Below are 53,518 nucleotides of genomic sequence, written 5' to 3'. Positions count from 1 at the left end.
TTCGTGGTAACCGCCGAAGCCGCCGCCGTGGGTCCAGGTGGTGTTCCCTGCCCCTCCGAGCTCCAGCGTGACGATGCGGTCAGCGGCCCGCGCCAGCAGCTCCCGGTCGTGCGAGACCAGCAGCACCGTCTTGGGCGTGGCGCGCAGCTGCTCCTCGAGCCAGCGCTTGGCCGGCACATCGAGGTAGTTGTCGGGCTCGTCGAGGAGGAGCACCTGCTCCGGCCCGCGCAGCAGGGCCTCCAGCACGAGCCGCTTCTGCTCGCCGCCGGAGAGCGAGCGCACGCTCCGGTACTGGGCGCGCTCGAAGGGGACGCCGAGGGCGGCCATCGTGCAGTGGTCCCAGACGACCTCCTGGTCGTAGCCGCCGGCATCGGCGTAGTCGGTGAGCGCCGTCGCGTAGCGCATCTGCGTCGCCGTCTCGTCGCGCTCGATGAGTGCGTCCTCCGCCGCCGCGAGCGCCTCAGCCGCCCGCCGGACCGCCGCGGGCGCCACGAGAACCAGGAGGTCGCGCACCGTGCGGTCGTCGCGCACGTGCCCGACGAACTGGTCCATGACCCCCAGGCCGCCGTCGATGACGACCCCGCCGCTGTCGGGTCGGAGCTCGCCCCGGATGATCCGCAGCAGCGTCGACTTGCCCGCGCCGTTCGCTCCGATCAGCGCGGAGACGCTCCCGTCCCCGACCCGGAACGACACGTCGTCCAGCAGAGGTCGCCCGTCGGCGAGCGCGTACGAGACGCCCGATACGTCGATGTGGCCCATGGTCGGCTTCCTGTCTTCCCTGCGAGCAAAGCCTTCCAGGATAGACGACGCACGGCCGGGAGGCCAGACGCCCCAGGCGGTCAGCTCGATTCGAGGATGCGCCGGAGTGTGCCGAGGTTCTCCCGCATGCCGTTCCTGAACAGCCGTTCCGCCAGCGGGCCGAGCAGACGGGCGGGACCGGGCAGACCGTCCGCGCTGATGCTCCCGTCGAGCTGAAGGCGACTGCCGCTGCCGGCGGGGGTGATGCGGTAGCGATAGCGGAACGGGGTGGGGCCGTCGACTGACTCGAACGTGATCTCCCGACCGACGTCGACACTGCTCACCTCGACCGTGTTGACCGCGGGGCCGGAAGGCAGGCGCCGGTGCACCGCGTAACGCGTACCGACGCCTCCACTGCCGCTGATCCGGTCGACGCGCTGCACGGCCGAGTACCACCGGGGCGTGTTCGCGAAGTCCGCGACGAAGGCGAAGATCGTCTCGGAGTCGGCCTGGAGGTCGAGCTCGAGCGTGAAGCTCATCGACCGGTCCCTGAGGCGTCGGCGTGCGGCGCGGCGAGCCGGTTGGCGAGCGCCGTCCCGGCGGGGCTGCCCTGCGTCAGAGCGCGCAGAGTGCGCAGGAGCACCTCGGCGTCTGCGGCGTCCACCGCCGTGTCGATCCCCGCGTACATCGCGTCCTCGATCTCCCGTACCGCCTTCGCCGCCTCCGCACCCTCCGGGGTGAGGCGGAGGGAGAGCTGGCGCTGGTCGTATTCGTCCGGGTCCTTCCGCACGAAGCGGGCGGCGACCAGCCGATCGACGATCCGGCTGGGACTGCTGCCGCTGTCGCACACGAGCATCTCGCCGAGCTGCTTGAGGGCGAGGGGGCCGTGGTCCTCGAGGATGCGCAGCGCCTCCGACTGGGCCGGCGTCAGGCCGAGGGGCGACAACGCCGCCGTGAGCTGACGGTTGCCCTCGCGCTGGGCGGCGAGCACCAGGTACCTGATCTGTTCAGCCGTTCTCAACGGTTCTGCCTTCCTGCCGCGCGAGCGCCGCCTCCAGGAGCCGCGCGGCGGCCGGGTCGTGTGCGGCGAGCACTGCTGCTCCCGGAGCGCGGGAGACCAGCTCATTCACCCGCCGTGTCGTCTCATGCAAGAGCTTACGTTCGCCGACGCCCGGTACCCGGTCGGCCGCCAGCAGTTCGGCGTCGTAGGTGAGGTCGCCCACGAACAGCAGGTTCGGGAGGCCCTCGCTCCTCAGCAGCAACGACAGCGACCCGGCGGTGTGACCGGGCGTCGGCAGCAGCAGGAGCGACCCGTCCCCCATCACGTCGTGGGCGTGGGTGAACGGAGCGAGGGAGGCATCCGCTGTCGGCGCCGGGTCGACGGGGGCCCAGTCGATGCCCGGGAGGCGGACGTGCTCCCGCATCACCCCGTCGAGGACCGCCAGGCGCTTGTCGGCCGACGCCAACTCCGTACGGCTCACCAGCACCCGAGCCGACGACGGGAGCTCGCGGAGTCCGCCGATGTGGTCCTGGTGCAGGTGCGAGAGGATCGCATACCGCACGTCGGCGATGTCGTACCCCTGCGCGCTGAGCCTGTCGCCGAGTGTGGCGTCCTCCGGGATGTCGAACTCGGCGAGGCGATGGTAGAGCCGCCCCACGACGCCGCCGGGGAAGTACGACGGGTCGGTCACCGACCGACGGTCCTGCCCCGTGTCGAAGAGGACCAGCCCGCGCTCGTGCTCGATCACGTAGACGTTGATCGGGCGAGGGGCGGTCCACTGTCGGGACGTGCTCAGCCACCACAGGCGCGGCGTCCCGTTCGTCTCGACGTGCTCTGGTCGGATGCGGACGGTCCCCGTGCTGATCACGGACACCCGCGTGATGTGTTTCATCGCTCCTCCAATAGATGTCGCGACATGCATGTCGCGACATCTATTGTCACGTCGGAGAGCGTCGCTGTCAAGCCGCCCGCTCGAACCCTCCCCCGAGAACGATGGAGGGGATCCGGCCCCTCAGGACCGGATCCCCTCCATGTGATTCGACGCGACGCGCTCAGCGACGGTAGTTGGGCGCCTCCACGACCATCTGGATGTCGTGCGGGTGCGACTCCTTGAGCCCCGCCGCGGTGATGCGGACGAACTTGCCGCGCTCCTTGAGCTCGGGGATGGTGCGCGCACCGACGTAGAACATCGACTGCCGGAGGCCGCCGACGAGCTGGTACGCCACAGCGGCGAGCGGGCCGCGATACGGGACCTGGCCCTCGATGCCCTCGGCGATCAGCTGCTCGTCGCTCGGCACATCCGCCTGGAAGTAGCGGTCGCGCGAGTACGAGGTCTTCTTGCCGCGCGTCTGGAGAGCGCCGAGGGAGCCCATGCCGCGGTAGTTCTTGAACTGCTTGCCGTTGACGAAGACGAGATCGCCGGGCGACTCGGCCGTGCCGGCAAGCAGCGAGCCCAGCATGACGCTGTCCGCTCCGGCGACGAGGGCCTTGGCGATGTCGCCCGAGTACTGGAGGCCGCCGTCCGCGATGAGCGGGACGTTCGCGGCGCGCGCGGCCAGGGAGGCCTCGTACACCGCGGTCACCTGCGGAACGCCGACGCCGGCGACGACCCGGGTGGTGCAGATGGAGCCGGGACCGACACCGACCTTGATGGCGTCGACGCCGGCGTCGATGAGCGCCTGGGCACCGGCACGGGTTGCGACGTTTCCGCCGATCACGTCGACGTGCGACGCCCGCGGCTCGTGCTTGAGACGGCTGACGATATCGAGCACGCCGGCGGAGTCGCCGTTGGCGGTGTCGACGACGATGACATCCACTCCCGCGTCGACCAGGGTCATCGCGCGGTCCCAGGCGTCGCCGAAGAAGCCGATCGCCGCGCCGACCCGCAGGCGGCCCTCGTCGTCCTTGGTGGCGTCGGGGTACTTCTCGCTCTTGTCGAAGTCCTTGACGGTGATGAGGCCGCGCAGGCGACCGTCCGCGTCGACCAGGGGGAGCTTCTCGATCTTGTGCTCCGCGAAGATCGCGACGGCGGCATCCGGGTCGATGCCGACCGGGGCGGTGATGAGCGGCATCCGCGTCATCACGTCGCGGACCAGGGTCGTCGAACGCTCGAACGGCGAGACGAACCGCATGTCGCGGTTGGTGATGATGCCGACGAGCTTGCCGTCGCCCTCCACCACGGGGAGGCCGGAGACGCGGAACTGCCCGCACAGGGCGTCGACCTCTTCGACGGTCGCCTCCGGGGTGGTGGTCACCGGGTTGGTGATCATGCCCGACTCGGAGCGCTTGACCTTGTCGACGTTGGTCGCCTGGTCTTCGATGGAGAGGTTGCGGTGGATGATGCCGATACCGCCGTGCCGGGCCATGGCGACGGCCATGCGCGACTCGGTCACGGTGTCCATGGCGCTGGACAGCAGCGGTGTCGCCATGGTGATCCGCTTGGTCAGGCGAGTCGAGGTGTCCGCCTCGCTCGGGATGACGTCGGTGTGCCCGGGAAGGAGCATGACGTCGTCGTAGGTCAAACCGATGAATCCGAACGGATCCGCCTGGTCCATTTCACCCCTATCAAGGTCGCGCGAGTGTGATGTCCAATGGTAACGGCAGAACCTGGTGGTCTATTCCGCACTGCGGTCGCCAGGCTCTGTCAGCCGCTCAGAGCACGCGCGAGAGGAAGTCGCGCGTCCTCGGGTTGGCCGCGCCATCGACCGTGAGGCGGTCGGATGCGCCCGTCTCGACGATCCGCCCGTTCTCCATGAACACGAAGCGGTCGCAGACTTCGCGCGCGAAGCCGATCTCGTGGGTCACGATCACCAGGGTCATTCCGGTCGTCGCCAGGCCTTTGATCACGTCGAGGACTTCACTCACCAGCTCGGGGTCGAGCGCACTCGTCGGCTCGTCGAAGAGCATGAGCTTCGGGTGCATGGCCAGGGCGCGCGCGATGGCGACGCGCTGCTGCTGACCGCCGCTGAGCTGCGCGGGGTAGGCGTCGGCCTTGTGGTCGAGACCGACCTGGCGCAGGAGCTCATGCGCTTCGGCGATCGCCTCGGCCTTCGGCCGCTTCAGCACCCCGACGGGAGCCTCGATCACGTTCTGCAGGACGGTGAGGTGGGCGAACAGGTTGAAGCTCTGGAAGACCATCCCGATCTCCTGCCGCTGCCGGGCCTCCGCACGCCCCGACAGTTCGCGCATGACGCCCTTGTGCGGCCGCCAGCCGAGCTCCTCCCCGTCGAGGACGATGCGGCCGCGGTCGATGCGCTCCAGCATGTTCATGCAGCGCAGCAGTGTGCTCTTGCCCGCTCCCGACGGTCCGAGCAGCACGACGGTCTCTCCGCGCTCGACGTCGAGGCTGACGTCGTCGATGACGGTGACGTCGTCGTAGCGCTTGGTGACCTCGGTCACCTGCAGGAACGGGCTCATGCTCGGTTCTCCTTCGAGGTCGTGTCGGCGGCGGTCGCGGCGAGATCCTCGTCGGGTGTCGCGGAGTCGGGGAGGTCGGGCTCCACATCGATCGTCCGGCGGCCCACCCGCGACGGCGAGGAGCGCAGCGCACGCTCGATGAAGAACTGGCCGACCGACAGGATCGAGACGACGATCATGTACCAGAGCGTCGCCACGATCAGCAGCGGGACGATGCGGAAGTTCGACGAGTAGATCTGCTGCACGGAGTACATCAGGTCGGGCACCGCGATGAAGGCGACGAGCGAGGTCGACTTCAGCAGGTTGATCGTGTCGTTCGCGATCGGCGGCAGCGCGACCCGGAACGCCTGAGGGAACACGATCTTCATCATCGTGCGGGTGCGGGTCATGCCGAGGGCGACCGCGGCCTCCCTCTGCCCCTCCGGCACGGACTGGATGGAGGCGCGCAGCACCTCCGACGTGTACGCCGCCTGCTGCAGCGAGAACGTCACGATGGCCGCGACCATCGGGTTGATGAGCTCTTGGGTGTTGATCGAGAGGAACACCGGCCCGTACGGGATGCCGATGTCGATCGTCGGCCACAGCAGCGACAGGTTGAAGGTCAGGACCAGCAGGACCAGGAGCGGCACCGACCGGAAGAACCAGACGTACAGCCAGGCGAGCCCGCGCAGCACCGGGTTGTCCGACAGTCGCATCGTCGCCAGCAGCGCGCCGAGGATGACGGCGACGACGATCGAGACCGCGGTGATGAGGAGCGTGCGTCCGAGACCGGCGAGCACGTCGTAGTTCAGGAAGTACTGCCCGATCGTCGGCCAGTCCAGGGCGTGGTTGAACGCCAGGCCCTGGAGCCAGCCGAGCAGGAGGAGCACGAGCAGGGCGGCGACCACCCAGCGCGCGATGTGGCGGTTGGGGATGTGCGGCGCGAGGGCCGCCGATCCCTGTTCGTGTTCGGGCATGAGGGTGCTGCTACTTTCCGACGTTGGGGTCCGGGTTGACTTCCGCCTTCGCGATGGCGTCGCCCTCGACCCCGTACTTCTTGAGGATCTTCGTGTACTCGCCGTTGGCGATGAGCTCGTTGATGGAGTCGGCGAGCGCCTGCGCCATCCCGTTGCCCTTCTTGGTGGCGATGCCGATGAGGACGAACTGGTACTTCGGGCCGCCGATGCTGAACTGGCCGGAGGTCTGCTTCGAAATGTACCCGAGGTTGGTCAGCGTCGCGGTCGTCGCATCGACCTGCTTGCTGGTCACGGCGAGGGTCGCGGCGCCCTGGTCGGCGAACGTCTGCACGCCGATCGCCTTCTTGCCCGCGGCCGTGCACTTCGTCGACTGGTCCTGCAGCACCGGGATGGCGCTGTCGGCGGCGACGACGGAGATCTTCAGTCCGCACAGGTCGTCCATGGTCGAGCCGAGCTTGGCGTCCTTCAGGCCCATGAACTGGTAGTGGTCCTCGAGGAACGAGACCTGGTCGAACGCCTTCTCGCGCTCGGCGGTCACGTCGGCGCCGAACGCACCGAAATAGGTGCCGCTGTTGACACCGAGGAGCGCGTTCTCGAAGGAGTCCTGCTTGAGCGTGACCTTCGTCGCCCAGGGGCCGCCGACCGCGGTGGCGAGGTCGGTGCTGATGCCGACGATCTTGCCGCCGTCGAGGTAGGCGTAGGGCGGGTAGCCGGTGACGGCGGGGGCGACGAGGCTCTTCCCGGCGAAGGAAGCTGGCAGCTTCACGGTCGCCGACGACGAGCTGGAGGTGGTGGAGGCGGCGGAGGAGCCGCCGGTGCTGCTGCAGCCGGTGAGCAGGGCCGCCGCGGCGGCCGCGATACCGATGCCGGCGGCGAGGGGGCCGCGGCGGAGGGTGCGTGTGATCGTCATTCGATTCTCCCGATGGTGAGTCGCTTCAGTCCGATGGTGCGGGTCTCCTGGCACGCCGCCGCGAACTCCTCGAGTCCGCTGGTGATCGACGCCCAGATGGTGCAGGGTGTCCAGCCGAGCGGCCCGAAGATCCGGCCGCCCTTGCCGTAGAAGATGCCGACCTCCCACAGCTCGAAGTCCAGCCCGGCCATGAGCTCCTTGGGCTGGAAGAACCAGACCAGGTCGCCCGCTGCGGGGATGACCTGCTGGTTCTCGGCCGGGAGGGCGGTCGGGTCGAACGTCTGCGCGCTCTGCGGCAGCCCGAACATGATCTCCGGGCCGGCGTACATCGCGTGCATCACGTCGTCGCTCACCGGAGACTCGAGAGCGCTCCAGATCGCCTCGGCGGTCTTCGGCGCTTCGTCGAGCAGGAGCGTCGCCTCGGCTCGCGGACCTCCCTCGAACTCGAGGAAGATGCGCTTGGGGGTCGTGCTCACACGAACTCCTTTCTGATGGGGGTGGGGGTGGTCGCGGTGAGACGGCGATAGCCGTCGGCGGCCGCGATGAAAGGCGCGAGGAGGCGCGTCGCGTGAGCGCGGCCCTCGACGCCCGGCATCTTCTCCGGGTGCCATTGCACGGCCCGGAGGAAGAGCGTCGGATCCGTTCCAGACACCGCCTCGACGGTGCCGTCGTCGGCGCGGGCGGCGATCGCCAGACCGGCACCGAGACGGTCGATCGCCTGGTGGTGGATGGAGTTCACGATCCCGTCGTCGGGGAGGGTGTCCGCGACCCAGCCGGCCGCGTCCACGATACGGTGCCGGCTGAGTCGCTCCTCCCCGCTCCCGACGGCGGGGTGGTCCTCGGTGCCGGGCAGGTCGTCGATGAGCGTGCCTCCCCGGTGGACGTTGAGGAGCTGGAGCCCGCGGCAGATGCCGAAGACCGGCATGCCCAGGCGCTGGGCCTCCGTGAGCAGCGCGTGCTCCGTTGCGTCCCGAGCGCCGTCGGCGACATCCTGTCCGCCCGAGAGCAGCAGTCCGTCGAACCGGCGGATGAGCGCGGGGACGTCGGGCTCGACGACGTCGGGCACCAGCAGAGGGACGCCTCCGGCGGCCTGCACCGCGTCGGCGTACTCGCCGCCGAGGGTGTAGAGGTCGGTGCGCTCGCCGAGGCCGGTCGGGAGCGGGCGGCGCCAGACCGTGACGCCGATGATCGGCCCGGTCATGCGCCCAGCTCGATCCAGGTGCTCTTCACGTCGGTGTACTTGTCCACTGCGTGCGCTCCCTTGTCCCGTCCGAAACCACTGTCGCCGACCCCGCCGAACGGCATCGACATGTCGCCCTCCTCGTAGCAGTTGACCCACACCGTGCCGGCACGCAGCCGTCGGGAGACGCGGTGTGCGGCCGAGAGATCGGTGGTCCACAGGCCGGCTCCGAGCCCGAAGGGGGTGCCGTTCGCCACGGCGACCGCCTCGTCGACGCTGTCGGCGGCGATCACCGAGAGCACGGGCCCGAAGACCTCCGTCTGAGCGATCTCCATGTGGGGCCGCACGTCGGTGAGGACGACCGGAGCGACGTAGCTGCCCTTCCCCGTGCCGATGTCGTGGCGCGTCAGCGAACCGGCGGCGAGGGTCGCTCCGTCTGCGACCGCGCGCTCGACGAAGCCGAGGATGCGCTCGAGCTGCCGCTCGCTCACGACCGCGCCGCTGGCCGCGTCGCCGCTCAGCGGGTCGGACGGGACCATGGCGGCAGCCTGGGCGACGGCGGCCTCGACCGCGCGGTCGTGCACGTCGCGCAGGACGATCATGCGTGACGAGGCGCTGCACATCTGGCCCTGGTTGTAGAACGCGCCCCACGCGCTGGTGCGGCCGGCCGCCTCCACGTCGGCATCGCTCAGGACGACCGACGCCGACTTGCCGCCGAGCTCCGGCCACACCCGCTTGCCGTTCGACTCCGCCGAGTAGGCGAGGAAGCGGCGGCCCACTCCGACCGAGCCGGTGAAGGTCAGCACGTCGACGTCGGGGTGGCGGCCCAGCGCTTCCCCGACGGTGTCGCCCCGCCCCGGCACGACGTTCAACACTCCGGCAGGGAGCCCGGCCTCCAGGGCGAGCTCCCCGAGCCGGAGGGCGGAGACGCTGGTCTGCTCGGCCGGCTTGAGGACGACGCTGTTGCCGGCGGCGAGCGCCGGTCCGAGCTTCCAGGCGGTCATCGTGAGCGGGAAGTTCCACGGCACGACCGCGCCGACGACGCCGGCGGGCTCGCGGGTGACGAGGGCGAGCGCGTCAGGCGTGGCCTGAGGCGACTCGTCGGGGAGCTTGTCGGCCAGCTGACCGTACCAGCGCAGGCACTGGGCGACGGCGCGGAGCTCGACGGCGAGGGCGTCCTGCACGGGCTTGCCCATCTCGAGCGAGATGCGCAGCGCCAGCTCACGGGCGTTGGCCTCGACGAGGTCGCCGAAGCGGATCAGGGTGCGGCCACGCTCGATCGCCGCTGCGCGCGACCACGTGCCGCTCTCGAAGACGGCGCGTGCCGAACGGACGGCGCCATCCACGTCGGCGGCGGTGCCGTCGGCGACGGTGGCGAGCACGGCGCCGTCGCGCGGGCTGACGAGGTCGAACCGGCCGGCGGCGCCGGAGGGGCGGCGAACGCCGTCCACGAGAGGCTCGGTCGTCCAGCTGAGACGCTGCGCCTCCTGCTGCCAGGTGAGTGCCATGACCGTCCTCTCTTCATTGGGTTGAAGTGAGGTTATGCGTTAACGGCCAGAATCGCAATCTTGAATTTAGGTTTCGGCCACTTTTGCAACACGATGTTTACAAATCAGCCACATTGAGGGACTCGGGGATGAGCATGGGGCCTCGCCGAACGGGCGCGAGCACGACCGACGTCTGGGCCGCGGTGACGCCGAGCGCAGCGACATCCTCGGTGAGGAAGCGGTAGAGCGCCTGCTCGTCGGCCACGACGCAGTCGACGAGCAACTGGGTCGCTCCGGTGCAGGCGGCGCAGAACCGCACGGACGGATGCCGGCCGAGCGCCTCCCCGACGTTCTCCACCCGGTCGGGCGACACCTGCAGCCAGGTCAGCGCCTCCACGCGCAACCCGTGCAGCGCCGGACTGATCTCGGTCCGGACGTGCAGCACACCCGCGGCGAGCAGAGCGTCCAGCCGGCGCTTCACGGTCGGCGGCGTCACGCCGATGCGCTCGGCGACGTCGCTGGCCGAGGCGCGACCGTCCTCGGCGAGGACATCCACCAGCCGCTCGTCGTCCGCCGACAGCGTCACCTTGCCGGTCGGCCGGGGACCCTCGTCCTCGCTGCTGCGCAGCTGAGCGAGCGTCGCCTCGGGCAGTGGGATGGCGGTCCAGTCGAAACCGGAGCGGAAGAACTTCAAGACCGTTCCCACGCGCACCGACACCAGGTGGTCGAGCTCCGGCAGCTCCTCGACGACCAGACGCGCACTCTCCTCCGGGGTGCGCGGCATGAGCTGGCAGATCACGTCCGCGCCGCTCTCGAGCACCGAGACGCTCGACGCGTCCGCGCGGGTGGCGAGTGCGCGGGCCACCGCCACGGCATGCCCGGGGCGGGTGGAGATCTGGATCACCAGCGGCCGGGCATCCCCGACCCGTGTCGTGTCGAGGTAGGTGGACACACGCACCGCTCCGACATCGAGCAGACGCTGTCCGCGGCGCGCGATCGTGCGCACGGGCGCGTCGATCGCCGCGGCGATGAGCCCCCAGCTGGCACGCCCGTTCGCCTGGAGCGCCGCGGCGATGCGGGAGTCGAGTTCGTCGAAGTCGGTCGAGATGGCCACGCCCCTACGCTAGCCGCGCCACCCGGCGACCGGTGCGAGCGGCGGCGACCATGTCGACGCTGAGCACGATCAGTGCGAGCCAGACGATGCCGAAACCGACCCAGCGCTCCGGCGGCATCGCCTCGTGGAGCACGAAGACGCCGACCAGGAACTGGATCAGCGGAGTGACGTATTGGACGAATCCCATGTAGACCAGCGGGAGGCGCCGGGAGGCCGCGGCGAAGAACAGCAGCGGCACCGCCGTGACCACGCCGGCGCCCGCGAGCGCGACGGTGTGCCACACCCCGTACTCGCCCAGCGTGATGCCGGTGGTCAGTCCGACGACGATCAGCTGGACGATGGCGATGGGCGTCAGCCACATGGTCTCGAGCGTGAGCCCGGAGATCGCGTCGACCGTCGGCCCGACCCGCTTCTTGATGAGGCCGTAGAACCCGAACGAGAACGCCAGCAGCAGCGCGATCCACGGGAAGGCACCGTACCCCACCGCCAGGACCACGACCGCGACAGCGCTCAAGCCGACCGCCACCCACTGGGCCGCCCGCAGTCGCTCGTGCTGCACGATCACGCCGAGGAGCACGGTGACGATCGGGTTGATGAAGTACCCGAGCGCCGCCTCCACCACATGGCCGGTCACCGTCGCGAGGACGTACGTCTGCCAGTTGACGTAGATCAGGGCGCCGGCGAGTGCCATCGTGAAGAGGACGCGCGGCGAGCGGAGCAGGACGGTGAACGGGCGCCACGCACGCGTGACGGTGAGCAGCACGGCGCAGAAGACGAGGGAGAAGATCACGCGCCACGCGACGATCTCCCACGCCGTCGTCGGAGCGAGCGCGATGAAGTACAGCGTGAGCACGCCCCACAGCACGTGTGCGGAGATCGCGAAGATCAGACCCGACGTGCGGTGCTCGGTGGAGGGGGAAGGCGGCGTCACCCGTCGACTCTAGCGGCGCTCACCGACACACGACGAAGGCCCGGGCGCTGGTGCACCCGGGCCTCCGTGAAGGGCGTTCGTCAGCGGACGACGACCGCGAGCACGTCGCGGGCCGAGAGGACGAGGAAGTCCTCGCCGCCGAACTTGACCTCGGTGCCCCCGTACTTGGAGTAGATCACCTTGTCGCCGACGGCGACATCGAGCGGCACGCGGTTGCCGTTGTCGTCGATGCGGCCCGGTCCGACGGCGACGACCTCGCCCTCCTGGGGCTTCTCCTTCGCGGTGTCGGGGATGACCAGACCGGAAGCAGTGGTCTGCTCAGCCTCGACCTGCTTGATGACGATGCGATCTTCGAGCGGCTTGATGGAGACCGACACGGTTGACCTCTTTCTTTGGTGAACTCAGTCTTTGCGAACTCAGGTGGAGTGCGGCTTGCGTTAGCAAACTCGCACGGAGAGTGCTAACCACGAGTCTAGGGGGTGCGTTAGCAGTCCCGCAACGTGAGTGCCAGAAGGTACCGTGGTGCACATGGACCGGTCCGAACTCGTCGAACTGCTGAGCCCCGAAGGGCTCCGGCTGCTCGACTCGCTGCCTCCCTACCGGTCGGAGAAAGACGTGCTGGGCATGGTCACGTCGCTGCGGAAGCAAGGCCACTCCCCCGGCCTGGTCGCCGCCGTGCTCACCCAGGCCAAGCTCCGCAAGAAGGCCGCGGCCAAGTTCGGGGAGTTCGCCTCCCGGATGCTGTTCACGGAGGCCGGGCTCGAGCAGGCGACCCGCCTGGCCGTCGCGGCGCGCCACGCCGGCCGCTTCCGCGCCGCCGGTTTGACGCGCATCGCCGACCTCGGCTGCGGGATCGGCGGAGACGCCCTCGCGATCGCGGCGCTCGACCTGGAGGTCACCGCGGTGGACGCCGACGAGGTGACGGCCGCGATCGCCGCCTTCAATCTCGCCCCCTTCCCGTCCGCCACGGTCGAGCACCGCCGGGCGGAGGACGTGAGCCTGCGCTCCATCGACGGGGTCTTCCTCGACCCCGCGCGACGCACGGCAGGGCACACGGACACCGACCGGCTGACCGATCCCGACGACTACACCCCATCGCTCGGCTTCGCGTACGAGCTCGCCACCGGTCGATCGGTCGGTCTGAAGCTGGGGCCGGGATTCGACAGAGACCTCATCCCGTCGACCGCCGAAGCGCAGTGGGTCTCGGCCGACGGCCAGGTCGTGGAGCTCGGGCTGTGGTTCGGAGCCCTCGCGCGCTCGGGCATCCGGCGGTCCGCCCTGGTGCTCCGGGGGGACGACGCGCACGAGCTCACGGCGGAGGCCGACAGCGAGGACGCCGAGACGGGCGACCTCGGCGAGTACCTCTACGAACCGGACGGCGCGGTCATCCGCGCACGCCTGATCGGCGACCTGGCCCGCCGGCTCGACGGCCGGATGCTCGGCGACGGAATCGCCTACATCACGGCGGACGAGGCGACGGAGACCCCGTTCGCCGCCGGTTTCCGCGTCCGGGAGACGCTGCCGTTCGCCGAGAAGGAGCTCAAGAAGGCCCTCCGCGCCCGCGGCATCGGCACGCTGGAGATCAAGAAGCGCGGGGTGGACGTGGACCCCGCTGCACTGCGCACCCGGCTCAAGCTCTCCGGCGACCGCCCGGCGACGCTGATCCTCACGCGGGTCGGCGGCAAGCACACGGCACTGCTCGCCGAGCGGCTCTGACGGCCGCCCGGCGAGCGCCGGCCGGTGTCAGTACCGGTAGTTGGCGTTGAAGTTCGCCAGGATGATGCCCAGCACGATCCAGAAGATGATCGCGATGGCCACGCTGACGAAGCCGAGGATGATGCCGGTCAGCCAGAAGCCCTTGGCCTGCGGCTCCTTGCTGCGCCCGATGAAGCCGAGGACGATACCGGCGACACCGAACAGGAAGCCGATGCCCCAGGCGAACGTCAGGACGATGCCGACGATGCCGCCGATGAGCGACAGGATGCTGAGGATCGGCGACTTCGCGGCGGGCTGGGCGTAGGGCTGCGCGTACCCGGGAGCGGGCTGGCCGTACGCGGGCTGCCCGTAGCCGGGCGCCGGCGGCTGCTGGCCGTAGGGCTGCTGCTGGCCGTACGGCTGCTGAGGCTGACCGTACGGCTGCTGCTGGCCATAGGGCTGCTGCTGCGGCTGCTGGCCGTACGGCTGCTGCGGCTGCTGCGGCTGCTCGCCATACGGCTGCTGCGGCGCGCCGTACCCGGGTGCGGCCGGAGAGACCGGCGGTGCGGGCGGGGCGACCGGGGGGACCGGCGGAACGCCGTCCGGAGCCGGTGCGGGGATGTCGGACGACGGCGGAACAGGCTGAGCGGGCGTTCCTTCCGTTCCTTCGGGCTCTGCTGCGCCTGACGGGGTGTTCGGATCGGACATTCTGCCCATCTCCCTCTCTGGTGGCTTCCTGAGAAAATGCTGTACTGAATCAATCGTCGCAGCGGGCCACGTGCCTGTCAACGCCCCACGTGTGCGCGTGCACGTCGCGGAGAGCCCGACACGCTCAGGCCGCGGCCCCGTCTTCCGCCGCCACCTGGATCTCGGTCACCGGCAGTGTCGAGTCCGCCCCGAAGTCGAGTCGGCTGGGCTCGCGTCCCGCCAGGATGAGCTGCGCGCCGAGCGCAGCGATCATCGCCCCGTTGTCGGTGCACAGCGACAGAGCCGGGATGCGCAGGGTCACGCCCGCCTCCTCCGCCCGCTGCACGGCGAGCTGGCGCACGCGCGCGTTGGCGACGACACCGCCGCCGAGGAGCAGCCGCGGGACGCCGTGGTCGAGGCAGGCGGCGATCGCCTTGGTGAGGAGGACATCGGCGACCGCCTCACGGAACGAGGCGGCCACGTCGGCGACAGGCACCTCCTCGCCGGCGTCCTGGCGCTGCTCCACCCAGCGAGCGACCGCGGTCTTGAGCCCGGAGAACGAGAAGTCGTAGCGGTGCCGCTCGAGATCCTTGGGTTTGGTGAGACCGCGCGGGAACCGGATGGCGCGCGGGTCGCCGTCTGCGGCGACCCGGTCGATCTGCGGACCGCCCGGGTACGGCAGGCCGAGGACGCGCGCGACCTTGTCGAACGCCTCCCCCGCCGCGTCGTCGATCGTCTCGCCCAGCAGCTCCACGTCGGACACCAGGTCGCGCACGAGCAGCAGCGAGGTGTGGCCTCCGGAGACCAGGAGCGCCACGGTCGGCACCTCGACGGGATGGCCCGGTCCGCCGCTGGCATCCAGGACGTCGGCTCCGACGTGGCCGACGAGATGGTTGACTGCGTAGAGGGGCTTGCCGAGCGAGAGCGCGAGCGCCTTGGCCGCTCCGACGCCGACCATCAGTGCACCGGAGAGTCCGGGACCGCTGGTGACCGCGATCGCGTCCAGATCGGCCAGCTCGATGCCGGCGTCCGCGACGGCGGTGCGGAGCGTCGGGGTCAGCGCTTCGAGGTGGGCCCGGGCCGCGACCTCGGGGACGACGCCGCCGTAGCGCGCGTGCTCCTCCATCGACGAGGCGATGGTGTTGGAGAGCAGGGTCGTGCCGCGGACGATGCCGACGCCGGTCTCGTCGCACGACGTCTCGATGCCGAGGACGAGCGGGCCGTCGCCGACCGCATCGGGATGCCGGGGGATGCCGTTCATGCGATCGTGGTCTCCGGTGTCGGGACGGTCAGGCGCATGACGATCGCATCCACCCCGTCGGGCTGGTAGTAGCGGGGACGCACGCCGATCTCCTCGAAGCCGAGCGCGCGGTAGAGCGTCTGGGCGCCGGGGTTGTCGGCCCGCACCTCGAGGAACACCTCGGTGACACCGCGGTGGCGGGCCTCACCGATCAGGGCGAGCATGAGTGCGCGCCCCAGGCCGTGCCTGCGCGCGCCGGGCACGACCGCGATGGTCTGGATGTCGCCCTCGACGGCGCCTCGCGGCGCCAGCAGGCCGGCGTACCCGTCGACACGGTCGGCGCCGTCGACCGTAACGGCCACCAGGTAGTAGCCGTACGGTCCGCGCAGCTCGGCGCGCATGGTCTCCTCCGACCAGGCGTCGGTGACGAAGGTCGAACGCTCGATCGCCATGATGGCGTCGAGGTCGAGCTCGGTGGCCCGGCGCAGCTGCCACGACGCTGCGCCCGTGGGAGCAGGGACCTGATCCGTCACGCGCTCACCCGCTTCGGGCCGGAAGACAGCGTGACATCCGGTGACCGCAGGTACAGCGGCTCGTCGCGGTCGAAGGGGAGGCCGGCGGCGAACCGTAGTTCCGCGATCATTCCGAGCAGCCCGGCCGACACCTCTACAGCGTCCTCACGGGCGATGTCGCCGTGCGGGAGGCCGTCCGGCTTGCTGAGGCCCGGCCCGTCGAGCCGCACGGGAAGGCCGTGCTCATCGACACCGGAGTACGCCGTCCAGTAGCGCTCGCGCCGCCGCGCGTCGGTGACGACGAGCAGCGGGCCGGTGTGTCCGGCGAGGTAGCGCTCGTAGGCGACGGCGTCGTGGCTGACGACCGGGACGAGCGGCCGGCCGGCGCCGAAGGCGAAAGCGGTGGCAGCGGCGATGCCGACGCGCAGCCCGGTGAACGGGCCGGGGCCCATGCCCGCCACGACGCCGGAGAGCGCGGAGACGCTCGTGCCGGAGGCGTCGAGCGCCGACCGGATGAGGTCGCCGACCACCTCGGCGTGCCGCATGGTGTCGGTCTCCCCCACTTCGGCCAGGATCCCACCGTCGCGGTCGACGACCGCGACGCTCGTTCCGGCGGACGTGTCGATGGCGAGGAGCATGACACCAGCCTAGGCGCGCGAACGGTGTCGGCGGGCACGCACTAGGCCGGCCGCCCGACCAGCCTGCGGTTCGCCCGCTGCACGGCGCGATCGATCTCCGCGACGGGCCGGCGGTTCACGACCGCGAAGCAGACGAGCTGCAGCGGATAGGTCGCGGCGATGACCCGTGCGCGATTCTCGGTGTCCGGAGGCACGACGCCGGCGATCGCCTCCCAGCCGTGCCACGTGGCCAACGCGGCGACGTCGTCGGCGGGGTCGCCGGCGCTCGCGAGGTCCCAGTCGATCACACCGGACACCCGCCCGTCTGTCCAGAGCACGTTGGCTCCCGCGAGGTCGCCGTGCACGAGAGAGGGTTTCGCCGGTTCCCCCAGCGCGGCCAGCCCCTCGACCACCCGCTCGCCCCGGGACCTCGCCTTGTCGTCGAGGAGCGGGAGCACCCGCTCTGCCATGGTCTCGCCACGCGTCTCCTCCCATGAAGGCCCGTGGTCGCGCGAGGTCCGCGCGCACCGTGGCGAGCGGAACGCTGTGAAGGGCGTCGAGGAGTGCCGCGAGCTCTCGGGGGTCACCGCTGCCGCTGGGGTGGGGAACGCCCCACAAGCGGCTTTGAGCGACGGCGATCAACCCCTCGGCCCGCACGGGCTCGGCCCGGGAACGGGGCACGGCGAACGGGAGCGGAGGGAGGCTGTCGATCACACGCTGAGCTCGCTCGACCTCCGCCGCGGCGTGCTCCGTTCGGCTCACCCGGACGGCTGTCCTGCCCGCGAGCACCACGAGGTTCGCGGACCCGTGATCGACCAGTTCCCAGCGATCGCGACGGGAAGGTTCGCCCGCCGCACGCAGCGCCGCAGAGACCAGGTCGTCGAACAGGCGGGGGTCGGGCGCCACGAAATCGGTCTCGACCACGACGTCAACGATATCCGCCCGGCGGGTGCGCAACGGCCCGGGCCGCCCTCGCCTTCCGGCGGCTCAGGTGCCCGTCGGCACCGCGTCCCATCGCGGCCCGAAAGCCGTGACGGTCACGGTGCGCGGCTCGTCCGCGTCGGACTCCGGATCGACAGCGGCTTCGGACGCACCGGTCGGCCGCACGATCTCGACCTCCAGCCACGACTCCGCGACGCCGTCGAGCATCCCCCCACCCCACTCGACCACTACGACCGAGCGGGCGAAGTCGATGTCGAGGTCATCGAGCTCGAGAGCGCTCGACAGGCGATACGCATCGACGTGGACGAGCGGCACGCCGCCGACGAGGCTGGGGTGGGTTCGCGCCAGCACGAACGTCGGGCTGGTGACCGGGCCGCGCACCTGGAGGCCGTCGCCGATGCCGCGGGTGAGGGTGGTCTTCCCCGCGCCCAGCGGCCCGATCAGCACGAGCAGGTCGCCCGCCCGCAGCAGCCGCGCGAGCTCGATGCCCAGCGCGTGCATGTCGTCGCTCGTCGCGACGGTGCGATCGACGAGAACGCGCCCGCTCACGCCGCTCCCCCGCGGAAGCTCCTGCGCAGCCGGCCACCCAGGCGCGTGACGATCTCGTAGCTGATCGTGTCGGCGGCCTCCGCCCAGTCGTCCGCTCCCGGCACCCCGGTGGCGGGGTCGCCGAACAGCACGACCTCGTCGCCGACGGCCACCTCCGCGTCCCCCACGTCGACCACGAACTGGTCCATCGCGACCCGGCCGGCGATGCGATACCGCTCGCCGCCGATCGACACCGGCCCGCGCCCGGAGGCGTGGCGGGGGATCCCCTCCGCGTAGCCGAGCGGCACGAGCACGAGCGTCGACTCGGCCGACGTGCGGTACGTGTAGTCGTACGAGACCCCTGTGTCGGCCGGCACCCTCCGGACGGCCGCCACCTGCCCGCGCAGGGTCATCGCCGGCCGCAGCCCGAGCTCGGCGGCCGACTCCGGCCCGAACGGGCTGAGACCGTAGATCGCGAGGCCGAGACGAACGAGATCGAAGCGCGACTCGGGCAGGCTCAGCGCGGCGGCGCTGGCCGCGATGTGGCGCACCTGCGGACGGAGGCCGGCCGCCTCGGCCTGCTCCAGCCCGCGCGTGAAGACCGCGATCGCCGCGCGGTCGTCCTCCGGCGACGCGTTGGAGAGATGGCTGAAGAGCCCGCGCACGACCAGAGCGCCCGTCTGCTCGAGCTCACGGGCGCGGGCGACGGCGACCTCCCACACCGAGGCGGGGATGCCGTTACGGCTGAGCCCGGTCTCGAGCTTCAGCTGGACGTAGGCCGGGATCTCCGGCGTGCCGGCGGCCGCCGCGGCCTCCAACTGGGCCAGCGACGAGATGCCCAGGTCGATTCCGGCCGCGACCGCTTCGGTGAAGTCGGCGTCGGGGTCGTGCAGCCAGGCCAGGACCGGTGCGTCGATGCCGGAGGCGCGCAGCTGAAGGCCTTCGGCGATCTCGGCGACGCCGAGCCAGTCCGCACCTCCGGCGAGCGCCGCCCTCGCGCACTCGACGGCGCCGTGGCCGTACGCGTTCGCTTTGACGACCGCCATCGCGTGCGGGGTCCCGACGACCTCCCGCAGTCGCCGGACGTTGGCGGACACGGCGTCGAGGTCGATGATCGCTTCGCGGAACGCGTCGCTCATCCGCGCTCCAGCACCACGAACGCGGTCGCGATCCCTGCGTCATGCGACATCGAGACGTGGATGTGCTCGATGCCGCGTTCAGCGACCTGACGGCCGACCACGTTGTGCAGCACGAACCCCGGGTTCCTCTCTTCGTCCGGCACGATCTCCATGTCGTGCCAGCGCACTCCTTCGGAGCCGCCGAGCGCCTTGATCAGCGCCTCCTTCGCAGCGAACCGCGCCGCCAGTGAGTGCGCGGGCAGGCCGCGCTCGGCCTCCGTGAACAGGCGTTCGCGCAGTTTCGGCGTGCGGTCCAGCGATCGGGCGAAACGCGCCAGGTCGACGACGTCGACCCCGATGCCGGCGATCACGGCGCTCCTACTCCACGGTGACGGACTTGGCCAGGTTGCGCGGCTGGTCGACGTCGAGACCCTTCGCCGCCGACAGCTCCATCGCGAAGATCTGGAGCGGCACGACCGACAGCAGCGGCTCGAACAGCGGAGCGGCCAGCGGGATGCGGATGACCTCGTCGGCGAACGGCAGAACGGCCGCGTCGCCCGCCTCGGCGATCGCGATGACGCGAGCGCCGCGGGCGCGGATCTCCTGGATGTTCGAGACGACCTTCTTGTGCAGTTCGTCGGACCAGCGCGGGCTCGGGACGACCACGAAGACGGGCTGGCCCGGCTCGATCAGCGCGATCGGGCCGTGCTTGAGCTCACCGGCGGCGAAGCCCTCCGCGTGGATGTACGCCAGCTCCTTCAGCTTGAGGGCGCCCTCCAGCGCGATCGGATAGCCGACGTGACGGCCGAGGAACAGCACCGACCGGGTGTCGGACATCCAGTGCGCGAGCTGTGCGATGGTCGCGTGCGACTCCAGCACGACGGCGATCTTCTCGGGGACCGCGAGCAGTTCCTCGACGGCGTCGCGCTGCTGCGCCGCAGACAGGGTGCCGCGCACGCGGGCCAGATGCAGCCCGAACAGGTAGAGGGCCGTGATCTGGGCGACGAACGCCTTGGTCGAGGCGACCGCGACCTCGGGGCCGGCGTGCGTGTACAGCGCCGCGTCCGACTCGCGAGGGATGGTCGCTCCCTGCGTGTTGCAGACCGAGATCGCCTTCGCGCCGGCGTCGCGGGCGTACTTGACCGCCATGAGCGTGTCCATCGTCTCGCCGGACTGGCTGATCGAGATGACGAGCGTTCCGTCGGTGATCACCGGCTCGCGGTAGCGGAACTCGTGTGAGAGCTCGACCGTCACGGGCACCCGTGCCCACTTCTCGATCGCGTAGCTGCCGACCAGGCCCGCGTACGCGGCAGTGCCGCAGGCCACGATCGTGATGCGGTCGATGCCCGCGAAGAACTCGTCGCCGAGCGCGTCGAGCTCCGGGATGTGCACGGTGCCGTCGACGATGCGCTGGCGGAGGGTGTTCGCGACCGCCTCGGGCTCTTCTGCGATCTCCTTCGCCATGAAGGAGGACCAGCCGCCCTTCTCGGCGGCGGACGCGTCCCACGCGACCTCGAACGGCTCCACCTCGACGGGCGCGCCGCCGAAGTCGGTCACGGTGACGGAATCCGGGGTGATCGTCACGATCTGGTCCTGGCCGATCGCGAGTGCGCGGCGCGTGTGCTCCACGAATGCGGCCACGTCGGAGCCGAGGAAGTTCTCGCCCTCGCCGAGCCCGATGACGAGCGGCGAGTTGCGGCGGGCGCCGACGACGACATGCGGCTGGTCCTGGTGGAGCGCGAGCAGGGTGAATGCGCCCTCGAGCCGCGACACGACCCGCTGGAACGCCTCGCTCAGGTCTCCGGTGGCGCGGTACTCGCGGCCGAGGAGGATGGCGGCGACCTCCGTGTCGGTCTCCGACTCGAACGTGAAGCCGTCGGCGAGGAGCTCGTCCCTCAGCGTGGCGAAGTTCTCGATGATCCCGTTGTGGATGACGGCCAGCCGGCCCTCGTCGCCGAGGTGCGGGTGCGCGTTGCGGTCGGTCGGGCCGCCATGGGTCGCCCAGCGGGTGTGGCCGATTCCGGTGCCGCCGTCGGGGATGGGGTGCGCGCCCAGGTCGTCGGAGAGAACGGCGAGCTTGCCCGCCTTCTTGGCGGTGCCCAGGCGTCCGTCAGGGGCGATGACCGCGATGCCGGCGGAGTCGTATCCGCGGTACTCCAAACGCTTCAGGCCGCCGAGCAGCACCTCCAGACTCCGGTCGCTACCGACGTACCCAACGATTCCACACATGCACCCGAGTCTAACGTGGGCGCACCATAGACTTGTCGCCTATGGCTGAGAACGGCGCCGCTCGCGGCGGATCCACGGCGAACGGCGAGACCAGCACCCCCTACGTCGAACTGAGCCGCGCCGACTGGGCCGAACTGGCGCAGAACACGCCGCTGCCCCTCCACGAGACCGAGATCGTGCAGCTGCGGGGCCTCGGCGATCCGCTCGACCTCCGCGAGGTGGAGGAGGTCTACCTGCCGCTCAGCCGCCTGCTCAACCTGTACGTGGGCGGCACGAAGCAGCTGCACCGCGTCACCAGCGACTTCCTGGGCGAACGGGCGCAGCCGACGCCGTTCGTGATCGGCGTCGCCGGCTCGGTCGCCGTCGGCAAGTCGAGCATCGCCCGCCTGATGCGCGAACTGCTCTCGCGCTGGGACGACACCCCTCGGGTCGAGCTCGTCACCACCGACGGATTCCTCCTGCCGAACGCCGAGCTCGAGCGGCGCGGCCTGATGGAACGCAAAGGCTTCCCGGAGTCGTACGACCGCAGAGCGCTCCTCCGCTTCGTCACCGCGGTGAAGAGCGGCGCGCCGGAAGTCCGCGCCCCGTTCTACTCGCACCTGAGCTACGACATCGTGCCAGACGCCGAGATCGTCGTGCGGAGGCCGGACGTCCTCATCGTCGAGGGCCTCAACGTCCTCCAGCCGGCCGGCGGCGGCAACCGTCTGGCGGTGAGCGACCTGTTCGACTTCAGCGTCTACGTCGACGCCCGCACCCGCGACATCGCGCACTGGTACGAGGACCGTTTCCTCAAGCTGCAGCGGGGCGCGTTCGCGAATCCCCAGTCGTACTTCCACCGGTTCTCGCAGCTCACCGAGAGCCAGGCGAGGGAGCGGGCCGCCTCGATCTGGTCGGCGATCAACGAGCCCAACCTCGTGCAGAACATCCGGCCGACGCGCTCCCGCGCGAAGCTCGTGCTGCGCAAGGACGCCGACCACACCGTGAGCTCTGTGCTGCTGCGCAAGCTCTGAGCAATCCGACGACATCGGGTGCGGAGGCTCCGCGTCGCCACGATCCGTGCTCCAAGACTCTGGTCTGCGGACGACGGTTCCCGTAGGCATGGGGTATGGCTACACCACGATCGCGCGCTGCAAAACTGTTCGGACAGCGTGTTCGTCAGGTTCGGATCGCGCGCGGGGTGAGCCAGGAGGAGATCGCCCGGCGCGCCGACATGCACGTGACGAACTACGGGCGCATCGAGCGCGGTGAGGCGAACTCCGAACTGCACACCATCGTGCGCCTCGCCACCGCGCTCGACATCGACCCGGCGGAGCTGCTGGCCGGGCTCTACGGCCCGACGATGGTGCCCGACCGCGAGCGGGCGTACTCGGTTGCGGACTTCGTCGCAGCGAGACGCGTGCACCCGGCAGGGTGACCGATGTCGGTGGACGTGCCGATGATGGGTCGCATGCAGGAAGCCGGTCGCGAGGTCAGCGCTTCAATGCATGGCGCTTTGCAGCCTGGAGCGTCCCGGCCGGCGGCATTCTCCCATGTCGCCTCAGGCCTCTGGGAAAGGAATCTGCCCGGAAACAGAGTGGACGCATGCCCTCGCCACGTTTTGAAGCCTCACGCATCCTGGGCGAGAGGCTCCGCAGGCGGCGGATCGAGCTGCAGATCTCACAGGTGGACGTGGCGAACCTCAGTCAAGTGGACCTGGCCAACTACGGCCGAGTCGAGCGTGGCATCGGCAACCCGACGCTCATGACGATCCTGCAGCTCGCGGTGACGCTCGAAGTCGAGCCGAGCGCGCTGCTGGACGGGCTGGCCGACCTCGAGCTGCTCCCCGAGCCGGAACACCTGTTCTCGTCGTCCGACTTCGTTCGCGAGGAACGACCCCGCGACCGCAGGGGCGAGAAGGGCTGAACCATGGATGCCAAGACTCCGACCTCCGAAGCCGCGCGACTCCTCGGCGACCGTCTGCGCGAGCGTCGCACCGGCCTCGGCCTGACCCAGTACGAAGTTGCGCACTCCAGCGCTGCCGACCTGGCGAACTACGGCAAGCTCGAGCGCGGGATCGGGAACCCGACCCTCGTGACGCTCCTTCGCATCTTGGTGACACTGGATCTCCCCGTGCGCGACGCCCTCGACGGCCTGGCCGACCGGGATCTCCTACCGGCGGACATCCACCCGTTCACGGTGTCCGAATTCCGGTCGGCGCAGGAGCGACGCAAGCACGGTTGATCAGGCGGAGTTCCCCGTGGTCAGTAAACGCGGAACAGGGAGGCCGCGCCGTCCATACCGTCACGGGGCGGCAACGGCTTGACCCAAAACGACATTGCGCTACTCAGCGGGATCGATGCAGCCACCTACGGACGCATCGAACGCGGCATCGGGAACCCCCGGCTCGCGACGGTTCTGCGGCTCGCCACGACCCTCGAGCTCGAGCCCGGCACACTCCTGAACGGCTTGGCCGTGGCCGAACTTCTTCCCACGACGACACGAACATTCACCGTCGCTGAGTTCGTGAAGGCCCGACGCCGGTCGGAGTGAGCACCGACCGCGCGGACAACCCTGAGACCCAGGCCAGAGCAATGGGGACCAGCGGCAACACGCGGTCGTCGGACAGACCGCGATGACAGCAATCACTGGGTGGGCAGCACGTCCGGCATAGCCGACTGCCATGCCGGACGCAGATCCCCTTAGACCCCGAGCCGCTCCCGCACCACGTCGGCGAGCTCGTTCGCCAGTCGCTCGGCCGTGTGCTGGTCTGCGGCCTCCACCATGACCCGCACCAGCGGTTCGGTGCCGGACGGGCGCAGGAGCACGCGGCCGCTGTCGCCGAGCGCCGCCTCCGCGGTCTGAACGGCCAGCTGGAGCGGCTCGTCGGTGTGCACCGCGTGGTGGTCGACGCCCTTCACGTTCACCATGACCTGCGGGTAGACCGTCATCACCTTCGCCAGCTCGGAGAGCGGCTTGCGCTGACGTGCCATTTCGCTCAGGAGGTGGAGGCCCGTGAGGATGCCGTCGCCGGTGGTTGCGAACTCGCGCATGATGACGTGGCCCGACTGCTCGCCGCCGAGGGCGTAGTCGTTCTGGTTCATCTCTTCGAGAACGTAGCGGTCGCCGACCGCCGTCTCGACGATGCGGATGCCGTGCTCGCGCATGGCGATCTTGAGACCCAGGTTACTCATCACGGTCGCCACGAGCGTGTCGTCCGTGAGCTTGCCGCGCTCCTTCATGCCGACCGCGAGGATGGCCATGATCTGGTCGCCGTCCACGATGTTGCCGTCGGCGTCGATCGCGAGGCAGCGGTCCGCGTCGCCGTCGTGGGCGATCCCGACGTCGGCTCCGGCGGCGAGAACCGCCTCCGCGAGCTTGTCGAGGTGCGTCGAACCGACGCCGTCGTTGATGTTCATGCCGTCGGGCGAATCGCCGATGACCGTGACCCGCGCGCCGGCGTCGGTGAACACCTCGGGCGAGATGCCCGCGGCCGCACCGTGTGCGCAGTCGAGCACGACGTGGATGCCGTCGAGACGGTGCGGGAGGCTCGCGAGCAGGTGCACGACGTAGCGGTCTTCGGCGTCCGCGAAGCGGCGGATGCGGCCGACGTCGGCACCGGTCGGCGTGAGCTTCTCCATGTCGAGGTGCTGCTCGATGCGGTCCTCGACGACGTCCGGGAGCTTGGTGCCGCCGCGGGCGAAGATCTTGATCCCGTTGTCGGGAGCCGGATTGTGAGACGCCGAGACCATCACGCCGAAGTCCGCGTCGAAGTCGGCGATGAGGAAGGCCGTTGCCGGCGTCGGGATGACACCGGCGTCGTAGACGTCGATGCCGGAGCTGGCCAGCCCGGCCGCCACGGCGGCCGAGAGGAACTCGCCGGAGACCCGGGGGTCGCGGGCGACGATCGCCAGCGGGCGCTTGCCCGCGGCGCGCCGCGCCTCCGCGCTGCGGCCTCGCGTCAGGACAGCCGCAGCTGCCTGAGCGAGACCGAGCGCGAGGTCGGCGGTGAGCGTACCGTTCGCGAGTCCGCGGACTCCGTCGGTTCCGAAAAGGCGGGGCATGAACCGAAGCCTAAACGCTGAACAGGATCAGCGCTTCGAGAACTGCGAAGCCTTGCGCGCCTTCTTGAGACCGGCCTTCTTGCGCTCGGTGACGCGGGCGTCACGAGTGAGGAAGCCGGCCTTCTTGAGGGTCGGACGGTTGTTCTCGCGGTCGATCTCGTTGAGCGCACGGGCGATGGCGAGGCGCAGGGCGCCGGCCTGGCCCGACGGGCCGCCGCCGGTGATGCGGGCGACGACGTCGTAGGCGCCGATCAGGTCGAGGACCTTGAACGGGTCGGTGATGAGCTGCTGGTGCAGCTTGTTCGGGAAGTAGTCCGCGAACTCACGGCCGTTGACCGTGAGGGTGCCCGAACCGGGAACCAGGCGCACGCGCGCGATGGCCTCCTTGCGACGGCCGACGGCCGCGCCAGGAACGGAGAGGACGGGACGCGGGGCCGCGGGGGCCGCGCTCTCGGGGGTCTCGGTCGAGTAGGACTCGACGTTCTCGACCTGAGCCGAGTCGATGCTGTCTGCGATCTTCGCCACGGTGGTGATAATCCTTTGTCTTAAGTCAGTCGTGAAGGTCGTTGATCGCTTACTGGGCGACCTGGCCGAGCGTGTACTGCTTCGGCTGCTGGGCGGCGTGCGGGTGCTCGCTTCCGGTGTAGACCTTCAGCTTGCGGAGCTGAGCGCGGCCGAGGGAGTTCTTCGGCAGCATGCCGCGGACGGCCTTCTCGACGGCGCGGACCGGGTTCTTCTCGAGCAGCTCGGAGTAGGTGGTGGCCTTGAGGCCGCCCGGGTAGCCCGAGTGGCGGTAGGCCTTCTTCTGAGCCGCCTTCTGACCGGTGAGGGCCACCTTGTCGGCGTTGACGATGATCACGAAGTCGCCGCTGTCCATGTGCGGAGCGAACGTCGGCTTGTGCTTGCCGCGGAGGAGGGCGGCGGTGTGGCTGGCGAGACGGCCGAGCACGACATCGGTCGCGTCGATGACGACCCAGTCGCGCTGGATCTCGTCTGCCTTCGGGGTGTAGGTGCGCGTCACAGTAGTGGCTGCTTTCTGTATCGAACGGAGGAGTTCGTGAATCCCGCTCCGATGGGGGTTGCTCTCCCGAGGGGAGGGGAACCGGGGCCGGTGGAGGGCTCACGTTCGCGTGCCGCGCCGCAGGAGGCGCAGACACCAAGGGTCAATACTACGCGACACGCCCGGAAGCGGTCAAACCGGGCCGCCCGGCGGAGGTTCATCTCCGCCCTGGGGCTGAAATCGGTACCTGCTTCTGGCTCGACGGACCGCGCTCACCCTAGCGTGATCAGCATGAGAGAGCTTCTGCGCCGCGGTCGGTGGCTGGCCGAACCCGTCGTTGCGATCGTGTTCTTCGTCCTCTGGGCGTTCGCCGAGGTCGGCGGCTACCAGATCGTGCCGGGCATGCTGCGCGCTTCACTGCCGTTCTGGGCCTTCCTGGTGCTGATCACCGTGGCGATCGGCGTGTCGAGGCTCCAGCCCGTCGTCGCGATGGCGGCGGCCACGGCGGCACTTCTCCTCCAGCTCGTCTTTCCGAGCGCGCCGGCGCAGGGCATCTACCTCGGATTCGGCATCGTGGTGGCCGTCGTCTCAGCGACGGTGCGCGGCCGCTGGTCGGTCGTCGCGCTCGCGTTCGCCGTCGGGGTCGGCCTGTCGATCGCCGGGTTGCTCTGCTACCTGTACACGGCCGACGTGGGCCAGCCGGCCATCCGCGCGACACTGTTCGTCGCGCTGCCGTTCCTCGCCGCATTCCTCTGGCTCGCCGGCACCTACATCGGGCTGCGCCTGCGAGCCGGTCGGGATCGCCGGGCCCTCGCGCACACGGCGGCCGAGCTGGAGCGGGCCGAGGTGGACGCGACGGTGACAGAGGAGCGCGAGCGCATCGCCCAGGACGTGCACGACATCATGGCGCACTCGCTCTCCGTCATCCTCGCGCAGGCCGACGGCGCTCGCTTCCTGGCCGACGAGCGCCCCGAAGCGGTGCCTGCGTCGCTCGCCACCATCGCCGAGACCGCTCGCACCTCGCTCACAGAGGTCAGGGTGCTCATCGAGACGCTCGTCTCCGACCCGCAGGGCCACTCCACGCCCGCTCTGGCCGACGTGGACGACCTCGTGCAACGCCTGCGAGACGCCGGGCTCGCCGTGGACGTGGAGCGTTTCGGCGAGGCGGACGGCCTGACGACGGCGCAGGAGCTGGCCGCGTATCGCATCGTGCAGGAAGGCCTCACGAACGCGCTGAAGCACGGCGGGAGGGGCGCAACGGCGCGGGTCGTCCTCGACGCCAGAGGGCCGGGACTGACGCTCAGCATCTCTTCGACCGGTCGGGCCCAGGCGCCAGCGCAGCCGGGAGGACGCGGCCTGCACGGCATGCGCGAGCGCGCCATGCTGGCCGGCGGCTGGCTCGAAGCCGGCGAGGACGACCTGCCCGGCGGATACCGCGTGACCGGCTACATCCCCTCCGAGGTGCCCGCGTGAGCACGATCCGCGTCGCTGTCGTCGACGACCAAGCGCTGTTCTGCTCCGGGATGGCGATGCTCATCGAGTCCCAGCCCGACCTGGAGTTCGCGGGCTCGGCGGGGGACGGCGTCGCCGGGTTCGAACTCGCGCGCGACGCCCGCCCTGACGTGATGCTCATGGATGTGCGGATGCCCCGCCTCGACGGCATCGCCGCGACCACGCGCATCCGTTCCGAGCTCCCGGCCGGCGGGCCGAAGATCGTCGTCCTCACCACGTTCGAGCGCGATCATGCCGTCGCCGCCGCCCTGCGCGCCGGAGCGGACGGCTACATCATGAAGGACACGACTCCCGAGTTCGTCCTCGCCGCCATCCGCACCGTCCACGCCGGGCACGCCGTCGTCGCGCCGAAGGATACGGCGGCGCTGCTGCGCGACGGGATGAGCCCTGCCCGACCGGAGGCCATCGCGGTGCTCTCGGCCCGCGAGAAGGAGGTCTTCCTGCTGGCGGCGCGCGGACTCAGCAACGCCGAGGCCGGTCAGGCGGCCTTCATCTCCGAGGCGACGGTCAAGAGCCACATGCGCAGCATCCTGCAGAAACTGGGGCTCACTTCGCGGGTGCAGCTCGTCGCGTTCGCGCACGAGAACGGGCTGGTGCGCTGAGGACCGGTGTCGGGCGCTACGAAGGGTCCGCTACCTGAGTGAGGAGTTCGGCAAACTCTTCACTCGCGCGTTCGCTTTCGATGTCCGCTATTCCGTAACGCGCCTGCCCATGTCGGATGATGTCGAGGGGCGTCACCCCGTCGTCCGTTCGAGCGTTCGGGTCTGCACCGCGGCGGATCAGGGCGCGTGCGACCTCAACGGTGACGAGTGGATCGAGCGCAGCGAAGTGAAGAGGTGTGGCACCGCGAGTTGTTCGGGTCTCGCTTCGCGTGGCATCCGTCTCTGTCGGAGTCCCTGTGGGCACTTTGCTCGAGGTCAGCGTCGCTCTACTGTCGACGCTCTCGCCGGCGTCGAGGATCGACTCGACGACCTCGCGGGATCCCGCTGCAGTGGCGCTGTGTAAAGGTGGCACCCGGTCAGCTGTCACCGACAACTCCGCTCCGTGGTGGATCAGGATCGAAGCGATTTCCCCGGCGTGTTCGAGGGTGCGGGTTTCCGCCAACCGCTGGAGCGGGGTCCGCCCCGCGTGGTTCGTGCCGTTCACGTCCGCACCGCACTCGAGGAGCAATGCGACCCGTTCGGGCCCGAGATCGTCCCGCGACCGCACGGCGACGTGCAGAGGGCGCTCCCACAGGTTTCGGAAGCCGCCATTCGATCGGCCGTTGACATCCGCGCCCGCTGCTATCAGCGTCCTCATCGCCTCCAGTGAGCCCGATGCGGATGATTCGATCAGCTGGTGGGTCTCCGGCGACGGCGGAGCGCCCAGGAGATCGGCCGCGTCGCTCGGCTTCTTTCTGCGACCGGCAGCGATCGCCGAGCCGGTAGCGGCCGCGAGGCACAGCAGACCGTCGATCGTCCGCGCCCCCGCGCCGACCGCGGGGACCGCATCCGGGCCGCTTCCCGCCGGCACTCCGGCGATCATCAGAATGCCGGCGACGCCGAGTGCCCCAGCGAGCAGCCAGAGGAACACCTTCATGAGCCGTAGCCTATTGCGAACCTGAGAGGCCGCTCAGAACCAGGTGCTGGTGTGCCACGGTTCGCGGACGCGCCGTGGGCACCCTCACAGCGTCCGCAGCCCGCGCGTCTGCTCCGCCCGCAGCGCGAGCTCCGCGTCGTCCGGGTAGCCGACCTCCATCAGGGTCAGGCCCCTGGCCGGCATGACTTTGAAGGCGCTGGTCCGTTCGCGCGCATCGCGCAGCTCCACCAGGGCACCCGGGGTCAGCGACCCCTCCCCCACTTCGACGCACGCTCCGACGAGCGCGCGGACCATGCTGTGACAGAACGCGTCGGCCACCACCTCGCCGACGAGCACGCCCTCGTCGTCGCGGCGCCACGAGAAGTCGAGGAGGGTGCGGATCGTCGTGGCGCCCTCCCGCGCCTTGCAGTAGCTGGCGAAGTCGTGGAGGCCGAGGAGGCCGTGCGCCGCGACGTCCATCGCGCGCGCGTCCAGATCTGCCGACACCCACGCGGTGCGGTGGCGCTGCAGCGGGTCGCGCAACGCGGCCCGGTCGGCCACCCGGTACTCGTAGCGGCGCCACACCGCCGAGAACCGGGCGTCGAACCCGGTCGGCGCCGCACCGGCACGCAATACGACGACATCGGACACCGGCCCGAGGACGCCGTTCAACCGCCGCGCGAGCGCGTCGTGGGCCTCCAGAGGCGGACGTTTGCCGTGCGGCTTGCGCAGCACGGCGACCTGGTCGCCCGTGAGGTCGACGTGGGCGACCTGACCCCGCGCGTGGACGCCCGCGTCGGTGCGCCCTGCGACGGTGAGCCGGGGAGGCTCCCCCGCGCGGCGGAAGATCGTCGCGAGCGCCGCCTCGAGTTCGCCCTGTACCGTGCGGAGGTCGGGTTGCCGCCCCCACCCATTGAAGTCGGTGCCCTGGTAGGCGATGTCGAGCCGGAACCGGGTCGCGTCGTCGGTCATCAGTACTCCCGCACCAGCCCGGTCTCCGAGAAGGTCGAGACGAATCCCATGCCGGTGTAGAGGCCGAGCGCACCCGTCGGGTTGTCGGCGTCGACGTCGAGCACCGCCTTCTGCCAGCCCCGCCGCGCGCTCTCGCGCAGGACGGCGCCGAGCAGCGCAGGCGCGATGCGTCGGCCCCGATGCGCTCGGGTGACGGCGACGGTGGAGATGTAGGGGCCGGAGAACCCCTGCGCGACCCAGTCGTCCTCGTTGACGTCGCTCAGCACGACGCCGGCGACCTCCTCGCCCGCGAGGGCGACGAACGACACCTCGGGCGCGAACGTCCCGCCGATCAGCGTGGCCCACTGCTCGTCGCTCAGCGGCTGGCTGCCCCAGTGATCGAGGAAGGCCTCGTCGCGCGCCGCGTGCACGGCGTCCGCCAGTTCGGACGAGTAGGGGACGATGCTCACCGTCTCCGTCGGGACGACCTCGGGGATGGGCTGCCCGAGGTCGCGCTCCATCGTGTGGAACCAGCGCACGGCCCGGAAACCGGCCGCCGTGAGGAGCCGCTCACGGTCGGGAGCGCGCCGGTCGGCGTAGCCGACCAGCCAGCCGGGCAGTCGCTTGTCCAGCGCGGCGAGCTTCTGCTCCCCGCGCACCCGCTGCCATGCGACCAGTTCCCGGCCGATGCCCCGGCCGCGATGATCGGGATGCACCGCCCCGTTCAGGAATTCGCGCACCAGGGTGATCTGCCGCGGCGGCTCCAGGATCGCGCCGACCGCCAGCACGGCGCCGTCGTGCCCGATGGCCAGCAGGGTGTCGCGTTCCAGGTCGAGGAAGCTGAACCCGAGCTCGTCCTCCACCTCCTCGCGCGTGGTGAGGTAGTTCGGATGGTCGACCGCGTCGCTCGCTCGGAACACGGCGAGCACGGCGTCGACGTCACCCGTCGTGATCGGCCGCCACTCCGCGACGAGGGGATGGCGCGGCCGATAGGTCGGCGGCGCCTCCACGCGCTCGCTCAGCGGTGGAAGAGTCGTCTCGACGGATTCTGGCCCCGGCATCCCGCCAGCCTAGCGGGCTCCCGAGCAGCGAAACGCCCCGCATCCGAATGGATGCGGGGCGTCTCGACGGTGAAGCGAAGAGCGGAAGGCTCAGGCCTTCTCTGCCTCGTCCTCGGCCGTGGTCTCGCCGGCGGCCTCGGCGTCGCCGGTGGCCTCCTCGACGACCTCTGCCTCGGCAGCGGTGGTCTCCTCGGTGGCGGCCTCGGCAGCGGTGGTCTCCTCGGTGGCGGCCTCCTCAGCGGCGACCTCCTCGACGACCGGCTCCTCGACGGGAGCGGCCTTCGGGGCCTCCGCCTTCTTGGCCGGCTTCGCCTTCGGGGCGACGGGCTCGAGCACCAGCTCGATCTGCGCCATCGGCGCGTTGTCGCCCTTGCGGAAGCCGAGCTTCGTGATGCGGGTGTAGCCGCCCTCGCGCTCGGCGACCAGCGGCGCGATCTCGGTGAAGAGCTCGTGCACGACGGTCTTGTCGCCGATGACGGCGAGCACGCGACGGCGGGCGTGCAGGTCGCCGCGCTTCGCGAACGTGATCAGACGCTCGGCGTACGGACGCAGACGCTTGGCCTTGGTCTCGGTCGTCTTGATGCTCTTGTGCGTGAACAGCGCGGCGGCCAGGTTGGCGAGCATCAGACGCTCGTGCGCGGGACCGCCTCCGAGGCGGGGGCCCTTCGTGGGCTTAGGCATGATCGGTTATCTCCAGTAGTGAAAAGTCGAAGGCTTCGCTGACGCGGCCTCAGATGGTGGACTCGTCTTCTTCGTACCCGCTGTAGAAGTGGGCGCCGTCGAACCCGGGGACCGAGTCCTTGAGCGACAGACCCATCTCGGTCAGCTTGTCCTTGACCTCATCCACCGACTTCTGACCGAAGTTGCGGATGTTCATGAGCTGCGTCTCGGACAGCGAGACCAGCTCGCTGACCGTGTTGATGCCCTCACGCTTGAGGCAGTTGTACGAGCGCACCGACAGGTCGAGGTCCTCGATCGGCATCGACAGCTCGGAGCTGAGCACCTGGTCGACCGGCGCCGGGCCGATCTCGATGCCCTCGGCCGCGCTGTTGAGCTCACGAGCGAGACCGAACAGCTCGACGAGCGTGCGACCGGCCGACGCGATGGCGTCGCGTGGGCTGATCGCCGGCTTGGTCTCCACGTCGACCACGAGACGGTCGAAGTCCGTGCGCTCACCGGCGCGGGTAGCCTCGACGCGGTAGGTGACCTTGAGAACCGGGGAGTAGATCGAGTCGATCGGGATCTGGCCCGCCTCGCTGTACTCGTTGCGGTTCTGCTGGGCCGACACGTAGCCGCGGCCGCGCTCGATGGTCAGCTCGACCTCGAACTTCGCCTTGTCGTTGAGGGTGGCGATGACGAGCTCGGGGTTGTGGATCTCCACACCCGCCGGAGCCGAGATGTCGGCGGCCGTGACCTGGCCGGCACCCGTCTTGCGCAGGTAGGCGGTGATCGGCTCGTCGTGCTCGCTCGAGACGACCAGGCCCTTGATGTTCAGGATGATCTCGGTGACATCCTCTTTGACACCGGGAACCGTGCTGAACTCGTGCAGCACTCCGTCGATGCGGATGCTGGTGACGGCCGCGCCCGGGATGGACGAGAGCAGGGTGCGGCGCAGCGAGTTTCCGAGGGTGTAGCCGAAGCCCGGCTCGAGCGGCTCGATGACGAACCGCGAACGGAACTCGGAGATGTTCTCTTCGGTGAGCGTAGGACGCTGTGCAATGAGCACTGTTGATTCCTTTCGGCTGAGTGTCCGCTATATGACACTCGCGTGAGTGAGGTGGGGTTCGTCACGCCGTCAGGCGGCGGCCCGGTGAGGACCGCCGCCTGGGCGGACGTGGAAGAGAACTAGACGCGGCGACGCTTCGGCGGGCGGCAACCGTTGTGCGCCTGCGGGGTGACGTCGTTGATCGAGCCCACCTCGAGGCCGGCGGCCTGCAGCGAGCGGATCGCGGTCTCGCGGCCCGAGCCCGGGCCCTTGACGAAGACGTCGACCTTCTTCATCCCGTGCTCCTGCGCCTGGCGGGCGGCCGACTCGGCGGCCAGCTGAGCGGCGAAGGGGGTGGACTTGCGCGAGCCCTTGAAGCCGACTCCACCGGAGGACGCCCACGAGATGACCGCACCGGTGGTGTCGGTGATCGAGACGATGGTGTTGTTGAAGGTGCTCTTGATGTGGGCCTGGCCCACAGCGATGTTCTTCTTTTCTTTCTTGCGCGGCTTGCGAGCGGCCGACTTGGGTGCTGCCATTTTGTTTCTCCTTCAGTCCTGGTGTCGGCCTAGCGAGCCTTCTTCTTACCGGCGACGGTGCGCTTCGGGCCCTTGCGGGTGCGCGCATTCGTCTTGGTTCGCTGGCCGCGGACCGGGAGGCCCTTGCGGTGGCGGATGCCCTCGTAGCTACCGATCTCGACCTTGCGGCGGATGTCGGCGGCGACCTCGCGGCGGAGGTCACCCTCGACCTTGAAGTTGCCTTCGATGAAGTCGCGCAGTGCGACGAGCTGGTCGTCGGTCAGGTCCTTGACGCGGATGTCGCCGGAGATCCCGGTCTCGCGAAGGGTCTGCAGCGCACGCGTGCGCCCGACGCCGTAGATGTAGGTGAGTGCGACCTCCACGCGCTTCTCGCGCGGGATGTCGACGCCTGCTAGACGTGCCATGGTGTGGCTTCTCCTGTGATGAGTGGAGGTCTTCAGCGGTCCCGGTGCCCCGGCCTCCTCCGAGGGTGTCCCCCGCGCCCATCCAGGATGGACGCGGGTTCTGGGATCGCTTCGCCTTATTTATTTGTAAGTACTGTCAGTTGAGTCGTGCTGGCAGTCGATGACTGCCGCCGCGATCAGCCCTGGCGCTGCTTGTGGCGCGGGTTCTCGCAGATGACCATGACCCGGCCGTTGCGACGGATGACCTTGCACTTGTCGCAGATCTTCTTGACGGAGGGGTTGACCTTCATTGTGTTGTTACCTTTGTTCGCTGTCCTCGTACCTCGCCAGGGGCTACCCGGTGGCGTGGCCGTTACTTACAGCAATCCGTTACTTGTAGCGGTAGACGATCCGGCCGCGGGTCAGATCGTAGGGGCTCAGCTCCACGATCACGCGGTCCTCGGGGAGGATGCGGATGTAGTGCTGGCGCATCTTGCCGGAGATGTGGGCAAGAACCTTGTGACCGTTGGTGAGCTCGACGCGGAACATCGCGTTGGGGAGCGCCTCGATCACAGATCCTTCGATCTCGATGACACCGTCTTTTTTGGCCATAGCCTCACTGTCGCTAGTCGTTGTGGTTTGCTGGTCGTGCGTTTACATCGGTGAAGGGCATGCAGCAAGCACGCCTAAGACACCAAGGATCAATCTTATGGGATGCCGGCGCATTTCGCCAATTCTGGGCTATCATCTGCGCCCGCTGTGAGCGAACAGGGCCCGAGCACTGCCTGTCGAGCGGTCACGCGATCGGCGTCGGCGTGATCCCGAACGGCGCCAACCCCGCCGCGCCGCCGTCGACGGCGGTGAGCACCCAGATGCCGTCCGCGTGCACCGCGACGCTGTGCTCCCAGTGCGCAGCAGCCGACCCGTCCTCCGTCGCGACGGTCCAGCCGTCGTCTTTCACGTAGGTGTCCTGGTCGCCCAGCACCACCATCGGCTCGATCGCGACCACCAGCCCGGGGCGGACCTCCGGGCCCTTCGAGCGAACGCGGTAGTTGAACACCGGCGGCTCCTCGTGCATCCGCCGGCCGATGCCGTGGCCGATGTAGTCGGTCAGGATGTCGTAGTCGCCCTGCGAGAGGATGTGGTCTTCGACGGCCTCGCCGACCTCGTTGAGATGACGTGCGCTCGCGAGCCGCGCGATACCGTGCCACAGCGACTGCTCGGTCACGTCAGAGAGCTTCTGCCGCTCCGCCACCCGCTCCGGGTGCGCCGGGTCCGGCAGCACGAACGTGCGCGCTGCGTCGCCGTTCCAGCCGGCGCCGTCAGCGCCCGTGACGATGGCACCGCTGTCGATCGACACGATGTCGCCGGGCAGCAGGATGCGCGATCCCGGAATGCCGTGGACGACCTCGTCGTTCACCGACGCGCAGATCGTGTGGTGGTAGCCCGCCTCGAGCTTGAAATTCGAACGGCCGCCGGCGCCCTCGATCGCCGCCTCCGCGATCTCGTCGAGCTGCAGAGTCGACATTCCGACGGAAATCGCGTCCGCCACGGCATCGAGCGACGCGGCGGTCGCCCGCCCCGGCGCGACCATCTGGCGCAGCTGGGCGGGCGTCTTGTAGATCGTCCGCTTGAAAGCCACGGTCGTCAGGCGACGGGCTCGTCGGCCCCGGCCAGCGGGAGGATGCCGCGCTCGGCGAGTGCCGAACGGATGCGCGCCGCGACCTCGTCCACGCCGCCGAGACCGTCGACCTCGACCAGCAGGCCACGGTCGCGGTACACGTCGATGAGGGGGGACGTCTCGCGCACGTAGACCTCCTGGCGGTGACGGATCGCCTCTTCGGAGTCGTCCGCACGACCCTGCTCCTGCGCGCGCTTGGTCAGGCGGGCGACGATCTCGTCCTGGTCGGCGACCAGCTGGATGACCGCGGCGAGCTCCTGGCCCTTCGACGCGAGCAGCTCGTCGAGGTAGGTGACCTGGTCGAGCGTGCGCGGGTAGCCGTCGAGCAGGAATCCACCCGCGGCGTCATCCTCGGCCAACCGGTCGGTGACCAGCGCGTTGGTGAGGCTGTCCGGCACATAATCGCCGGCGTCGACGATCGCCTTGACCTCCTTGCCGAGCGGGGTCTCGTTCTTGATGTTCGCCCGGAAGATGTCGCCCGTGGAGATGTCGGGGATCCCGTACGCGGTGGTGATGCGCGAGGCCTGAGTGCCCTTGCCCGCTCCGGGTGGTCCGACGATCAACATACGGGTCAACGCAGAAGCCCTTCGTAGTGACGCTGTTGGAGCTGCGAGTCGATCTGCTTGACCGTCTCGAGTCCGACACCGACGATGATGAGGATGGACGTGCCGCCGAACATGAAGTTCTGACTGGCGCCGAGCAACGCGAAGGCGATCAACGGGATCAGCGCGATGATGCCGAGGTAGATCGAGCCGGGCAGCGTCACGCGCGTCAGCACGTAGTCCAGGTACTCCGCAGTCGGGCGGCCGGCCCGGATACCGGGGATGAAGCCGCCGTACTTCTTCATGTTGTCCGCGACCTCCTCCGGGTTGAAGGTGATGGCCACGTAGAAGTACGTGAAGCCCACGATCAGGAGGAAGTACAGGAGCATGTACAGCGGGTGGTCGCCCTTGGTCAGGTAGTTCGTGATCCAGGTCACCCAGGGTGCGGGGGCCTTGCCGGCCGCGGGCTGGTTGAACTGTGCGATCAGAGCCGGCAGGTACAGCAGCGACGACGCGAAGATGACCGGCACGACACCCGCCATGTTCACCTTGATCGGGATGTAGGTGTTGTTGCCGCCGTAGGTGCGGCGACCGACCATACGTTTGGCGTACTGCACGGGGATGCGACGCTGCGACTGCTCGACGAAGACGACGGCCGCGACGATCAGCAATCCGATCGCGATCACGATCAGCATGATCTCGATGCTCTGCGACTGGCCGATCGCCCAGAGCGAGCTCGGGAACTGCGCCGCGATGGACGTGAAGATCAGGAGGGACATGCCGTTGCCGATGCCGCGCTCGGTGACGAGCTCGCCCATCCACATGATGAGGCCGGTGCCGGCGGTCATCGTGATGACCATGAGCATGATGGCGTACCAGGAGTCGTCCGTGATCAGCTGCGTGCACTGCGAGACGGCCGTGGTGCCGAAGAGGGCGCCAGAACGGGCGACGGTGATGAGGGTCGTCGACTGGAGGACGCCCAGCGCGATCGTGAGATAGCGCGTGTACTGCGTGAGCTTCGCCTGGCCGGCCTGGCCCTCCTTGTAGAGGGTCTCGAAGCGCGGGATGACCACACGGAGAAGCTGCACGATGATCGACGCGGTGATGTACGGCATGATGCCGAGCGCGAAGATCGAGAGCTTGAGGAGTGCGCCGCCCGAGAACAGGTTGACCAGCGAGTAGAGGCCGGACGTGTCCTGGTTGGCGTTGAGACAGGTCTGCACGTTGCCGAAGTCGACGAACGGCGCGGGGATGAAGGAGCCCAGCCTGAACAGGGCGATGATCCCCAGCGTGAAGAAGATCTTCCGGCGGAGGTCCGGGGTGCGGAAGATCCGCGCGACGGCGCTAAACAAAAGTGCGTCCTGCTTTCCTGTAAGAGTCCAGTCGGGTGACCGGTTGCCCGGCCACCCGACTGCGCTGCTTTACGGGCGGCTACTTGACGGAGCCACCAGCGGCGACGATCTTCTGCTCGGCAGAGCCGGAGACCTTGTCGACCGCAACGTTCAGCTTAACCGCAATGTCGCCGTTACCGAGAACCTTGACCTTCTCGTTCTTGCGAACGGCGCCCTTGGCGACGAGGTCGGCGATCGTGACATCGCCACCGGCCGGGTACAGCTCGGCCAGCTTCTCGAGGTTGACCACCTGGTACTCGACGCGGAACGGGTTCTTGAACCCGCGCAGCTTCGGGGACCGCATGTGGAACGGCAGCTGGCCACCCTGGAAGCCCGGGCGGACCTGGTAGCGGGCCTTGGTGCCCTTCGTGCCACGGCCCGCGGTCTTGCCCTTGGAACCCTCACCGCGTCCGACGCGGGTCTTGTCCTTCTTGGCGCCCGCGGCGGGACGGAGGTGGTGCACCTTCAGGACCTGCTCGCGGGGCTCCGCGACGTCCTTCTTGGCCGAGGACTTCTTCGCCGGGGCGGCGACGGTCTCGTCCTTGGTGGTGGAGGCAGCGGCCTTGTCGGCAGCGGCCTTCGCCGGAGCCTTCTTGGCAGGAGCCTTCTCCGCCTTTTCGGCAGCCGGCTTCGCAGCGGCGGCCTTGGTGGTGCTCTTCTTGGCGGCCGGCTTCTCGGCGGCGGCAGCCTCAGTGGTCGGCTTGTCGTCAGCCATTAGTCGATCTCCTCAACCTTCACCAGGTGAGCGACGGTCTTGACGTACCCGCGGTTCTGCGAGTTGTCGTCGCGGACGACGACGTCACCGATTCGCTTCAGTCCCAGACTGCGCAGCGTGTCGCGCTGGTACTGCTTCTCGCTCACTTTCGACTTGATCTGCGTGATCTTCAGGCGCGCGGCCATCAGGCACCTACCTTCTCTGCCTTCTTGGCGGCAGCAGCGGCCTCGGCCGCCTCGGCCTCGGCACGCAACAGGCGCGCGGGCGCGACCTGGTCGTAGTCGAGACCACGGCGAGCTGCGACGGCACGGGGCTCCTCGAGCTGCTGCAGCGCCTCGACGGTCGCGTGCACGATGTTGATCGTGTTGGACGAACCGAGCGACTTGCTCAGCACGTCGTGGATACCGGCGCACTCCAGGACGGCGCGCACCGGGCCACCGGCGATAACACCGGTACCGGCGGCAGCCGGACGCAGGAGGACGACGCCGGCGGCGGCCTCACCCTGCACCGGGTGCGGGATGGTGTTGCCGACGCGCGGGACGCGGAAGAAGTTCTTCTTCGCCTCCTCGACGCCCTTCGAGATCGCGAGCGGCACCTCGCGGGCCTTGCCGTAACCGACGCCCACCAGGCCGTTGCCGTCTCCGACGACCACGAGAGCGGTGAAGCTGAAGCGACGACCACCCTTCACGACCTTGGAGACGCGGTTGATGGTGACGACGCGCTCCAGGAACTGGCTCTTGTCGGCGTCACGGCTGCCGCGATCACGGTTCGGGTTGCGCTCCCGGCCACCGCGGCGCGGCTCGCGCTCGCGGTTGTTGTCGGTCGACGCAGCGGTCTCGACCGGCTGCGCGGTCTCCGTTACCTCAGCGGCCACGGTCTGCTCCTTGTTGTTCTCGTCGCTCACAGGTTCAGCCCACCTTCACGAGCGCCTTCGGCGACGGCCGCAACGCGACCGGCGTACTTGCTGCCGCCACGGTCGAAGACCACGGCCTCGACGCCGGCGCTCTTCGCGCGCTCGGCGACCAGCTCACCGACCTTGCGGGCCTTGGCGGTCTTGTCGCCGTCGAAGCTGCGGAGGTCGGCCTCCATGGTCGACGCGGAGGCAACGGTGTGACCCTTGGCGTCGTCGACGACCTGCACGAAGACGTGGCGGGCCGAACGGGTGACGACCAGGCGCGGACGAAGCGCGGTGCCCTCGATCTTCTTGCGAAGACGGGTGTGACGACGGTCGCGGGCGGCCGCCTTGCTCTTTCCTCTGGTACCCAGAGCCATGATTACTTACCAGCCTTTCCGGCCTTGCGACGAACGACCTCGCCGGCGTACCGCACGCCCTTGCCCTTGTACGGCTCGGGCTTGCGGATCTTGCGGATGTTCGCGGCGACCTCGCCCACGGCCTGCTTGTCGATCCCGCTCACGGTGAGCTTGTTGTTGCCCTCGACCGTGAAGGTGATGCCGGCCGGCGGCTCCACGTTGACCGGGTGGGAGAAGCCGAGGGCGAACTCGACGCCCGCGCCCTTCTGCGCCACGCGGTAACCGGTGCCGACGATCTCGAGGCCCTTGGAGTAGCCCTCGGTGACGCCGATGATGTTGTTGTTGATGAGCGTGCGGGTGAGGCCGTGGAGCGAACGCGATGCGCGCTCGTCGTCCGGGCGGGTGACCAGGACCTGGCCCTCCTCCAGCTTCGCCTCGATCGGGCTCGCGACGACGAGCGTGAGCTCGCCCTTCGGGCCCTTGACAGTGACGGTCTGGCCGTCGATCTTCACATCGACCCCAGCGGGGATGTCGATGGGCAGTCTTCCAATACGCGACATGGCAGGGTCACCACACGTAGGCGAGGACTTCCCCACCCACGCCCTTCTTCTCAGCCTGGCGGTCCGTGAGGAGCCCCGAGGAGGTGGACAGGATGGCGACACCGAGGCCGCCGAGGACCTTGGGGATCTCCGTCGACTTCGCGTAGACGCGGAGGCCGGGCTTGGAGACGCGCTTGATGCCGGCGATGGAGCGCTCACGGTTCGGACCGAACTTGAGGTTGAGCGTCAGGGTCTGGCCGACACGGGCGTCCGAGACCTCCCAGCCGGAGATGTAGCCCTCGGAGGTGAGGATCTCGGCGATGTGTGCCTTGAGCTTGGAGTGCGGCATCGACACGGTGTCGTGGTGTGCCGAGTTCGCGTTGCGCAGTCTGGTCAGCATGTCTGCGACCGGATCTGTCATCGTCATTGCGGTTTTCCTTTGTTCACCAGGTTTCGTTCAGCCGTTACACGACTGACGACCTGTGGTGGAAGTGGGCCGGCCGGGTGGCCGGCCCACAAGTAGACAAGGGTACTAGGTTCAGTTGCTTGTCTCGTTCGAACGGAACGGGAAGCCGAGCTGCTTGAGCAGCGCGCGGCCCTCGTCGTCGTTCTTGGCGGTGGTCACGACCGTGATGTCCATACCGCGGACGCGGTCGATCCTGTCCTGGTTGATCTCGTGGAACATCGACTGCTCCGTGAGACCGAACGTGTAGTTGCCGTTGCCGTCGAACTGACGGTCGCTCAGGCCGCGGAAGTCCCGGATGCGGGGCAGCGCGAGCGAGAGCAGACGGTCGAGGAACTCCCACATCCGGTCGCCGCGCAGCGTGACGTGCGCACCGATCGGCTGGCCCTCGCGCAGCTTGAACTGCGCGATGGACTTGCGGGCCTTGGTGACCTGAGGCTTCTGGCCGGTGATCAGGGTGAGGTCGTTGATGGCCCCGTCGATCACCTTGCCGTCACGAGCCGCCTCGCCCACGCCCATGTTGACGACGATCTTCACGAGGCCGGGCACCTGGTGCACGTTCGTGAAGCCGAAGTCCTTGGACAGGTTCGCGGCGATCTCGGTCTTGTACTTCTGCTTCAGGCGAGGCTGGATTTTGCCAGCACTCGTTGCAGTGTCCGTCATTACAGGTCCTTACCAGACTTCTTGGCGTAACGAACGCGGACCGTCTTGGTGACGCCGTCCTTCGTAACGGTCTCGTTGCGGAAGCCGACGCGGGTCGGCTTCTTGGTCTCGGGGTCGACGAGCGCCACGTTGGACACGTGGATCGGAGCCTCGTGCGTCTCGATGCCGCCGGTCTTCGTGCCACGCTGCGTCTGGCCGACGCGCACGTGCTTGGTCACGAAGTTGACGCCCTCGACGATCACGCGGTTCTTCTCGACGAGGACCTCGATGACGCGACCCTGCTTGCCACGGTCACCACCGCGGGCCTGCGAACGGCCCGAGATGACCTGGACCAGGTCGCCCTTCTTGATGTTCGCCATGGGTTACAGCACCTCCGGGGCCAGCGAGATGATCTTCATGAACTTCTTGTCGCGAAGCTCACGGCCGACCGGGCCGAAGATACGGGTACCACGGGGGTCACCGTCGTTCTTCAGGATCACGGCGGCGTTCTCGTCGAACTTGATGTAGGAGCCGTCCGGGCGGCGGGTGTTCTTCCGCACGCGCACGACGACGGCCTTGACGACATCGCCCTTCTTGACGTTGCCGCCGGGGATCGCGTCCTTGACCGTGGCGACGATGACGTCACCGAGGCCGGCGTAGCGACGGCTCGAGCCGCCGAGGACGCGGATGGCGAGAAGCTCCTTGGCGCCGGTGTTGTCGGCGACCTTGAGTCGGGATTCCTGCTGAATCACTTGGCCTTCTCCAGAATCTCAACCAGGCGCCACCGCTTGGAGGCGCTCAGCGGACGGGTCTCGTTGATGAGAACGAGGTCGCCGATGCCGGCGGTGTTGTTCTCGTCGTGCGCCTTCACCTTGGAGGTGCGGCGGATGACCTTGCCGTACAGGGGGTGCTTCACGCGGTCCTCGACCTCGACGACGATGGTCTTGTCCATCTTGTCGCTGACGACGTACCCGCGACGGGCCTTGCGGTACCCACGGACGAGGGCCTCGTCGGCCGCCGACTCCGCGGCCGCAGCCTTGGTGGTCTCAGCCATTACTTGGCCTCCTCAGTCTCGGTCTCGGCGACTTCGGGGGCCTCCGCGGCCTCCTTCTTCGCCTTGCTCTTCTTCTCTGCCTTGGCAGGCGCCACCTCGGCCGGAGCCGGCGTGGCCCGGATCCCGAGCTCGCGCTCGCGGATCACGGTGTAGATACGAGCGATGTCGCGCTTGACCGCACGCAGGCGGCCGTGGCTCTCGAGCTGGCCGGTGGCCGACTGGAAGCGCAGGTTGAACAGCTCTTCCTTGGCCTTCTTCAGCTCGTCGATCAGACGCTCGTCTTCAAAGGTGTCGAGCTCGCTGGGAGCGAGCTCCTTGGTGCCGATCGCCATTACGCGTCGCCCTCCTCGCGCTTGATGATGCGTGCCTTGAGGGGCAGCTTGTGGATTGCACGGGTCATGGCCTCGCGAGCGAGTTCCTCGGAGACGCCGGAGACCTCGAAGAGGACTCGACCCGGCTTGACGTTCGCGACCCACCACTCCGGCGAACCCTTACCGGAACCCATTCGGGTCTCGGCCGGCTTCTTCGTGAGCGGACGGTCCGGGTAGATGTTGATCCACACCTTGCCGCCACGCTTGATGTGACGCGTCATGGCGATACGAGCGGACTCGATCTGACGGTTGGTCACGTAAGCGGGGGTCAGGGCCTGGATGCCGAACTCGCCGAAGGAGACCTTCGTGCCACCGGTCGCCTGGCCGCTACGGCCGGGGTGGTGCTGCTTGCGGTGCTTGACTCTGCGTGGGATCAACATGGTTATGCCTCAACTCCTGCTGCGGCCGGCGCGGTCTCGGCGGGAGCGTTGCCCCGGCCACCGCCGCGACGCGGACGGTCACGGTCGTTGCGCTCGCGCGACGGCTTCTGGTTGGCCTGCTCGCGAGCAAGCTCCTTGTTCGTGATGTCGCCCTTGTAGATCCACACCTTGACACCGATGCGACCGAAGGTGGTCTTGGCCTCGTAGAAGCCGTAGTCGATGTTGGCGCGGAGCGTGTGCAGCGGCACACGACCCTCGCGGTAGAACTCGGAGCGGCTCATCTCGGCGCCGCCGAGACGGCCGGACACCTGGATGCGGACACCCTTGGCGCCGGCGCGCTGAGCGCCCTGCAGGCCCTTGCGCATCGCGCGGCGGAAGGCCACGCGGGCGGCGAGCTGCTCGGCGATGCCCTGGGCGACGAGCTGAGCGTCGGCCTCGGGGTTCTTGACCTCGAGGATGTTCAGCTGGATCTGCTTGCCCGAGAGCTTCTCGAGGTCGGCGCGGATGCGCTCGGCCTCGGCGCCACGGCGACCGATCACGATGCCCGGGCGGGCGGTGTGGATGTCGACGCGGACGCGGTCGCGGGTGCGCTCGATCTCGATGCGGGACACGCCCGCGCGGTCGAGCGACGTCTTCAGCAGGGTGCGGATCTTGACGTCCTCAGCGAGGTAGTCGCTGTAACGCTGACCCTTCTTCGTGCTGTCCGAGAACCAGCGCGACACGTGGTCGGTGGTGATGCCCAGACGGAAGCCGTACGGGTTGACTTTCTGACCCATTAGTTGCTCGCCTTCTTCGTAGCCTTGGCGTCCTGAACCTCATCCGGCGTCGCGAGGACGATCGTGATGTGGCTGGTGCGCTTGTTGATGCGGAAGGCGCGGCCCTGTGCACGCGGCTGGAACCGCTTGAGGGTCGTGCCCTCGTCCACGAAGGCGCGGCTCACGTACAGGTCCTGCTCGTCCAGATAGGTGTTGCTCTGGTCGGCCTTGACGCGCGCGTTGGCGATGGCCGACGCGACGAGCTTGTAGACCGGCTCGCTCGCACCCTGCGGGGCGAACTTCAGGATGGCCAGGGCCTCCTGAGCCTGCTTGCCGCGGATCAGGTTGACGACGCGGCGGGCCTTCATGGGGGTGACGCGGATGTGACGCACGCGTGCGATCGACTCCACCATTTCTCTCCTCCTTACGCCACCGCGTTAGCGGCGGCGACCCTTCTTGTCGTCCTTCACGTGACCACGGAAGGTGCGGGTGGGCGCGAACTCGCCCAGCTTGTGACCGACCATGGTCTCGGTGACGAACACCGGGATGTGCTTGCGACCGTCGTGCACCGCGATGGTGTGACCCAGCATGGCCGGGATGATCATCGAGCGGCGCGACCAGGTCTTGATCACGTTCTTGCTGTTGGCCTCGTTCGCGGCGACCACCTTGCGAAACAGGTGCTCGTCGACGAAGGGGCCCTTCTTGAGACTGCGTGGCATCTTCTCGAACTCCTACTTACGCTTCTTGCCGGCGTTACGGCGGCGGACGATGAGCTTGTCGCTTTCCTTGTTGGGGTGGCGCGTGCGGCCTTCCTTCTGACCCCACGGGCTGACCGGGTGGCGACCACCCGAGGTCTTGCCCTCACCACCACCGTGCGGGTGGTCGATCGGGTTCATCGCGACACCGCGGACGGTCGGGCGGACGCCCTTCCAGCGCATGCGGCCGGCCTTGCCCCAGTTGATGTTCGACTGCTCGGCGTTGCCGACCTCGCCGATCGTCGCGCGGCAGCGCGCGTCGACGTTGCGGACCTCGCCCGAGGGGAGGCGCAGCTGGGCGTAGGGGCCGTCCTTCGCGACGAGACGCACCGAGGCACCGGCGGAACGCGCCAGCTTGGCGCCCCCGCCCGGCTTCAGCTCGATGGCGTGCACGACGGTACCGGTCGGGATGTTGCGCAGCGGCAGGTTGTTGCCCGGCTTGATGTCCGAGCCGGCGCCCGACTCGACCACGTCGCCTTGCTTCAGCCCGGCGGGAGCCAGGATGTAGCGCTTGGTGCCGTCCACGAAGTGGAGCAGCGCGATGCGCGCGGTGCGGTTGGGGTCGTACTCGATGTGCGCGACCTTGGCGTTGACGCCGTCCTTGTCGTTGCGACGGAAGTCGATCACGCGGTACTGGCGCTTGTGGCCACCACCGATGTGACGCGTCGTGATGCGGCCCTGGTTGTTGCGGCCACCGGTCTTCGACAGCGGACGGAGAAGGGACTTCTCCGGCGTCGACCGGGTGATCTCGGCGAAGTCGGCGACCGAGGAGCCGCGACGACCGGGGGTCGTGGGCTTGTAGTTACGAATAGCCATGTCTGTTTTCCTCTAGTCCTTCGCTCAGCCGACGGCCGTGAAGATGTCGATGGAACCGGACTTCAGCGTGACGATGGCACGCTTGGTGTCCTTGCGCTTGCCGATGCCGAACTTGGTGCGGCGGGTCTTGCCCTGACGGTTCAGGGTGTTCACCGACGCGACCTCGACCTTGAAGATCGACTCGATCGCGAGCTTGATCTCGGTCTTGTTCGAGCGGGTGTCGACGAGGAAGGTGTACTTGCCCTCGTCGATCAGGCCGTAGCTCTTCTCGGAGACGACCGGAGCGATGATGATGTCGCGCGGGTCCTTGTTGACGGCGGCCATCAGGCGTCCACCTCTTCCTTCTTGGTCGCGGCGCTGTTGGTCTTCGCCTCGATGAAGCCCTCCAGAGCGGCCTGCGAGAAGACGATGTCGTCGCTCACCAGGACGTCGTAGGCGTTCAGCTGGTCGTAGGTCAGCACGTGCACGGACGGCACGTTGCGGACGCTCTTGAAGCCCAGCTCGTCGTCGCGCTCGAGCACGACGAGGACGTGCTTGGAGGTCGCGACGCCCGAGAGCAGCTCCACGACGGCCTTGGTCGAGGGGGTCTCGCCGGCCGTGAACGCCTGGACGGCGTGGATGCGGCTGCCGCGGGCGCGGTCCGAGAGGGCGCCGAGCAGAGCAGCGGCGATCATCTTCTTGGGGGTGCGCTGCGAGTAGTCGCGCGGGGTCGGTCCGTGGACGATGCCACCGCCGGTCATCTGAGGGGCGCGGATCGAGCCCTGACGAGCGCGACCGGTTCCCTTCTGCTTGAACGGCTTGCGACCGGCACCGGAGACCTCACCACGGTTCTTCACCTTGTGGGTGCCCTGACGCGCGGCGGCGAGCTGGGCGGTGACGACCTGGTGGATCAGCGGGATGTTGGTCTGAACGTCGAACAGGGAGTCGGGAAGCTCGACGGAGCCGGCCTTCATGCCCTTGAGGTCGAGGACGTCAATCGAGGTAGCCATTTACTCAGGCCCCCTTCACTGCGTTGCGGACGAAAACGATGCGGCCACGAGCGCCGGGAACGGCACCCTTGACGAGCAGCAGGCCCTTCTCGGCGTCGACGGCCTGGACCTTGAGGTTCAGGACGGTCACGCGCTCGCCACCCATGCGACCGGCCATGCGCATGCCCTTGAAGACACGGCTCGGGGTCGAGGAGGCGCCGATGGAGCCCGGCTTGCGGTGGTTGCGGTGCGCACCGTGCGAAGCGGAGACGCCCTGGAAGTTGTGGCGCTTCATGACACCGGCGAAGCCCTTGCCCTTGGAGGTGCCGACGACGTCGACCAGCTGGCCGGCCTCGAAGGTGGCGTCCACGGTGAGCTCCTGGCCGGCCGAGTACTCGGCGGCGTCGGCGGTGCGGACCTCGGTGAGGTGACGGCGCGGCGTGACGCCCGCCTTCTCGAAGTGGCCGGCGGCCGGCTTGTTCACCTTGCGCGGGTCGATCTGGCCGTAGGCGATCTGGACGGCGTTGTAGCCGTCGACCTCGGGGGTGCGGACCTGGGTCACGACGTTCGGCGTGATCTCGATGACGGTCACGGGGATGAGCTTGTTGTTCTCGTCCCAGACCTGGGTCATGCCGAGCTTCTTGCCGAGGAGGCCCTTGGAGGTCTTGCTGTCGATGTTGGACATAGCGGCACTCCCCCTTAGAGCTTGATCTCGATGTTGACGTCGGCGGGCAGGTCGAGACGCATGAGCGAGTCGACGGCCTTCGGCGTCGGGTCGATGATGTCGATCAGCCGCTTGTGCGTGCGCATCTCGAAGTGCTCGCGGCTGTCCTTGTACTTGTGGGGCGAACGGATGACACACACCACGTTCTTCTCGGTGGGAAGCGGCACGGGGCCGACGACGGTCGCGCCTGCACGGGTCACCGTGTCGACGATCTTGCGCGCCGAGGTGTCGATGACCTCGTGGTCATACGACTTAAGCCGAATGCGGATCTTCTGTCCCGCCATGTCTGACTCTCTCTCTTGTTATGGCGTCGTACGAGACGGCTCTCTCGAACCGTTCCTCGCATTGGACGCAGTGCGACGTACGCGTGGGAAACGCCACTATTCTTCTGTCAACTCACGCACCGCCTGAGCACAGACCTGTGGCCTGTTTCTCGAGGATGTCGATTGTGAGCATGTCCTGCTACCTGCGGCCTAACCCCTCGACCGCCGGTCCGAAGACTCCCGCGGTGGGCTATGCACTGCCTGGCAGTGATCCGTTCGGAGCACACGTGAGCGCACTCGTTCCGAAATGTTGAACCAGACAAGTTTGCCAGATACGCGGCAATGCTGCAACCCGGGCGTGTCGCGGCTCGATGCTGGCTCCGCAGAGACTCCTCCACCGCGACACTTCGACCCGAGTTCTCCACCGATTCGCCCTCGCGCCCCCACGCCGGCGGCCGGCCCGAGAGGCTGTGTGCATGACAGTCATCACCAGCCCCTTGAACTCCCCGACCCGACGAGCCCACCTCCGCGCCGTGGAGCCGGGACGCCAGACCAACCTCCACCGGATCGTCCGAGATCGCTCGCGTCGCGATCAGCTCGAACGCCTGAGGCTCTTCGCAGCGACGCGCGCCAGTCCGCCGGTCTTCGCGTACTGGTCGGCAGCCGTGATCCACGACCTCCCGCTCCTCCACTCTCCCCCGAGGACCATCCACGTTCTCGCCTCGGGCTCCCGCGCCAGGGCCGCCCAGGGGGTCGTCATGCACCCCGGGCGGGTCGACGTGCCTCCGGCGCTCCGACGCGGCCTCCGCGTCACATCGCCCGCCCAGACGGTGGCCGCGCTCGCCGGTCGCACGTCGTTCGTCGACGGCGTGGTGATCGCGGACCGCGCGCTCGCTGCGGGAGCCTTCGGCGAACGCACTCCGCTTGCGACACGGGCCGAGATCGTGGCGTCCGCCGAGGCCCTTCCCGACGCCGCCGAACGATCGCGCGCGCTGGCCGTCGCCCGATTCGCGGACGGCCGCGCCGAGTCGCCGCTGGAGTCGGTGAGCCGCGCGACCATGGCGCTGGCCGGGGCGCCTCCGCCCGACCTCCAGGTGGCCGTCCACGACCTGTTCGGCCTCGTCGGACGTGTGGACTTCTGCTGGGCGGGACTCGCTCTTGCGGGAGAGGCGGACGGGGCCGCGAAGCTGCTCCATCCCGTGTTTCGCGGCTCACGGGACGGGTGGGAGCTGCTCGAGGAACGGACGCGGCGCCAGGAGCGGATCGAGTCCGCGGGCCTCCGCGTCATCCGTTGGCGCTGGGAGACCGGTCGTCGGGTGGACCGGATGCGGGAGTTCCTGGCCCGCGAGGGCGTGCCACTCGACTCACGTGCGCGCCGGGAAGAACTCGGGCTGGGCGCGTGACGGGCACGGAAAGGCGGGACCGACGTTCGTCGATCCCGCCCCGAACGGCGCCTCGCGCCGCCGATCTCGTGGTTCCAAGCCCGCTTACGCGGTATCCGAACTCTTCATCCGTGATCCGGTCAGCGGCTTGGTCTGGTTTGCGAGGTCCATGCTCACCATAGGCACTCTCCCTTCGTCGACGGATCCGTTCGGTTGAAACGGTGCGTCAATTCTGCGCCCGACCGGCCGAGAGGTAAACCCCTGGGCGCTATCGGCTTGCGCGAGGACGCGAGTGGCGAGCGCGCGGAAGCGACCGGGAGGTGACGAAGACGACGCCGGCGAGCACGGCGACGGCGGTTCTCGACGATCGCCGGAGCTTGCCCTTCCGACTTCACGGGGCTCGGCGGGAAGACCGGGACCGTACGCGCCTGCGTCTGCGGGACAGGGCGCGCGGCGATGTCGAGTCGCACGGTCACCGGATCGGTCGCCACGCGGGCCAGCGGGAGTGGCGACGTGTTCGCGGCGGCAGGTGCGGCTGCGGCAGCACGCGCGGCCGCGGTGCCCTCGTCAGTCGTCGGCGGCGCGGTAGGTGCGCTGCGCGCCGGTGCCCGTGAGAGTGCAGTGGGTCGGCATGCTCCGGATGTCGAACGCCACCGTCGACGGGGGTCGTACTCACAAACCGGCGGAGACCTGTCCGAGGAACGACGAAGGGCCGGATCCCTGCGGATCCGGCCCTTGCCGAGTGAGTCTGCCCGGTGAACCGGGCGGCGACTTACTTGTTGATCTTGGTCACCGTGCCGGCGCCAACGGTGCGGCCACCCTCACGGATGGCGAAGCCGAGGCCCTCCTCCATGGCGATCGGCTGGATGAGCTCGACCGTCATGTCGGTGGTGTCGCCGGGCATGACCATCTCGGTGCCCTCGGGCAGCGAGATGACGCCGGTGACGTCGGTGGTACGGAAGTAGAACTGCGGACGGTAGTTCGTGTAGAAGGGGTTGTGACGGCCACCCTCCTCCTTCGAGAGGATGTAGGCAGTGCCCTCGAAGTTGGTGTGCGGCGTAACCGAACCCGGCTTCACGACGACCTGGCCGCGCTCCACGTCCTCGCGCTTGGTGCCGCGGAGGAGCAGACCACAGTTCTCGCCGGCCCAGGCCTCGTCGAGCTGCTTGTGGAACATCTCGATACCCGTGACCGTGGTCTTCTGCGTCGGGCGGATGCCGACGATCTCGACCTCGGAGTTGATGGCGAGGGTGCCACGCTCGGCGCGACCGGTGACGACGGTGCCACGACCGGTGATCGTGAAGACGTCCTCGATCGGCATCAGGAACGGCTTGTCCTTGTCGCGCACCGGGTCCGGGATGGACTCGTCGACGGCGTCCATGAGGTCGAGGACCGACTGGACCCACTTCTCGTCGCCCTCGAGAGCCTTGAGGCCCGAGACGCGCACGACCGGAGCGTTGTCACCGTCGAAGTCCTGGCTGGAGAGCAGCTCGCGGACCTCGAGCTCGACGAGCTCCAGGATCTCCTCGTCGTCGACCATGTCGGACTTGTTCAGCGCGACGAGCAGGTACGGAACACCGACCTGCTTGGCCAGCAGCACGTGCTCGCGGGTCTGAGCCATCGGACCGTCGGTGGCGGCGACCACGAGGATCGCGCCGTCCATCTGAGCAGCACCGGTGATCATGTTCTTGATGTAGTCGGCGTGACCAGGGGCGTCGACGTGCGCGTAGTGGCGCTTCGGCGTCTCGTACTCGACGTGCGAGATGTTGATCGTGATACCACGCTGACGCTCTTCCGGAGCCGAGTCGATCGACGCGAAGTCGCGCTGCACGTTGGTCGCCGACGGGTACTTGTCTGCAAGCACCTTGGAGATCGCCGCGGTGAGCGTCGTCTTGCCGTGGTCGACGTGACCGATGGTTCCGATGTTCACGTGCGGCTTAGTCCGCTCGAACTTGGCCTTAGCCACTGTGGTCCTCCTCAGGACTCTCGTGCAGACACCCCGGTCGACGGATTTCGACCGGAGGGTCTACGGGATTGGTTTCTTATGTTACGGGATGTTGCCTGGGAGCAGTGACCGAGGTCACTCGCCCTTGCTCTTCTGGACGATCTCGTCGGCGACAGCCTTCGGGACCTCCGCGTAGCTGTCGAACTGCATCGAGTACACCGCACGGCCCGAGGTCTTGGACCGCAGGTCACCGATGTAGCCGAACATCTCGGACAGCGGGACGTTGGCGCGCACGACCTTGACGCCGCTCGCATCCTCCATGGACTGGATCTGTCCACGGCGGGAGTTGAGGTCGCCGATGACGTCGCCCATGTACTCCTCCGGCGTACGCACCTCGACCGCCATGAGCGGCTCGAGAAGCACCGGGTTCGCCTTGCGAGCAGCCTCCTTGTAGGCCATCGAGCCGGCGATCTTGAACGCCATCTCCGAGGAGTCGACGTCGTGCGAGGCACCGTCGACGAGCGTCGCCTTGACGCCCACCGTCGGGAAGCCGGCGAGCACGCCGACCTGCATCGCGTCCTGGATGCCGGCGTCGACCGAGGGGATGTACTCGCGCGGCACGCGACCACCGGTGACGGCGTTCACGAACTCGTACGAGGTCTCCGGGGTGACCTCCATGGGCTCCAGGCTGATCTGCACCTTTGCGAACTGACCGGAACCACCGGTCTGCTTCTTGTGGGTGTAGTCGTACTTCTCGACCGCGCGGCGGATGGTCTCGCGGTAGGCCACCTGGGGCTTGCCCACGTTGGCCTCGACGTTGAACTCGCGCTTCATGCGGTCGACGAGGATGTCGAGGTGGAGCTCGCCCATGCCCTTGATGACCGTCTGGCCGGTCTCCTGGTTCTGCTCGGTGCGGAACGTCGGGTCCTCTTCGGCCAGCTTCTGGATCGCGGTGCCCAGCTTCTCCTGGTCGGCCTTGGTCTTCGGCTCGATGGCCACCTCGATCACGGGCTCCGGGAAGGTCATCGACTCGAGCACGACCTGGTTGTCCGGGTCGCTCAGGGTGTCACCGGTGGTGGTGTCCTTGAGGCCGATCACCGCGTAGATGTTGCCGGCGGTGACGTAGTCGACCGGGTTCTCCTTGTTGGCGTGCATCTGGAAGATCTTGCCGATGCGCTCCTTCTTGCCCTTGGTCGAGTTCACGACCGCGGCACCGGAGTCGACACGGCCCGAGTACACGCGCACGTAGGTCAGACGACCGAAGAACGGGTGAACGGCGACCTTGAACGCGAGGGCCGAGAACGGCTCGCTGGCGTCGGCGTGACGGAGGATGACCTCCTCTTCGTCGCGCGGGTTGTGCGCCTCGATGGCGGGCACGTCGAGCGGCGACGGGAGGTAGTCGATCACGGCGTCGAGCATGGGCTGCACGCCGCGGTTCTTGAACGCGGAACCGCAGAGGACCGGGTAGATCTCGTTGTTCACGGTGAGCTTGCGGATGGCCGCCTTGATCTCCGGAACGGTGATCTCCTCGCCGCCGAAGAACTTCTCGAGCAGCACGTCGTCGGTCTCGGCGACGGTCTCGAGGAGACGATTGCGGTACTCCTCGGCCTTCTCCTGAAGGTCGGCGGGGATCTCCTGGACCTCGTACTTGGCGCCCATGGTCACGTCGCCCTTGGCGTCGCCCGGCCACACCAGCGCGCGCATCTCGATCAGGTCGACGACGCCGACGAAGTCGGACTCGGAACCGATCGGGAGCTGCATGACCAGCGGCTTGGCGCCGAGGCGAGAGACGATGGTGTCGACGGTGAAGTAGAAGTCGGCGCCCAGCTTGTCCATCTTGTTGACGAAGCAGATGCGCGGGACGACGTACTTGTCGGCCTGACGCCACACGGTCTCCGACTGGGGCTCGACGCCCTCCTTCGCGTCGAAGACGGCGACGGCACCGTCGAGCACGCGGAGCGAGCGCTCCACCTCGACGGTGAAGTCGACGTGACCCGGGGTGTCGATGATGTTGATCTGGTTCTTGTTCCAGAAGCAGGTCACGGCCGCGGACGTGATGGTGATGCCGCGCTCCTTCTCCTGCTCCATCCAGTCGGTGGTCGACGCACCGTCGTGGGTCTCACCGATCTTGTGGTTGACGCCCGTGTAGAACAGGATGCGCTCGGTCGTGGTGGTCTTGCCGGCATCGATGTGGGCCATGATGCCGATGTTGCGGACCTTCTTCAGGTCGGTGAGCACGTCCTGTGCCACAGGGTTCCTCCGAAAAGTAGAGAGTGGAAGGGGTGCCGCCCGGGCGGAGCACTCCGATGGAGTACAACGCCCGGACGACGAAAAGTGTTACCAGCTGCCCTGCGGCTACCGGCGGTAGGGACTACCAGCGGTAGTGGGCGAAGGCCTTGTTCGACTCGGCCATCTTGTGGGTGTCCTCGCGGCGCTTGACCGCGGCACCCAGACCGTTCGACGCGTCGAGGATCTCGTTGGTGAGACGCTCGGTCATCGTCTTCTCGCGACGGCCCTTGGCGTAGCTGGTGAGCCAGCGGAGAGCGAGGGTGTTCGCGCGGTGCGGCTTGACCTCGACCGGCACCTGGTAGGTCGAGCCGCCGACGCGGCGGCTGCGGACCTCGAGGGTCGGGCGGATGTTGTCGAGCGCCTTCTTGAGCGTGACGACCGCGTCCTGGCCGGACTTGGAGGCGACGCCCTCGAGCGCGTCGTAGACGATGCGCTCGGCGAGGCCCTTCTTGCCGTCGAGGAGGATCTTGTTGACGAGCTGGCTGACGACCGGCGCGCCGTACACCGGGTCGGCGACGACGGGGCGCTTCGGAGCGGGACCCT

70 protein-coding genes (2 of these 70 running past the window's edge) are annotated in these 53,518 nt (G+C 68.6%); 9 read left to right on the top strand and 61 right to left on the bottom strand.

Annotated elements, in window-relative coordinates:
* From JNB50_RS16830 to groES, 14 genes are all read right to left on the bottom strand, one after another.
* Window positions 1-759, bottom strand: the start of a protein-coding gene (locus tag JNB50_RS16830) for an ABC-F family ATP-binding cassette domain-containing protein (RefSeq protein ID WP_208041312.1). The gene continues 930 nt to the left of window position 1, outside the view; the window shows 759 of its 1,689 coding nt (coding positions 1-759); the start codon lies at window positions 757-759; its stop codon lies off the left edge, out of view.
* A gap of 80 nt (window positions 760-839) precedes the next feature.
* Window positions 840-1,277: an SRPBCC family protein gene (locus tag JNB50_RS16825; RefSeq protein ID WP_208041311.1), complete on the bottom strand. Its 438-nt coding sequence runs from the start codon at window positions 1,275-1,277 to the stop codon at window positions 840-842.
* On the bottom strand, window positions 1,274-1,759 hold the full coding sequence (locus JNB50_RS16820) for a MarR family winged helix-turn-helix transcriptional regulator (protein WP_208041310.1): 486 nt from the start codon (window positions 1,757-1,759) through the stop codon (window positions 1,274-1,276). Before JNB50_RS16820 ends, JNB50_RS16825 begins: the two co-directional genes overlap by 4 nt.
* Window positions 1,746-2,630 (bottom strand): N-acyl homoserine lactonase family protein, encoded by an 885-nt coding sequence (locus tag JNB50_RS16815; RefSeq protein WP_208041309.1) that lies wholly within the window; start codon window positions 2,628-2,630, stop codon window positions 1,746-1,748. Before JNB50_RS16815 ends, JNB50_RS16820 begins: the two co-directional genes overlap by 14 nt.
* A gap of 160 nt (window positions 2,631-2,790) precedes the next feature.
* Complete coding sequence (gene guaB / locus JNB50_RS16810) at window positions 2,791-4,293, bottom strand: IMP dehydrogenase (RefSeq protein WP_208041308.1); 1,503 nt, start codon at window positions 4,291-4,293, stop codon at window positions 2,791-2,793.
* Window positions 4,294-4,390: 97 nt separating this feature from the next.
* On the bottom strand, window positions 4,391-5,155 hold the full coding sequence (locus JNB50_RS16805) for an amino acid ABC transporter ATP-binding protein (RefSeq protein ID WP_208041307.1): 765 nt from the start codon (window positions 5,153-5,155) through the stop codon (window positions 4,391-4,393).
* On the bottom strand, window positions 5,152-6,111 hold the full coding sequence (locus tag JNB50_RS16800) for an amino acid ABC transporter permease (protein ID WP_208041306.1): 960 nt from the start codon (window positions 6,109-6,111) through the stop codon (window positions 5,152-5,154). Before JNB50_RS16800 ends, JNB50_RS16805 begins: the two co-directional genes overlap by 4 nt.
* A 10-nt stretch (window positions 6,112-6,121) precedes the next feature.
* Window positions 6,122-7,021: a transporter substrate-binding domain-containing protein gene (locus JNB50_RS16795; RefSeq protein WP_208041305.1), complete on the bottom strand. Its 900-nt coding sequence runs from the start codon at window positions 7,019-7,021 to the stop codon at window positions 6,122-6,124.
* Entirely contained in the window at window positions 7,018-7,497 is a 480-nt protein-coding gene (locus JNB50_RS16790; RefSeq protein ID WP_208041304.1) for a DUF3830 family protein, read from the bottom strand. Before JNB50_RS16790 ends, JNB50_RS16795 begins: the two co-directional genes overlap by 4 nt.
* The gene (locus tag JNB50_RS16785) at window positions 7,494-8,222 is read right to left on the bottom strand and encodes a gamma-glutamyl-gamma-aminobutyrate hydrolase family protein (RefSeq protein ID WP_208041303.1); all 729 of its coding nucleotides are present in this window, start codon (window positions 8,220-8,222) and stop codon (window positions 7,494-7,496) included. The genes JNB50_RS16790 and JNB50_RS16785 overlap by 4 nt, the downstream gene beginning before the upstream one ends.
* The gene (locus tag JNB50_RS16780) at window positions 8,219-9,709 is read right to left on the bottom strand and encodes an aldehyde dehydrogenase family protein (protein WP_208041302.1); all 1,491 of its coding nucleotides are present in this window, start codon (window positions 9,707-9,709) and stop codon (window positions 8,219-8,221) included. The genes JNB50_RS16785 and JNB50_RS16780 overlap by 4 nt, the downstream gene beginning before the upstream one ends.
* A gap of 97 nt (window positions 9,710-9,806) precedes the next feature.
* Complete coding sequence (locus JNB50_RS16775; RefSeq protein WP_208041301.1) at window positions 9,807-10,802, bottom strand: Lrp/AsnC family transcriptional regulator; 996 nt, start codon at window positions 10,800-10,802, stop codon at window positions 9,807-9,809.
* A 4-nt stretch (window positions 10,803-10,806) separates the two neighbouring features.
* Window positions 10,807-11,733: an EamA family transporter RarD gene (gene rarD / locus JNB50_RS16770; RefSeq protein ID WP_208041300.1), complete on the bottom strand. Its 927-nt coding sequence runs from the start codon at window positions 11,731-11,733 to the stop codon at window positions 10,807-10,809.
* A gap of 80 nt (window positions 11,734-11,813) precedes the next feature.
* Complete coding sequence (gene groES / locus JNB50_RS16765; protein ID WP_022889766.1) at window positions 11,814-12,110, bottom strand: co-chaperone GroES; 297 nt, start codon at window positions 12,108-12,110, stop codon at window positions 11,814-11,816.
* 151 nt (window positions 12,111-12,261) lie between these two features.
* Between groES and JNB50_RS16760 the strand changes: the two genes are divergently transcribed.
* Window positions 12,262-13,449: an SAM-dependent methyltransferase gene (locus JNB50_RS16760; protein WP_208041299.1), complete on the top strand. Its 1,188-nt coding sequence runs from the start codon at window positions 12,262-12,264 to the stop codon at window positions 13,447-13,449.
* A gap of 27 nt (window positions 13,450-13,476) precedes the next feature.
* On the opposite strand, the gene JNB50_RS16755 is transcribed toward JNB50_RS16760, so the two are convergent.
* From JNB50_RS16755 to glmS, 9 genes are all read right to left on the bottom strand, one after another.
* The gene (locus JNB50_RS16755) at window positions 13,477-14,136 is read right to left on the bottom strand and encodes a DUF4190 domain-containing protein (protein ID WP_243768607.1); all 660 of its coding nucleotides are present in this window, start codon (window positions 14,134-14,136) and stop codon (window positions 13,477-13,479) included.
* Window positions 14,137-14,260: 124 nt separating this feature from the next.
* On the bottom strand, window positions 14,261-15,376 hold the full coding sequence (tsaD, locus tag JNB50_RS16750; RefSeq protein WP_208041298.1) for a tRNA (adenosine(37)-N6)-threonylcarbamoyltransferase complex transferase subunit TsaD: 1,116 nt from the start codon (window positions 15,374-15,376) through the stop codon (window positions 14,261-14,263).
* On the bottom strand, window positions 15,373-15,888 hold the full coding sequence (gene rimI, locus JNB50_RS16745) for a ribosomal protein S18-alanine N-acetyltransferase (protein WP_307794768.1): 516 nt from the start codon (window positions 15,886-15,888) through the stop codon (window positions 15,373-15,375). The genes tsaD and rimI overlap by 4 nt, the downstream gene beginning before the upstream one ends.
* Window positions 15,885-16,505 carry a tRNA (adenosine(37)-N6)-threonylcarbamoyltransferase complex dimerization subunit type 1 TsaB gene (gene tsaB / locus JNB50_RS16740; protein WP_208041297.1) on the bottom strand — a complete coding sequence of 207 codons (621 nt, stop codon included), beginning with the start codon at window positions 16,503-16,505 and terminating at the stop codon, window positions 15,885-15,887. Before tsaB ends, rimI begins: the two co-directional genes overlap by 4 nt.
* 41 nt (window positions 16,506-16,546) lie before the next feature.
* Window positions 16,547-16,954: a phosphotransferase family protein gene (locus JNB50_RS25175; protein ID WP_243768562.1), complete on the bottom strand. Its 408-nt coding sequence runs from the start codon at window positions 16,952-16,954 to the stop codon at window positions 16,547-16,549.
* Window positions 16,955-17,471: 517 nt separating this feature from the next.
* Window positions 17,472-17,927: a tRNA (adenosine(37)-N6)-threonylcarbamoyltransferase complex ATPase subunit type 1 TsaE gene (tsaE, locus tag JNB50_RS16730; RefSeq protein WP_208041357.1), complete on the bottom strand. Its 456-nt coding sequence runs from the start codon at window positions 17,925-17,927 to the stop codon at window positions 17,472-17,474.
* A gap of 44 nt (window positions 17,928-17,971) precedes the next feature.
* Entirely contained in the window at window positions 17,972-19,093 is a 1,122-nt protein-coding gene (alr, locus tag JNB50_RS16725) for an alanine racemase (RefSeq protein ID WP_208041296.1), read from the bottom strand.
* The gene (locus tag JNB50_RS16720; protein WP_208041295.1) at window positions 19,090-19,443 is read right to left on the bottom strand and encodes a holo-ACP synthase; all 354 of its coding nucleotides are present in this window, start codon (window positions 19,441-19,443) and stop codon (window positions 19,090-19,092) included. The genes alr and JNB50_RS16720 overlap by 4 nt, the downstream gene beginning before the upstream one ends.
* Window positions 19,444-19,450: 7 nt before the next feature.
* Window positions 19,451-21,301 (bottom strand): glutamine--fructose-6-phosphate transaminase (isomerizing), encoded by a 1,851-nt coding sequence (gene glmS, locus JNB50_RS16715; protein ID WP_208041294.1) that lies wholly within the window; start codon window positions 21,299-21,301, stop codon window positions 19,451-19,453.
* Window positions 21,302-21,342: 41 nt separating this feature from the next.
* On the opposite strand from glmS, the gene coaA reads away from it, so the two are divergent.
* From coaA to JNB50_RS16690, 5 genes are all read left to right on the top strand, one after another.
* The gene (coaA, locus tag JNB50_RS16710; protein WP_208041293.1) at window positions 21,343-22,311 is read left to right on the top strand and encodes a type I pantothenate kinase; all 969 of its coding nucleotides are present in this window, start codon (window positions 21,343-21,345) and stop codon (window positions 22,309-22,311) included.
* 95 nt (window positions 22,312-22,406) lie between these two features.
* On the top strand, window positions 22,407-22,715 hold the full coding sequence (locus JNB50_RS16705) for a helix-turn-helix domain-containing protein (RefSeq protein WP_208041292.1): 309 nt from the start codon (window positions 22,407-22,409) through the stop codon (window positions 22,713-22,715).
* A 167-nt stretch (window positions 22,716-22,882) separates the two neighbouring features.
* The gene (locus JNB50_RS16700; RefSeq protein WP_208041291.1) at window positions 22,883-23,203 is read left to right on the top strand and encodes a helix-turn-helix domain-containing protein; all 321 of its coding nucleotides are present in this window, start codon (window positions 22,883-22,885) and stop codon (window positions 23,201-23,203) included.
* 3 nt (window positions 23,204-23,206) lie between these two features.
* On the top strand, window positions 23,207-23,521 hold the full coding sequence (locus JNB50_RS16695; protein ID WP_208041290.1) for a helix-turn-helix domain-containing protein: 315 nt from the start codon (window positions 23,207-23,209) through the stop codon (window positions 23,519-23,521).
* A gap of 54 nt (window positions 23,522-23,575) precedes the next feature.
* A complete protein-coding gene (locus JNB50_RS16690; protein WP_208041356.1) occupies window positions 23,576-23,830 on the top strand; it encodes a helix-turn-helix transcriptional regulator in 255 nt (84 codons plus the stop codon).
* A 149-nt stretch (window positions 23,831-23,979) separates the two neighbouring features.
* Here the strand turns inward: JNB50_RS16690 and glmM are convergent, their stop codons facing one another.
* From glmM to rplM, 3 genes are read right to left on the bottom strand one after another with little or no spacing between them, the layout of a single operon-like run.
* Window positions 23,980-25,341, bottom strand: a complete 1,362-nt coding sequence (gene glmM, locus JNB50_RS16685; RefSeq protein ID WP_208041289.1) for a phosphoglucosamine mutase — start codon at window positions 25,339-25,341, stop codon at window positions 23,980-23,982.
* A gap of 27 nt (window positions 25,342-25,368) precedes the next feature.
* Window positions 25,369-25,866, bottom strand: coding sequence for a 30S ribosomal protein S9 (gene rpsI, locus JNB50_RS16680; RefSeq protein ID WP_208041288.1), 498 nt, complete (start codon window positions 25,864-25,866; stop codon window positions 25,369-25,371).
* A 49-nt stretch (window positions 25,867-25,915) separates the two neighbouring features.
* On the bottom strand, window positions 25,916-26,362 hold the full coding sequence (rplM, locus tag JNB50_RS16675) for a 50S ribosomal protein L13 (protein WP_055914016.1): 447 nt from the start codon (window positions 26,360-26,362) through the stop codon (window positions 25,916-25,918).
* Between the two features lie 270 nt (window positions 26,363-26,632).
* Between rplM and JNB50_RS16670 the strand changes: the two genes are divergently transcribed.
* Together JNB50_RS16670 and JNB50_RS16665 are read left to right on the top strand one after the other, a co-directional pair.
* The gene (locus JNB50_RS16670; RefSeq protein WP_208041287.1) at window positions 26,633-27,814 is read left to right on the top strand and encodes a sensor histidine kinase; all 1,182 of its coding nucleotides are present in this window, start codon (window positions 26,633-26,635) and stop codon (window positions 27,812-27,814) included.
* The gene (locus tag JNB50_RS16665; RefSeq protein WP_208041286.1) at window positions 27,811-28,455 is read left to right on the top strand and encodes a response regulator transcription factor; all 645 of its coding nucleotides are present in this window, start codon (window positions 27,811-27,813) and stop codon (window positions 28,453-28,455) included. Before JNB50_RS16670 ends, JNB50_RS16665 begins: the two co-directional genes overlap by 4 nt.
* 16 nt (window positions 28,456-28,471) lie before the next feature.
* Here JNB50_RS16665 and JNB50_RS16660 read toward each other — a convergent pair whose 3' ends face one another.
* From JNB50_RS16660 to rpsJ, 32 genes are all read right to left on the bottom strand, one after another.
* Window positions 28,472-29,431 carry an ankyrin repeat domain-containing protein gene (locus tag JNB50_RS16660; protein ID WP_208041285.1) on the bottom strand — a complete coding sequence of 320 codons (960 nt, stop codon included), beginning with the start codon at window positions 29,429-29,431 and terminating at the stop codon, window positions 28,472-28,474.
* 84 nt (window positions 29,432-29,515) lie between these two features.
* On the bottom strand, window positions 29,516-30,382 hold the full coding sequence (gene truA, locus JNB50_RS16655; protein ID WP_208041284.1) for a tRNA pseudouridine(38-40) synthase TruA: 867 nt from the start codon (window positions 30,380-30,382) through the stop codon (window positions 29,516-29,518).
* The gene (locus tag JNB50_RS16650) at window positions 30,382-31,422 is read right to left on the bottom strand and encodes a GNAT family N-acetyltransferase (protein WP_208041283.1); all 1,041 of its coding nucleotides are present in this window, start codon (window positions 31,420-31,422) and stop codon (window positions 30,382-30,384) included. The genes truA and JNB50_RS16650 overlap by 1 nt, the downstream gene beginning before the upstream one ends.
* A gap of 90 nt (window positions 31,423-31,512) precedes the next feature.
* Entirely contained in the window at window positions 31,513-32,103 is a 591-nt protein-coding gene (gene rplQ, locus JNB50_RS16645; protein WP_208041282.1) for a 50S ribosomal protein L17, read from the bottom strand.
* A 49-nt stretch (window positions 32,104-32,152) separates the two neighbouring features.
* On the bottom strand, window positions 32,153-33,148 hold the full coding sequence (locus tag JNB50_RS16640) for a DNA-directed RNA polymerase subunit alpha (protein WP_021755754.1): 996 nt from the start codon (window positions 33,146-33,148) through the stop codon (window positions 32,153-32,155).
* 119 nt (window positions 33,149-33,267) lie between these two features.
* Window positions 33,268-33,666: a 30S ribosomal protein S11 gene (gene rpsK, locus JNB50_RS16635; RefSeq protein ID WP_018191944.1), complete on the bottom strand. Its 399-nt coding sequence runs from the start codon at window positions 33,664-33,666 to the stop codon at window positions 33,268-33,270.
* Between the two features lie 29 nt (window positions 33,667-33,695).
* A complete protein-coding gene (gene rpsM / locus JNB50_RS16630; protein WP_179605016.1) occupies window positions 33,696-34,070 on the bottom strand; it encodes a 30S ribosomal protein S13 in 375 nt (124 codons plus the stop codon).
* 176 nt (window positions 34,071-34,246) lie between these two features.
* Complete coding sequence (gene rpmJ / locus JNB50_RS16625; protein WP_011186712.1) at window positions 34,247-34,360, bottom strand: 50S ribosomal protein L36; 114 nt, start codon at window positions 34,358-34,360, stop codon at window positions 34,247-34,249.
* Window positions 34,361-34,439: 79 nt separating this feature from the next.
* Window positions 34,440-34,661 carry a translation initiation factor IF-1 gene (gene infA, locus JNB50_RS16620; protein WP_011186713.1) on the bottom strand — a complete coding sequence of 74 codons (222 nt, stop codon included), beginning with the start codon at window positions 34,659-34,661 and terminating at the stop codon, window positions 34,440-34,442.
* Window positions 34,662-34,845: 184 nt separating this feature from the next.
* Window positions 34,846-35,691 carry a type I methionyl aminopeptidase gene (gene map / locus JNB50_RS16615; protein ID WP_208041281.1) on the bottom strand — a complete coding sequence of 282 codons (846 nt, stop codon included), beginning with the start codon at window positions 35,689-35,691 and terminating at the stop codon, window positions 34,846-34,848.
* Window positions 35,692-35,696: 5 nt separating this feature from the next.
* Window positions 35,697-36,305: an adenylate kinase gene (locus JNB50_RS16610; protein ID WP_208041280.1), complete on the bottom strand. Its 609-nt coding sequence runs from the start codon at window positions 36,303-36,305 to the stop codon at window positions 35,697-35,699.
* Window positions 36,302-37,624 (bottom strand): preprotein translocase subunit SecY, encoded by a 1,323-nt coding sequence (secY, locus tag JNB50_RS16605; protein WP_208041279.1) that lies wholly within the window; start codon window positions 37,622-37,624, stop codon window positions 36,302-36,304. The genes JNB50_RS16610 and secY overlap by 4 nt, the downstream gene beginning before the upstream one ends.
* Before the next feature lie 79 nt (window positions 37,625-37,703).
* The gene (gene rplO, locus JNB50_RS25170) at window positions 37,704-38,378 is read right to left on the bottom strand and encodes a 50S ribosomal protein L15 (protein WP_243768560.1); all 675 of its coding nucleotides are present in this window, start codon (window positions 38,376-38,378) and stop codon (window positions 37,704-37,706) included.
* Entirely contained in the window at window positions 38,378-38,563 is a 186-nt protein-coding gene (gene rpmD / locus JNB50_RS16595; RefSeq protein WP_055913994.1) for a 50S ribosomal protein L30, read from the bottom strand. The genes rplO and rpmD overlap by 1 nt, the downstream gene beginning before the upstream one ends.
* Window positions 38,563-39,282, bottom strand: coding sequence for a 30S ribosomal protein S5 (gene rpsE, locus JNB50_RS16590; protein ID WP_179605009.1), 720 nt, complete (start codon window positions 39,280-39,282; stop codon window positions 38,563-38,565). Before rpsE ends, rpmD begins: the two co-directional genes overlap by 1 nt.
* Window positions 39,279-39,650: a 50S ribosomal protein L18 gene (gene rplR, locus JNB50_RS16585; protein WP_208041278.1), complete on the bottom strand. Its 372-nt coding sequence runs from the start codon at window positions 39,648-39,650 to the stop codon at window positions 39,279-39,281. The genes rpsE and rplR overlap by 4 nt, the downstream gene beginning before the upstream one ends.
* 2 nt (window positions 39,651-39,652) lie before the next feature.
* Window positions 39,653-40,189, bottom strand: coding sequence for a 50S ribosomal protein L6 (gene rplF / locus JNB50_RS16580; RefSeq protein WP_208041277.1), 537 nt, complete (start codon window positions 40,187-40,189; stop codon window positions 39,653-39,655).
* Window positions 40,190-40,196: 7 nt separating this feature from the next.
* A complete protein-coding gene (gene rpsH, locus JNB50_RS16575) occupies window positions 40,197-40,595 on the bottom strand; it encodes a 30S ribosomal protein S8 (protein WP_208041276.1) in 399 nt (132 codons plus the stop codon).
* Between the two features lie 111 nt (window positions 40,596-40,706).
* On the bottom strand, window positions 40,707-41,294 hold the full coding sequence (gene rplE / locus JNB50_RS16570) for a 50S ribosomal protein L5 (RefSeq protein ID WP_208041275.1): 588 nt from the start codon (window positions 41,292-41,294) through the stop codon (window positions 40,707-40,709).
* Window positions 41,294-41,653, bottom strand: a complete 360-nt coding sequence (rplX, locus tag JNB50_RS16565) for a 50S ribosomal protein L24 (protein WP_208041274.1) — start codon at window positions 41,651-41,653, stop codon at window positions 41,294-41,296. The genes rplE and rplX overlap by 1 nt, the downstream gene beginning before the upstream one ends.
* 3 nt (window positions 41,654-41,656) lie before the next feature.
* A complete protein-coding gene (gene rplN, locus JNB50_RS16560) occupies window positions 41,657-42,025 on the bottom strand; it encodes a 50S ribosomal protein L14 (protein WP_018191958.1) in 369 nt (122 codons plus the stop codon).
* Window positions 42,022-42,327: a 30S ribosomal protein S17 gene (gene rpsQ, locus JNB50_RS16555; protein ID WP_018191959.1), complete on the bottom strand. Its 306-nt coding sequence runs from the start codon at window positions 42,325-42,327 to the stop codon at window positions 42,022-42,024. The genes rplN and rpsQ overlap by 4 nt, the downstream gene beginning before the upstream one ends.
* Window positions 42,327-42,659, bottom strand: coding sequence for a 50S ribosomal protein L29 (rpmC, locus tag JNB50_RS25580; RefSeq protein WP_208041273.1), 333 nt, complete (start codon window positions 42,657-42,659; stop codon window positions 42,327-42,329). Before rpmC ends, rpsQ begins: the two co-directional genes overlap by 1 nt.
* Window positions 42,659-43,078: a 50S ribosomal protein L16 gene (gene rplP, locus JNB50_RS16545; protein WP_055894786.1), complete on the bottom strand. Its 420-nt coding sequence runs from the start codon at window positions 43,076-43,078 to the stop codon at window positions 42,659-42,661. The genes rpmC and rplP overlap by 1 nt, the downstream gene beginning before the upstream one ends.
* Before the next feature lie 2 nt (window positions 43,079-43,080).
* Window positions 43,081-43,854: a 30S ribosomal protein S3 gene (gene rpsC, locus JNB50_RS16540; protein ID WP_208041272.1), complete on the bottom strand. Its 774-nt coding sequence runs from the start codon at window positions 43,852-43,854 to the stop codon at window positions 43,081-43,083.
* Window positions 43,854-44,246: a 50S ribosomal protein L22 gene (rplV, locus tag JNB50_RS16535; protein ID WP_208041271.1), complete on the bottom strand. Its 393-nt coding sequence runs from the start codon at window positions 44,244-44,246 to the stop codon at window positions 43,854-43,856. The genes rpsC and rplV overlap by 1 nt, the downstream gene beginning before the upstream one ends.
* Before the next feature lie 24 nt (window positions 44,247-44,270).
* Window positions 44,271-44,552 carry a 30S ribosomal protein S19 gene (gene rpsS / locus JNB50_RS16530; RefSeq protein WP_208041270.1) on the bottom strand — a complete coding sequence of 94 codons (282 nt, stop codon included), beginning with the start codon at window positions 44,550-44,552 and terminating at the stop codon, window positions 44,271-44,273.
* A 12-nt stretch (window positions 44,553-44,564) separates the two neighbouring features.
* Window positions 44,565-45,404, bottom strand: a complete 840-nt coding sequence (rplB, locus tag JNB50_RS16525) for a 50S ribosomal protein L2 (RefSeq protein ID WP_055913962.1) — start codon at window positions 45,402-45,404, stop codon at window positions 44,565-44,567.
* Window positions 45,405-45,428: 24 nt separating this feature from the next.
* Window positions 45,429-45,728 (bottom strand): 50S ribosomal protein L23, encoded by a 300-nt coding sequence (gene rplW, locus JNB50_RS16520; protein ID WP_208041269.1) that lies wholly within the window; start codon window positions 45,726-45,728, stop codon window positions 45,429-45,431.
* Complete coding sequence (gene rplD, locus JNB50_RS16515) at window positions 45,728-46,393, bottom strand: 50S ribosomal protein L4 (RefSeq protein WP_208041268.1); 666 nt, start codon at window positions 46,391-46,393, stop codon at window positions 45,728-45,730. The genes rplW and rplD overlap by 1 nt, the downstream gene beginning before the upstream one ends.
* Before the next feature lie 4 nt (window positions 46,394-46,397).
* Entirely contained in the window at window positions 46,398-47,057 is a 660-nt protein-coding gene (gene rplC, locus JNB50_RS16510; protein WP_208041267.1) for a 50S ribosomal protein L3, read from the bottom strand.
* 14 nt (window positions 47,058-47,071) lie between these two features.
* Window positions 47,072-47,380: a 30S ribosomal protein S10 gene (gene rpsJ / locus JNB50_RS16505; RefSeq protein WP_005050520.1), complete on the bottom strand. Its 309-nt coding sequence runs from the start codon at window positions 47,378-47,380 to the stop codon at window positions 47,072-47,074.
* A gap of 455 nt (window positions 47,381-47,835) precedes the next feature.
* Between rpsJ and JNB50_RS16500 the strand changes: the two genes are divergently transcribed.
* The gene (locus JNB50_RS16500; protein WP_208041266.1) at window positions 47,836-48,762 is read left to right on the top strand and encodes a hypothetical protein; all 927 of its coding nucleotides are present in this window, start codon (window positions 47,836-47,838) and stop codon (window positions 48,760-48,762) included.
* Window positions 48,763-49,513: 751 nt separating this feature from the next.
* Here the strand turns inward: JNB50_RS16500 and tuf are convergent.
* The 3 genes from tuf to rpsG all read right to left on the bottom strand — a co-directional run.
* Window positions 49,514-50,707, bottom strand: coding sequence for an elongation factor Tu (tuf, locus tag JNB50_RS16495; protein ID WP_208041265.1), 1,194 nt, complete (start codon window positions 50,705-50,707; stop codon window positions 49,514-49,516).
* Window positions 50,708-50,821: 114 nt separating this feature from the next.
* Window positions 50,822-52,936 (bottom strand): elongation factor G, encoded by a 2,115-nt coding sequence (fusA, locus tag JNB50_RS16490; RefSeq protein ID WP_208041264.1) that lies wholly within the window; start codon window positions 52,934-52,936, stop codon window positions 50,822-50,824.
* A gap of 121 nt (window positions 52,937-53,057) precedes the next feature.
* On the bottom strand, window positions 53,058-53,518 hold the 3' portion of the coding sequence (gene rpsG / locus JNB50_RS16485; protein WP_055913932.1) for a 30S ribosomal protein S7. It continues 10 nt past the right edge of the window; only the last 461 of its 471 coding nucleotides appear in the window; the start codon falls outside the window, past its right edge; the stop codon is at window positions 53,058-53,060.

The sequence above is a fragment of the Leifsonia sp. TF02-11 genome, assembly GCF_017565305.1.
Taxonomy (GTDB): Bacteria; Actinomycetota; Actinomycetes; order Actinomycetales; family Microbacteriaceae; genus Leifsonia.
Note: the sequence above shows the minus strand (reverse complement) of the source record. Positions and strands in the feature narration are given on the sequence as shown.

Coding starts and splice junctions, on each gene's coding strand:
- rplC (WP_208041267.1), bottom strand. CDS start 47,057: ATGTCCAACATCGACAGCAAGACCTCCAAGGGCCTCCTCGGCAAGAAG.
- JNB50_RS16825 (WP_208041311.1), bottom strand. CDS start 1,277: ATGAGCTTCACGCTCGAGCTCGACCTCCAGGCCGACTCCGAGACGATC.
- rpsQ (WP_018191959.1), bottom strand. CDS start 42,327: ATGGCTGAGACCACCAAGGCTGCGGCCGCGGAGTCGGCGGCCGACGAG.
- JNB50_RS16700 (WP_208041291.1), top strand. CDS start 22,883: ATGCCCTCGCCACGTTTTGAAGCCTCACGCATCCTGGGCGAGAGGCTC.
- JNB50_RS16500 (WP_208041266.1), top strand. CDS start 47,836: ATGACAGTCATCACCAGCCCCTTGAACTCCCCGACCCGACGAGCCCAC.
- JNB50_RS16800 (WP_208041306.1), bottom strand. CDS start 6,111: ATGCCCGAACACGAACAGGGATCGGCGGCCCTCGCGCCGCACATCCCC.
- rplE (WP_208041275.1), bottom strand. CDS start 41,294: ATGACGGACACTGCAACGAGTGCTGGCAAAATCCAGCCTCGCCTGAAG.
- rplF (WP_208041277.1), bottom strand. CDS start 40,189: ATGTCGCGTATTGGAAGACTGCCCATCGACATCCCCGCTGGGGTCGAT.
- guaB (WP_208041308.1), bottom strand. CDS start 4,293: ATGGACCAGGCGGATCCGTTCGGATTCATCGGTTTGACCTACGACGAC.
- rpmD (WP_055913994.1), bottom strand. CDS start 38,563: ATGGCCGCGCGCCTGAAGATCACGCAGATCAAGTCGAAAGTGAGCGAG.
- JNB50_RS16705 (WP_208041292.1), top strand. CDS start 22,407: ATGGCTACACCACGATCGCGCGCTGCAAAACTGTTCGGACAGCGTGTT.
- coaA (WP_208041293.1), top strand. CDS start 21,343: ATGGCTGAGAACGGCGCCGCTCGCGGCGGATCCACGGCGAACGGCGAG.
- JNB50_RS16755 (WP_243768607.1), bottom strand. CDS start 14,136: ATGTCCGATCCGAACACCCCGTCAGGCGCAGCAGAGCCCGAAGGAACG.
- JNB50_RS16785 (WP_208041303.1), bottom strand. CDS start 8,222: ATGACCGGGCCGATCATCGGCGTCACGGTCTGGCGCCGCCCGCTCCCG.
- rpsS (WP_208041270.1), bottom strand. CDS start 44,552: ATGCCACGCAGTCTCAAGAAGGGCCCCTTCGTCGACGAGCACCTGTTT.
- glmS (WP_208041294.1), bottom strand. CDS start 21,301: ATGTGTGGAATCGTTGGGTACGTCGGTAGCGACCGGAGTCTGGAGGTG.
- rplP (WP_055894786.1), bottom strand. CDS start 43,078: ATGTTGATCCCACGCAGAGTCAAGCACCGCAAGCAGCACCACCCCGGC.
- rpsJ (WP_005050520.1), bottom strand. CDS start 47,380: ATGGCGGGACAGAAGATCCGCATTCGGCTTAAGTCGTATGACCACGAG.
- rplO (WP_243768560.1), bottom strand. CDS start 38,378: ATGGCTGACGACAAGCCGACCACTGAGGCTGCCGCCGCCGAGAAGCCG.
- rplD (WP_208041268.1), bottom strand. CDS start 46,393: ATGGCTACCTCGATTGACGTCCTCGACCTCAAGGGCATGAAGGCCGGC.
- rplX (WP_208041274.1), bottom strand. CDS start 41,653: ATGGCGAACATCAAGAAGGGCGACCTGGTCCAGGTCATCTCGGGCCGT.
- rplV (WP_208041271.1), bottom strand. CDS start 44,246: ATGGTGGAGTCGATCGCACGCGTGCGTCACATCCGCGTCACCCCCATG.
- glmM (WP_208041289.1), bottom strand. CDS start 25,341: ATGCCCCGCCTTTTCGGAACCGACGGAGTCCGCGGACTCGCGAACGGT.
- JNB50_RS16780 (WP_208041302.1), bottom strand. CDS start 9,709: ATGGCACTCACCTGGCAGCAGGAGGCGCAGCGTCTCAGCTGGACGACC.
- tsaB (WP_208041297.1), bottom strand. CDS start 16,505: ATGCTCCTCGCCATCGACACGTCCGCCGGAACGAGCGTCGCGGTCGTC.
- JNB50_RS25175 (WP_243768562.1), bottom strand. CDS start 16,954: ATGGCAGAGCGGGTGCTCCCGCTCCTCGACGACAAGGCGAGGTCCCGG.
- rplQ (WP_208041282.1), bottom strand. CDS start 32,103: ATGCCTAAGCCCACGAAGGGCCCCCGCCTCGGAGGCGGTCCCGCGCAC.
- JNB50_RS16795 (WP_208041305.1), bottom strand. CDS start 7,021: ATGACGATCACACGCACCCTCCGCCGCGGCCCCCTCGCCGCCGGCATC.
- rplR (WP_208041278.1), bottom strand. CDS start 39,650: ATGGCTCTGGGTACCAGAGGAAAGAGCAAGGCGGCCGCCCGCGACCGT.
- rpmC (WP_208041273.1), bottom strand. CDS start 42,659: ATGGCGATCGGCACCAAGGAGCTCGCTCCCAGCGAGCTCGACACCTTT.
- JNB50_RS16815 (WP_208041309.1), bottom strand. CDS start 2,630: ATGAAACACATCACGCGGGTGTCCGTGATCAGCACGGGGACCGTCCGC.
- infA (WP_011186713.1), bottom strand. CDS start 34,661: ATGGCCAAAAAAGACGGTGTCATCGAGATCGAAGGATCTGTGATCGAG.
- JNB50_RS16650 (WP_208041283.1), bottom strand. CDS start 31,422: ATGCCGGGGCCAGAATCCGTCGAGACGACTCTTCCACCGCTGAGCGAG.
- rpsM (WP_179605016.1), bottom strand. CDS start 34,070: ATGGCACGTCTAGCAGGCGTCGACATCCCGCGCGAGAAGCGCGTGGAG.
- tsaD (WP_208041298.1), bottom strand. CDS start 15,376: ATGAACGGCATCCCCCGGCATCCCGATGCGGTCGGCGACGGCCCGCTC.
- truA (WP_208041284.1), bottom strand. CDS start 30,382: ATGACCGACGACGCGACCCGGTTCCGGCTCGACATCGCCTACCAGGGC.
- JNB50_RS16670 (WP_208041287.1), top strand. CDS start 26,633: ATGAGAGAGCTTCTGCGCCGCGGTCGGTGGCTGGCCGAACCCGTCGTT.
- JNB50_RS16695 (WP_208041290.1), top strand. CDS start 23,207: ATGGATGCCAAGACTCCGACCTCCGAAGCCGCGCGACTCCTCGGCGAC.
- rplB (WP_055913962.1), bottom strand. CDS start 45,404: ATGGCTATTCGTAACTACAAGCCCACGACCCCCGGTCGTCGCGGCTCC.
- JNB50_RS16805 (WP_208041307.1), bottom strand. CDS start 5,155: ATGAGCCCGTTCCTGCAGGTGACCGAGGTCACCAAGCGCTACGACGAC.
- alr (WP_208041296.1), bottom strand. CDS start 19,093: ATGAGCGACGCGTTCCGCGAAGCGATCATCGACCTCGACGCCGTGTCC.
- JNB50_RS16760 (WP_208041299.1), top strand. CDS start 12,262: ATGGACCGGTCCGAACTCGTCGAACTGCTGAGCCCCGAAGGGCTCCGG.
- tsaE (WP_208041357.1), bottom strand. CDS start 17,927: ATGCACGCGCTGGGCATCGAGCTCGCGCGGCTGCTGCGGGCGGGCGAC.
- rpsH (WP_208041276.1), bottom strand. CDS start 40,595: ATGACGATGACAGATCCGGTCGCAGACATGCTGACCAGACTGCGCAAC.
- rpsC (WP_208041272.1), bottom strand. CDS start 43,854: ATGGGTCAGAAAGTCAACCCGTACGGCTTCCGTCTGGGCATCACCACC.
- rpmJ (WP_011186712.1), bottom strand. CDS start 34,360: ATGAAGGTCAACCCCTCCGTCAAGAAGATCTGCGACAAGTGCAAGGTC.
- JNB50_RS16660 (WP_208041285.1), bottom strand. CDS start 29,431: ATGAAGGTGTTCCTCTGGCTGCTCGCTGGGGCACTCGGCGTCGCCGGC.
- rpsK (WP_018191944.1), bottom strand. CDS start 33,666: ATGGCAGCACCCAAGTCGGCCGCTCGCAAGCCGCGCAAGAAAGAAAAG.
- rplW (WP_208041269.1), bottom strand. CDS start 45,728: ATGGCCGCCGTCAACAAGGACCCGCGCGACATCATCATCGCTCCGGTC.